Here is a 57,671-nt window from a genome sequence, read left to right on the forward strand (position 1 = left end):
CCCCGCGCGATCATGAAATTACAGTGCACGATGACCAGGGTGAGCGCGATGCCACCCAGGAAGGTGTACTTGGCACTGTCGGCCATGGAAAGGTTCTGAAAATAGCTTTCGAAAAACAACGGGACCGCAAAGACCAGGGTGAAGACAGAGGCAAATATCGCTCCCATGAAGACCGGGAAGTAGCGGGCGAGATAGCGCGTCAATGGAGGAAAATCGTTCATTTCATTCTCCGGGGCTTGCGGTCGGCAAGGGCAGCCTGGCGCTTTTTGCGAATCATCACGAGTTGACGGCGCATTTCGCGATGGCGCTGACTATTCAGCAACAACATCCCGAGCAAGGGAAACAGCAGGCCAGTTACATAAGCCGCCATATGCGGCCGGTAACCGTAGGTAGGCAGGACTGTCAGAAAGCACACAGCGTAGAAAGCGACAATGACCCAACTTCCCCAAGTGCGCCCTCTGATCATGACGAAATGGCTGAACGCCAAGAGCAGCCCCAGCCCAACCGCCGCCAGAAAAGAATAACGCGCACGCTCTGGATCACTGCGAAAATAGGTACTCGAGGCCAATGAGATGGCCGCGGAAAGGGAAAAGCAGGCGAGAAAGAATGCACAGATGAACGTAGGGAAATACTGAGCCAAAAAAGCGCTCAACGAACCTTGGCGCTCCATCATTCAAGCGCCTTATACAAACCTACCGCGACGGTACGAATGTTTCCCGACAAAGCGCTCCCGAAAATACCAATGGCCGCACCGAGAGAATCCCGGATTTGCGTCACAGTGGCGTGGCTGATTTCACTCTCGATGCGCTGGAGCGCCATGAGCTGGGAGCGGTTGGAGTCCATGCCGATGCCGAGCAGGGGGCTGCTCATGGGTGTTCGTCCTTGAAATGGAGGGTGGTCATGCCGGCCTCATCGCGGGCAAGCCCGGCTCACACATCTGGAATGCGTTCCCCTGTGGGAGCTGACCTGCCTGCGATGGCAATTAATGGGCGCCACCTTAACAAACAAGCTCTCCACCGCCTACAAAGCAAAACGCCAGCACGAGGCTGGCGTTTTGCTTGCTAGGCTGCGATCAACGCGGCACGACTGGCTTGCGCGCAGGTTTTGGCCCTTTGCCTTTGGCGGCGTCCTTGCGTTCCTTCGCGGCCTGTTGGTTGCGGGCGAACGCCGCGGCCTTGGCCTGTTCACGCTTGTCCCACGGGTTACCGCCATCGCTGGCACGCGGCGGCAAGCCGGTGTGTTGCGTGAGGATCTTGGTGGTCTTTTCGCCAGCCACTTTATGGCTTCCGGCTGGCGTCGAGTTCTTGCGACGGGCGCTCTGGTAACTGTCGGTGGCCGGCTGGTGCAGCGGGATCAGCTGGTTCTTGCCCGGCCCGATCAAGTCGGCGCGGCCCATGCGGGTCAACGCTTCACGCAACATCGGCCAGCCTTTCGGATCGTGATAACGCAAGAACGCCTTGTGCAGACGACGCTGCTCTTCGCTCTTGACGATGGTCACGGCATCGCTCTTGTAGGTGACCTTGCGCAGCGGGTTCTTGCCCGAGTGATACATGGCGGTGGCGGTGGCCATCGGCGACGGGTAGAACGCCTGCACCTGGTCCGCACGGAAACCGTTGCCCTTGAGCCACAAGGCCAGGTTCATCATGTCTTCGTCGGTGGTGCCGGGGTGGGCGGCGATGAAGTACGGAATCAGGTACTGCTCTTTCCCGGCTTCCTTGGAGTACTTCTCGAACATCCGCTTGAACTTGTCATAGCTGCCGATGCCCGGCTTCATCATCTGGTTGAGCGGACCTTCCTCGGTATGTTCCGGGGCGATCTTCAGGTAGCCGCCGACGTGGTGGGTCACCAGCTCCTTGACGTACTCCGGCGACTCGACCGCGAGGTCGTAACGCAGGCCGGAGGCGATCAGGATCTTCTTCACACCCGGCAAGGCACGGGCGCTGCGATACAGCTGGATCAGCGACGAGTGGTCGGTGTTGAGGTTCGGGCAAATGCCGGGGAACACGCACGACGGCTTGCGGCACGCGGATTCGATTTCCGGGCTCTTGCAGGCAATGCGGTACATGTTCGCGGTCGGCCCACCGAGGTCGGAGATCACGCCGGTAAAGCCTGGCACTTTGTCACGGATCTCTTCGATCTCGCGAATGATCGACTCTTCGGAGCGGTTCTGGATAATCCGGCCTTCGTGCTCGGTAATCGAGCAGAAGGTACAGCCGCCGAAGCAGCCGCGCATGATGTTCACCGAGAAACGGATCATCTCGTAGGCCGGGATCTTCTCCTTGCCATACGCCGGGTGCGGAATACGGGCGTAAGGCATGCCGAACACGTAGTCCATTTCTTCGGTGGTCATTGGAATCGGTGGCGGGTTGAACCAGACATCGACTTCGCCATGCTTCTGAACCAGCGCGCGGGCGTTGCCCGGGTTGGTTTCCAGGTGCAGCACGCGGTTGGCGTGGGCGTACAGAACGGCGTCGTTTCGAACCTTTTCTACCGACGGCAGACGGATCACGGTCTTGTCACGGGTCATCCGCGGGCTTGCCAGGATTTGTACAACTTTGGCTTCCTGCGGGTCCTCGACCGGGCCCTTTTCCTGCTCGATGGCGCAGGCCTGAGTGTCCTGGGTGTTGACGTACGGGTTGATGATCTTGTCGATCTTGCCCGGACGGTCAATGCGCGTGGAGTCGACTTCGTACCAGCCTTGCGGCGTATCACGACGAATGAACGCGGTGCCGCGCACGTCGGTGATGTCTTCGATCTTGTGACCGTAGGACAGACGCTGGGCAACTTCGACGATCGCCCGCTCGGCGTTGCCGTACAGGAGGATGTCGGCGCAGGCGTCGATCAGGATCGAGTTGCGCACCCGGTCCTGCCAGTAATCGTAGTGCGCGATACGACGCAGGGAAGCTTCGATGCCACCGAGGACAATCGGCACGTTCTTGTAGGCTTCCTTGCAGCGCTGGCTGTAAACCAGGCTGGCGCGATCCGGACGTTTGCCCGCCAGGCCACCAGGGGTGTAGGCGTCATCGGAACGGATTTTCTTGTCGGCGGTGTAGCGGTTGATCATCGAGTCCATGTTGCCGGCCGCGACACCGAAAAACAGGTTCGGCTCGCCGAGCTTCATGAAGTCGTCTTTGGACTGCCAGTTTGGCTGGGCAATGATCCCGACGCGAAAGCCCTGGGACTCCAGCAGCCGGCCGATGATTGCCATGCCAAACGACGGGTGGTCAACGTACGCATCACCGGTGACGATGATGATGTCGCAGGAATCCCAGCCGAGCTGATCCATCTCCTCCCTGCTCATTGGCAGGAATGGCGCTGGTCCGAAACATTCGGCCCAGTACTTGGGATAGTCAAATAACGGCTTGGCTGTTTGCATGACGATGACCGGTGTTGAGATGAAAAATCGCGGGCGCGGAATATAGCACAAAATTTAACCAATTCCGACGGCTATGGTCGGAAATTGGTGTCGCCCCTATCGCGAGCAGGCTCGCTCCCACAGAGGAACGCATTCCAGGGTGGGAGCGAGCCTGCTCGCGAAGGGGCCAACTCAGACGACAAATAACTTACTCGTCGTCGTCGAAGTTATAGCTGCCCGGCGCGAGGTTTTCGAATCGGGTGTATTTACCGATGAAGGCCAGGCGGATAAAGCCGATCGGGCCGTTCCGCTGCTTACCGATGATGATCTCGGCGATGCCTTTATGCTCGGTCTCCGGGTGATACACCTCGTCCCGGTACACGAACATGATGACGTCGGCGTCCTGCTCGATCGCTCCGGATTCCCGCAAGTCGGAGTTCACTGGCCGCTTGTTCGGCCGCTGTTCGAGGGAACGGTTGAGCTGGGACAACGCCACTACCGGACAGTTGAACTCCTTGGCCAGGGCTTTCAGGGAACGGGAGATCTCGGAAATCTCGTTGGTCCGGTTGTCGCCGCTGGAACCCGGGATCTGCATCAGTTGCAGGTAGTCGATCATGATCAGACCGATCTCACCGTGTTCGCGCACCAGACGACGGGTCCGCGCACGCATTTCCGACGGGCTGATGCCGGCGGTATCGTCGATGAACAGCTTGCGATCGTTGAGCAGGTTGACCGCCGAGGTCAGGCGCGGCCAATCGTCGTCTTCCAGGCGACCGGCCCGGACCTTGGTCTGGTCGATCCGGCCCAGCGACGACAACATACGCATGATCAGCGATTCGCCTGGCATCTCGAGCGAGTAAACCAGTACGGCCTTCTCGCTACGCAACACGGCGTTCTCCACCAGGTTCATCGCAAAGGTGGTTTTACCCATCGATGGACGGCCGGCGACGATGATCAGGTCAGACGGTTGCAGGCCGCTGGTCTTCTCGTCGAGGTCAGTGTAACCGGTCGACAGGCCGGTGATGGCGTTGTCGGTGTTGAACAAGGTATCGATGCGGTCGATGGCCTTGGTCAACAGGTCATTGACGCTCACCGGGCCGCCGGTTTTCGGTCGGGCCTCGGCGATCTGGAAGATCTGCCGTTCGGCCTCATCAAGAATTTCGGCAGCGGTGCGGCCTTCCGGGTTGAAGGCGCTGTCGGCGATTTCGGTGCTGATACCGATCAACTGGCGCAGGGTCGCCCGCTCACGAACGATCGCGGCATAGGCCTTGATGTTGGCGACCGATGGCGTGTTTTTCGCCAGCTCACCCAGGTATCCAAGACCGCCGACTTGCGAGGTCTGACCTTCCTTGTCCAATTGCTCGGCCAGGGTCACGACGTCGATCGGCATGTTCTGATCGGCCAGCTTGGCGATCGCACGGAAGATCAGGCGGTGGTCATGTCGATAGAAATCACCGTCCGAGACCTGATCAAGCACGCGCTCCCAGGCGTTGTTGTCCAGCATCAGACCACCGAGCACGGCCTGTTCGGCCTCGATGGAATGCGGCGGCACTTTCAGCGCGGCGGTTTGCAGATCGTATTGCTCAGGAGCGGAGATATCGTTCATGGCCACTTGGGTTCTTTAGGAAAAGCAGGGGTTGTAAAAAATCAGGAACTGCAGAAAGACAAAGGGCACGACCTGTAAACAGGATCGTGCCCGATGTTACCGGCAAGCACCCAAGGGTGCCAGCCGACAAGTACTTCTTAAGCTGCTACCACGACAACGCGTACGGTGGCTTCAACTTCAGCGTGCAGGTGCACGGCTACGTCGAATTCGCCTACGTTGCGGATGGTGCCGTTCGGCAGACGAACTTCGCTTTTTGCAACTTCAACGCCAGAGGCGGTCAGTGCATCAGCGATGTCGTGGGTGCCGATCGAACCGAACAGCTTGCCTTCGTCACCGGCGGTGGCAGTGATAGTCACTTCCAGCTCAGCCAGTTGGGCAGCGCGGTTTTCAGCCGAAGTTTTACGGTCTGCTGCGGCTTTTTCCAGCTCAGCGCGACGCTCTTCGAACGCAGCCAGGTTGGCAGCGGTCGCAGCGGTCGCTTTGCCGTAAGGCAGCAGGTAGTTACGACCGTAACCAGCCTTAACGTTCACTTTGTCACCCAGGTTGCCCAGGTTGGTGACTTTTTCCAGAAGGATCAGTTGCATGTGAAAATCCTCTTAACTTTTAACCTTCACCGTTCGCGCTATCGACGTCTTTCGGCGTCAAACGACCGCGAAAATCAATCAGGCTGTCGACAATGGCCAGGACCACCAGCAACGGATAGATCAGCTGCATAAACAGCAACAGCGTTACGTACAACCCCACCAGCCAAAACCTGGCCAGTCGCTTTTCAGCCACCAGCCCATGTATCAGGGCCAGCCCGGCGAACACCAGCGGTACGCTGCACAACGGCGTCAACATGGCCAGCTGGGAACCGAAGTTCGGCCCCAGAAGCATGCACGCCAGCAGCAACATCGCCGGCCCCAGCGGGATTCGGATGGCGCGAAACTCGCGACCAAAACCACCGGGGTTGTACAACAACGCCTGCCAGTAGCGCCCGACAATCAGGCTCAGCACACTGACGATTTGCAACAAGGCCGCTATCAGGCCGGTCAGGACCGGGGCAATCAGGGCGGCGAGACGCGCTCGCTCCTCTACCGACAATTGCTGGTAGAGGTCACCGAGGGCCAGCGGCAGGATCTTTACCAGTTCCTGCGACAGCATCTCGATCTGAGGGCGGTACGCCGCACCCAGCACCACTGAAAACACCAATCCCATCGCTATGCTGACCAGCAGCACGCGGTTCCAGGACTCACTTGCGCGCAAAACCAACGCAAGGCCCGAAGACCCCAGCAACACCATGAGTGCGCGTGGATCATCGGAATACAGCCACCAGATCAATGCCGGCAGTATTCCCAGAGCAAGAACGCCCAGGGCGTCCTTCAATCCGCGCCGCAGCAGCACAAGGCTCCCGGCGGCAGCACCCAACCAGTACAACAACGGCAATGCCGCGCATCCAGCCACTACGAGAGTGGCCTGCATACGACCGCGCATGATGAACTCAGCTATGGCGCGCATGCATTCAATCCTTTGCTACGTGTCGACTGCCCGGTCTCAGCGGCCGTGGCTGTCGGTGTAGGCCAGCAGGGCCAGGAAGCGGGCGCGCTTGATAGCGGTGGCCAGCTGACGCTGATAACGTGCTTTGGTACCGGTGATGCGGCTTGGAACGATTTTGCCGGTCTCGGATACGTAAGCTTTCAGAGTGTTGAGATCTTTGTAATCGATCTCTTTCACGTCTTCAGCGGTGAAGCGGCAGAATTTACGACGACGGAAGAAACGTGCCATGTAATAGGCTCCTCAAAAGGTCCGTGGATTACTCGTCAGCGTTATCGCTGTTGTCGCTGTCATCACTGTCAACGCCTTCAGCGTCGGAGTGCTCAGGACGGTCGCGACGCTCACGGCGCTCACTGCGGTTTTCTTCAGCCTTGAGCATCTCGGATTGGCCGGTAACGGCTTCTTCGCGACGGATGACCAGGTTACGGATCACTGCATCGTTGTAGCGGAAGTTGTCTTCCAGCTCGGCCAGGGCCTTGCCAGTGCACTCAACGTTCAGCATCACGTAGTGAGCCTTGTGAACATTGTTGATTGCGTAGGCCAGTTGACGACGGCCCCAATCTTCCAGACGGTGGATTTTGCCGCCGTCTTCTTCGATCAGCTTGGTGTAACGCTCAACCATGCCGCCGACTTGCTCGCTTTGATCCGGGTGGACCAAAAAGATGATTTCGTAATGACGCATGAATGCTCCTTACGGGTTGTAGCCTGCCGCTCAAAAGCGGTCAGACAAGGAGTGAATGACACTTATGGACTTGCCGGCGATGGACACATGCGTGCCTGCCGTCACAGCAAGGGGCGCAATTGTAGAGAAGGGACAGAAGCGGCGCAAGGCAATTGGTGATTATTTGAACAGTTCGTTCACACCCACCATTTTTGCTTCGCCGCAAAACACTGTGGGAGCGGGCTTGCTCGCTCCCACATTTTAGATCTGCAGCAGATCAGGACTTCTTGGCGGTCGCGGCGGCTTTGACGCCGCGCTGGCGCAAGGCTTCGAACAGGCACACCCCGGTAGCCACGGAAACGTTGAGGCTGCTGACGCTGCCCGCCATCGGCAAACGCACCAGATAGTCGCAAAGATCACGCGTCAGGCGGCGCATCCCGCTGCCTTCCGCGCCCATGATCAGGATGGTCGGGCCGGTCAGGTCCTGCTGATACAGATCCTGTTCAGCCTCCCCCGCCGTACCGACAACCCACAAGCCACGCTGCTTGAGCTTTTCCAGGGTGCGCGCCAGGTTGGTCACGGCCACCAACGGAATCACTTCCGCAGCACCACAGGCGACTTTACGCACAGTCGGAGTCAGGGTGGCCGACTTGTCCTTAGGAACGATCACTGCCAAGGCACCCGCCGCATCGGCAGAACGCAGGCAAGCACCGAGGTTGTGCGGATCGGTCACGCCGTCGAGCACCAACAGGAGCGGCGCGCCTTCGGTACGGTCGAGCAACTCGTCGAGCATTGCCTCGCCCCAAACCTGGCTCGGACTCACTTCCGCCACCACGCCCTGGTGCACACCTTCAACCCAGGCATCCAGCTCACGACGCTCGGCCTGACCGACCGCAACGCGGTTTTCACTGGCCAGCTCGATCAGCGTCTGAACGCGCGGATCACTGCGGCCTTCGGCCAGCCAGATCTGCTTGACGCGTTTCGGGTGGTGACGCAGCAACGCTTCTACGGCATGCACGCCATAGATTTTTTCCAACTGACTCATGACTTGGCCTTAGGTTTACGCGCCCCGCCGCTTTTGGCTGGAGCCGAGCCCGCTTTTGGCGGGCCTTTACGGTGTTTACTTGGTTTGGCTGGTTTGCCGCCGGAGGCCTTTTCAGGCGCCGACCGCCCGGTCTTTCCCCCAGACGCCGCTTTACCGCCGCTCTTCGCTTCGGCCAGCAACGCCTGTTTCATTTCACGACTTCTGCGTACTTCGGCGTTTTTCGCTGCGGCATCGCTCGGGCGATAGGCCTCGACGACCTTTTCCTTCGCCGGACCACGACGACCGGTTTTGGCCGGTGCCGGCTCAGCAGCAGTCTTGGCGGCAGGCGCCGAGGTTTCTGCACCACGCTTCTTGCGGCCAATCGGCGCGCTGATGGTTTTTTCAGCCATCTCGAAGTCGATCTTGCGCTCGTCCAGGTCAACCCGCATCACGCGCACTTCGACGGTATCGCCGAGGCGGAAGCTGCGGCCGGTACGCTCACCGGCCAGGCGGTGATGCACAGGGTCGAAGTGGTAGTAGTCGCCCGGCAAAGCGGTCACATGGACCAGACCTTCGACGTAGATATCAGTCAGCTCGACGAACAGGCCAAAACCGGTCACCGCGGTGATCACACCCGGGAACGACTCGCCCACGCGATCTTTCATGAATTCGCACTTGAGCCAATTCACCACGTCGCGGGTCGCTTCGTCGGCACGGCGCTCGCTCATCGAGCACTGCTCGCCAAGCTGCTCCAGTGCCGCTTCGTCGTACGGATAGATGCGCGCTTTCGGAATAGTCATCGCCCCGGCACGACGCACGTGTGGCGTGTCTTGCTTGGAGTGGATGACACTGCGAATCGCCCGGTGCGTGAGCAAGTCCGGGTAACGGCGAATCGGCGAGGTGAAGTGGGTATAGGCTTCGTAATTCAGGCCGAAGTGGCCCTGGTTATCGGCGCTGTACACCGCCTGGCTCAACGAGCGCAGCATGACGGTCTGGATCAGGTGGAAATCCGGGCGATCCTTGATCCCGGCCAGCAACGCCTGGTAATCCWTCGGCGTCGGGCCGTCCTTGCCTTTGTGCAGGGACAGGCCCAGCTCGCCGAGGAAGGCGCGGAGTTTTTCCAGACGCTCCGGTGGCGGACCATCGTGAACCCGGTACAGCGCAGGAATTTCGTGTTTTTTCAGGAACTCGGCGGTGGCCACGTTGGCCGCCAGCATGCATTCCTCGATCAGCTTGTGCGCGTCGTTGCGTACGGTCGGACGGATTTCGGCAATCTTGCGCTCGGAACCGAAGATGATTCGGGTTTCCTGCGTTTCGAAATCGATCGCACCACGCACGTGACGAGCCGCCAGCAACACCTTGTACAGCGAGTAGAGCTGCTTGAGATGCGGCACCACGTCGGTGTATTCGCCACGAAGCTGACGAGCTTCGGTGGTTTTCGGTTGCTCCAGCATCGCGCTGACCTTGTTGTAGGTCAGGCGGGCGTGGGAGTGAATTACTGCTTCATAGAAGCAGTAGTCGGTCATCTCACCGGTTTTGGAGATGGTCATCTCGCAAACCATGGCCAGGCGATCGACATGCGGGTTCAGCGAGCACAGGCCGTTGGACAGTTGCTCAGGCAGCATCGGCACTACGCGCTCGGGGAAGTACACCGAGTTGCCGCGCACCTGGGACTCGGCATCCAGCGCCGAACCGATCTTCACGTAGCTGGAAACGTCGGCAATCGCCACGTACAACTTCCAGCCGCCGGAGAACAGCCGCAGCTTGCCCGGTTTCGCTTCGCAGTAGACCGCGTCATCGAAGTCGCGGGCATCTTCGCCGTCGATGGTGACGAACGGCAGGTGACGCAGGTCGATGCGCTTCTCTTTGTCTTTCTCTTCGACTTCCGGCTTGAGCTTGGCGGCTTCCTTGAGCACCGCTTCCGGCCAGACGTGAGGAATGTCGTAGGTCCGCAGGGCAATATCGATTTCCATGCCCGGCGCCATGTAGTTGCCGACCACTTCCACCACGTCGCCTTGCGGCTGGAAGCGCGGGGTCGGCCAGTGCGTGATCTTCACTTCAACGAATTGGCCGATCTTGGCGTTGGCGTTACGACCCGGGGTGACCAGCACTTCCTGCTGGATCTTCGGGTTGTCGGCCACCACAAAGCCGATGCCGCCTTCTTCGAAGTAACGACCGACGATGCTCTCGTGAGCACGCGAGACCACTTCGACGATCACGCCTTCGCGGCGACCACGACGGTCCAGACCGGAAACCCGTGCCAGCGCACGGTCGCCGTCGAACACCAGGCGCATCTGCGCCGGGCTCATGAACAGGTCATCACTGCCATCGTCCGGGATCAGGAAGCCGAAGCCGTCACGGTGACCGCTGATGCGGCCCAGGATCAGGTCGAGCTTGTCTACCGGCGCGTAAGTGCCGCGACGGGTATAGATCAGTTGAGCATCGCGCTCCATGGCGCGCAGGCGGCGGCGCAGGGCTTCGATCTGGTCTTCTGTGGTCAGACCAAACTCTTCGACCAGTTGCTCGCGGTTAGCAGGCGAACCCCGATCAGCAAGGTGCTGAAGGATCAGTTCGCGGCTAGGAATAGGGTTTTCATATTTTTCCGCTTCACGAGCGGCCTCGGGATCGAGGGACTGCCAATCGGCCATTAGAGAGTTTTCACCTTGTCTATATGCGGGTTAGTTTGGCATAGGCGTAATGAAACGGGAAATTTCAGGCTCCTGGAGACCCTAAAAGTCCCTTCCTCCGCCTGGAAAGACAGCATTAAGCACCGCTCGTAAAATTTTCCAGGTTTTTTTGAGTTCAGGGGTTTACAGTTAAAAGGGCGCTCCGTATAGTGCGCGCCATCGACGACGCAGACGCATCTCGATACTGCCCAGATGGTGAAATTGGTAGACACGCCAGCTTCAGGTGCTGGTGACCGCAAGGTCGTGGAAGTTCGAGTCTTCTTCTGGGCACCAATTTCGAGCTTGAGATTAGTTCAATTTCAAGGCTCACACAAAAACCCGCGAAAGCGGGTTTTTGCATTCTGACCATTTGATTTATTAAAATTAAATCAGGGGTTTACAGATCAAAACGCTCTCCGTATAGTGCGCCACATCAACAGCGGCAACGTTGCTGATACTGCCCAGATGGTGAAATTGGTAGACACGCCAGCTTCAGGTGCTGGTGACCGCAAGGTCGTGGAAGTTCGAGTCTTCTTCTGGGCACCAATTCAAAGTTCAAGGTCAACGATCTTGAATCTCACAAAAACCCGCGAAAGCGGGTTTTTGCGTTTCTGACGTTCGGAAATCTCATGAATATACCGACACAGCCTCTGTAGCTGATAGCGACGCTATTCGTAGACCACAGAGGTGCGGGCGCACACCGAAAATGTTGAATGTGCGGCGGCGCCTTATGCGGCACTGCTGATTCTGGTGTCGGGGTTGCCGGTCTATCTGTTAACAACCCGAATGTATTTGAGCCGCTGACATCGCCTTCGCGAGCAAGCCCGCTCCCACACTGATCTTCAGCGAACACATAATGTGTGAGCAACAGAGATCAAATGTGGGAGCGAGCCTGCTCGCGATGGCGGTATCCCTTGCAACAAATCAGGCCCGGAATTGCCCCAGGCTCGCCTTCAGCTGCGCCGCCAGGCTGTCGAGCACCTTGCCGCAGGCGGTGGTTTCCACCACCGCCTGCGCCGCACGTTCGGCCTGAGCATGAATGGTCTCGACCCGACCACGCACCGCGTGCGCGCCTTTGGCCTGATGGGCCGCCGCCTGAGTCGCCAGACCGATGGCCGCGTGCACCTGCTCGACAGAAACCTGCACCGACTGCTGCAAACGCGCACTGTCGCGCAATACCAGCAAACCTTCGCTGGCTTGACGCCCCGCTTGCCCAATCGCCGCTACGGCCTCGCGAGCGCCTTGCTGCAACGCCCCGATGTGCGCCTGAATGTCGCCAGTCGAGCTTTGAGTCTTGCTCGCCAGCGCCCGCACTTCATCGGCCACCACCGCAAAACCACGCCCGGTCTCACCGGCCCGCGCCGCTTCGATCGCCGCGTTCAGCGCCAGCAAGTTGGTCTGCTCGGCGATCCCGTGAATCACTTCCAGCACCACCTCAATCTGCTCGCTCTGCTGCGCCAGACGCTCGATGACTTTAGCCCCGGTATCAACCTGTCCTGCCAACGCCTCGATGAGGCTGCCGACCTGCGCCGAGGTACGGGTGTTTTCATCCGTCGCCTGGCGAATATCCACCACCTGCTGCAACGCCGCCTGCATCGCATGGCTTTCGGCCTGCGCCTCGTCAGCCATTTGCGACAAGGCACGCAAGCTCTCCGCCACTTCATCGCGCTGGGATTTCGCCGCCGCATCGGCACCGGCATTACGCTTGCTCATGGCACCGATTTCCACGCCGGTGCGCTGGGCCACGTCACCCGCTTCGCGAACGATCGGCTGCAACTTATCCACAAAGCGGTTGACCGCCGACGCCATGTCGCCGATTTCATCTTTGCTATTGATCTGCACGCGCTTGGTCAGGTCGCCATCACCCGCGGCCAGATCCTCCATTGCCGCAATCAGCAGCTTCAGACGATTGACCACCCGCCGCCCAAGCACAACCGCCAGTAGCAGCAAGACACCGCAGCCGACCAGCGCCAGCGCCATGCCGATCCGCCAGCGCAAGGTCGCCGCCGCCTCCTGAACGGTGTGGGTGGTATTGGCTTTCATTTCGGTAGCCGTGGACTGCGCCGACTGCAAACGCGAGCGCATGGCCGTGGCGCTATCGGCAGCAGCGCCCTTGAGGCTGTCGCCGACCAACTGATCACTGCTGGCGATCAGCGCCGAGAAGCGCTTGTCGAGGGCGACCAGGTCAGTTTCCACCGACGCCGTGGAGACCCCCATCAGCACCTTGCCGATTTCCACGCCATTGGGGTTGATCGAGGCTTCAAGGTAGTAGACCGAAGGATCGTGTTTCGCCGCATCCAGCACTTTATCCAGCGCCCGCTCACCCTGGCCTTTTTCCAAAAGGGCCTGGTTGATCGGGTTTTCCCGGTTCAGGTAGCGGGTCAGGTGCTGGCCGGTGGCGTCGTCATACACTACGAACAGTACGTTCGGATTGCGCTGCGCACGACGGGCGAATTCGGACAGCGTTGGAACGTCGCTGTCCCACATCGCACGGGGTGCGACCGACGCCAGGAGCTGAGCCATGTCATTGGCCGAGTCCTTCAGGTCCTTTTCCAGCGCCGCACGCAGTTGCGCCTGCTCGTCCTTGAGTCGCGAGGACAAACCGGCGGTCAGGCGCTGACGGGTACTGGTGGAGAGGTTATCAAGACTTGAGGTGACTTCACGCCCGGCCTGTTCGAGTTCACCAGAGAGTTTCTGGCTATCGACGCCGAGACGATTGCCCAAATCGGCTTCCAATGCAGTCACGGTGCTCCGGGTCAGTGCGACAGCCACCAACACTTGCACCAACAGGGCGATACCGAGGGTAACGAACACAGGCCGCAACAAACGGCTTTGTAACAGTGAGAGAACGGCCGACACAGGAAATCCCTCTACTTGCACGCCATTAAATTGATGGCACTCTGGAAGAGAGATTCACAGCAAAGGTCATGCCGCTCAACAGACATAAACGACAAAGGGCCCGATTAAGGGCCCTTTGTGTGTTACATCAACGACTTATTAAGCGAACGGGTGACGCAGAACGATGGTCTCGTTGCGGTCCGGGCCCGTCGAAATAATGTCGATCGGCGCACCGACCAACTCTTCGACGCGCTTGATGTAGTTGCGAGCAGCCTGAGGCAGCTCTTCCAGGGTCTTGGCGCCAAGGGTCGACTCGGTCCAGCCCGGCATTTGTTCGTACACTGGCTCCAGACCGATGTAGCTGTCGGCGTCGGTTGGTGCGTCGATCACTGCGCCTTCCTGGTTCTTGTAGCCCACGCAGATGTTGATGGTCTCAAGACCGTCCAGTACGTCCAGCTTGGTCAGGCACAGGCCCGAGATGCTGTTGACGTCGATGGCGCGGCGCAGGATAACGGCGTCAAACCAGCCGCAACGACGGGCACGGCCGGTGGTCGCACCGAACTCGTGGCCACGTTTGGCCAGGAATGCACCAACATCGTCGAACAGCTCGGTCGGAAACGGACCCGAGCCAACGCGAGTGGTGTAAGCCTTGGTGATGCCGAGGATGTAATCCAGGTACATCGGGCCAAAACCCGAACCGGTCGCGATGCCGCCAGCGGTGGTGTTGGAACTGGTGACGTACGGGTAGGTACCGTGGTCGATGTCCAGCAGGGAGCCTTGGGCGCCTTCGAACATGATGTCTTTGCCGTCGCGACGCAGGTTATGCAGCTCGGCGGTGACGTCGAGCATCATCGGCTTCAGCAGCTCGGCGTATTCCATGCACTCGTCCAGGGTTTTCTGGAAGTCGATGGCCGGCTCTTTGTAGTAATTGACCAGTACGAAGTTGTGGTAGTCCAGCAACTCGCCCAGCTTGGCAGCGAAACGCTCGCGGTGGAACAGGTCACCGATGCGCAGGCCACGACGTGCAACCTTGTCTTCGTAGGCTGGGCCGATGCCACGACCGGTGGTGCCGATCTTCAGCTCGCCACGGGCCTTTTCACGAGCCTGGTCCAGCGCTACGTGATAAGACAGGATCAGCGGGCAGGATGGGCTGATGCGCAGGCGCTCGCGCACCGGTACGCCCTTCTCTTCCAGCTTGATGATCTCGCGCAGCAGGGCGTCAGGTGCAACCACCACGCCGTTGCCGATCAGGCACTGCACGCCATCGCGCAGCACGCCCGACGGGATCAGGTGCAAGACGGTTTTTTCGCCGTCGATCACCAGCGTGTGGCCAGCGTTGTGGCCACCTTGGTAGCGCACTACGGCGGCAGCATGTTCGGTCAGCAGATCAACGATCTTGCCTTTGCCCTCATCACCCCATTGGGTGCCCAGGACTACGACATTCTTACCCATAACACTTGTCCTCATTCGCGCAAACTTGGTGCCGGCAGCCGCCGGCAGGAAAACTCAAGAAGCCAGCGGCAATACTTGCCAAAGCCCGTTCTGCTGAATCAATTGCCGGTCGCAGTCCGCATCACGGGCGGCGGCCAATGGTTGCCCAGGCAATGCCTGAACGACACGCTGACCCTCACTGCGCAACTGGCAAACCTGCTGCCAGAGTGCTGCATCCGTACTGTCAGGCATCCAGATACCGCCAGTCGGTAGCTCGATTTCAGCACGCCCCAGGGTCACCAGGGTTTTCAAATCGGTAGAGAAGCCAGTCGCCGGACGGGCACGACCGAAGTCGGCGCCGATGTCGTCGTAACGACCGCCCTGAGCAATGGACTGGCCAACACCCGGTACGAATACCGCGAACACCACACCGGTGTGGTAGTGATAACCGCGCAACTCGCCCAGATCGAAGTACAGCGCAAGATCCGGGAAACGCACGGACAAACGCTCGGCAATCGCCAGCAAGTCGTCCAGTGCTGCCAAAACAGGCGCCGGCGCACTGGCCAGGCGTTCGCGAGCGGCAGCCAGCACTTCACGGCCGCCGCACAGATCAACCAGTGCCCGCAGCATGCCGGACACATCGGCAGGCAGGCCTTCGGTCAAGGTAATGACCTCATCGATAGCCTTGCGTTGCAGGGCATCGAACAATTGTTGCTCGACCTCACCGGACAAACCGGCAGCACGCGCCAGGCCACGGTAGATGCCGACATGACCAAGGTCCATGTGCACATCCGGCACATCGGCCAGTTGCAGCATGGCCAGCATCAGGCTGATGACTTCCACGTCGCTGCTCGGACTGGCATCACCGTACAACTCGGCGCCCAGCTGGATCGGGCTACGCGAGGTCGACAAGGCTCGCGGCTGCRCATGCAGCACGCTACCGGCGTAGCACAGACGGCTCGGGCCTTCGTGACGCAAGGTGTGCGCATCGATGCGCGCCACTTGCGGCGTAATGTCGGCACGGAAACCCATCTGCCGGCCCGACTGCGGGTCGATGACCTTGAAGGTCCGCAGATCGAGGTCCTGGCCTGCGCCAGTCAGCAGGGATTCCAGGTACTCGATATGCGGGGTCACGACAAACTCGTAACCCCAGCTCTGGAACAGATCCAACACCTGACGACGCGCAACTTCAATGCGCGCCGCCTCTGGTGGCAGTACTTCTTCGATGCCATCTGGCAGCAGCCAGCGGTCTACCGTTGCCATTACGCCATTCCCCTATGATCCGGGCCGCCAACCCTCGGGCCGGCCTTGAGTGAAGCAGAAAATGTCTGAACCATACGCATAAGTCGCGCGCATGAACAACGCGGCGATCGGCCTGGAATCGGCCTCGCCAAACACTTTCCTCGAAAAACCTGTCGAGTTGTTCAACCCGAGTCTTGCAATAAAAAACCGCAATCAAACGTGCAGACGCAAAAAAGCCGGGAATTTCCCGGCTGCCGCATCATACACACGTTTTCTCAAAGGATCACCCCGCGAGAGGTTTTAGCCGCCCGGCGGGGGTCCTCAAGATCAGTGTCGGATCAAGGCTTGGCTTTTTCCAGGTAACGGAAGAAGTCGCTGCTTGGGTCCAGAACCATGACGTCGGATTTGTTCGCGAAGCTTTCACGGTAGGCACGCAGGCTACGGTAGAAACCGTAGAACTCCTGATCCTGGCCGTAGGCCTTGGAGTAGATCGCTGCGGCCTGGGCATCACCGTCACCGCGAACCTCTTCAGACTCACGATAGGCTTCAGCCAGCAGTACGCGGCGTTGACGATCGGCGTCGGCACGGATGCCTTCGGCGAGCTCGTTACCCTTGGCACGGTGCTCGCGCGCTTCACGCTCACGCTCGGTGCTCATGCGTTCGAACACGCTGCGGTTCACTTCCTTCGGCAGATCGATGGCCTTGACCCGAACATCGACCACTTCGATGCCCAGCTCTTTTTCCGCCATCTTGTTCAGCGAAGCCGTGATATCCGCCATCAGTGCGTCACGCTCACCGGAAACCACTTCGTGCAGGGTGCGCTTGCCAAACTGGTCACGCAGGCCCGATTCCAGGCGACGCGAAAGGCGCTCGTCTGCAATTTGCTTGAGGCCGGAAGTCGCGGTGTAGAAACGCTCGGCATCCTTGACGCGCCACTTGGCATAGGCATCAACCATGACGGCTTTCTTTTCCAGCGTCAGGAAACGCTGTGTCGGTGCATCCAGCGTCATCAGGCGTGCGTCGAATTTACGCACCTGGTTAACGTAAGGCACTTTCACATGCAGGCCCGGCTGAACGTCAGTCTGAACCACGCGCCCGAACTGCAGCAGCACCGCACGCTCGGTCTGAGCCACGATGTAGAAGCAGTTCCAGGCTGCGATCGCCACGACGACGCCGACAATAAGGGCGATCAGCGATTTATTGCTCATCAGCGACTCTCCCTGGTACGTGCCGGCTGTTGCAGATCAGCTGCCGAACGCGTATGCCCTTCATTGCTGGTCGCGGCCGCGCTGGTTACCGGCGCTGCACCACTACGACCACTGTCGATCATCTTGTCCAGCGGCAAGTACAGCAGATTGTTCTGGCCATTCTTGTTGCCGGTCACGAGAACCTTGCTGGTACTGCTGAAGACTTCCTGCATCGTGTCCAGGTACAGACGCTGACGAGTGACTTCTGGCGCCTTGCGGTACTCGGCGACCAGTTTGGTAAAGCGATCCGCTTCACCCTTGGCGCGCGATACCGTTTCGTCGCGATAACCGTTGGCATCTTCAATGATGCGCTGGGCCTGACCACGGGCTTCCGGCACAACGCCGTTGGCGTAGGTTTCAGCCTGGTTGCGCGAACGCTGCTCATCTTCACGAGCGCGGATCACGTCATCGAAGGCTTCCTGGACTTCACGCGGTGCCGCTGCGCTCTGAACGTTGACCTGAGTGACGGTGATGCCGGTGCGATAGGTATCGAGGAAGCGTTGCAGACGCTCCTTGATTTCGCTGGCCATCAATTCACGGCCTTCAGTCAGCACCTGGTCCATGGCGGTGGAACCCACCACATGGCGCAAGGCACTCTCCGTCGCGTGTTGCAGGCTGATTTCCGGCTGATCGACGTTCAGCACGAAGTCCTGCAGATTGGTGATCTTGTACTGCACGGTCAGTGGCACTTCGACGATGTTCTCGTCTTCAGTGAGCATTTGACCCTGCTTGGTGTAGGCACGCTCACGCGTGACGTTTTCCATGTACTTGCGATCGATCGGCGGGAAGTAGATGTTCAGGCCCGGCCCGACGGTTTCGTAGTACTTGCCGAAGCGCAGCACCACGGCTTGCTCCTGTTCGTCGACGACATAAACCGCGCTGTACAGCCAGACGACCGCCAGCACGACAAGGCCGATGCCGAGCAGGCCGTAACCGCCGCCCTTGCCCGAACCACCGCCATCATCACCGCGTTTCTTGCTACCACCGAACAACCCATTCAGGCTTTCCTGCAGCTTTCGGAAGGCCTCGTCGAGATCTGGTGGCCCCTTGCGGTCGCCATTATTGCGGCGTTTACCACCCCAAGGATCCTGATTATTCGAGTTGCCACCCGGCTCATTCCAAGCCATAGCGCTCTCCATCTGATAAAGCAAAGACGCACCCACGGCGCGCCGACCAATGCTACAGAATGCCTGCCACAGCGGCACAACCGCTTTTTCAGGCTTTTATTGCAAAGTGTGTTGCTCGATGAATTCCAACGGCTGCATTCCCTCGCGGCTCACCAGTCGATTGAGCTCGACTCGCGGCAAACGAACGGCCAGCAAACAGATGCCTTCTTCGTCGTGTTCTTCTTTCTGTACGGCGCCGAGCGCAAAGAACTGCGCACGCAGTCGAGCAAAACGCTGCGGCAAGCGCAAGGTGCCGACGAACAAATCGTTGCCGAGCAATTCCGCAATCGCCTGCTTGAGCAGATCCAGACCCTGACCGTCACGCGCCGACAACCAGACCCGCTGTGGCTTGCCATCGGCATCACGCTGGATCTGAGGCTCTACGCCCTCGAGCAAATCGAGTTTGTTATAGACCTCAAGGATCGGCAAGTCTTGTGCACCGATCTCGCCGAGCACCGCCATGACCTGTTCGATCTGGGCCATCCGCTCTGGCTCATGGGCGTCGATCACATGCAGCAGCAGGTCAGAGTTGCTCGACTCTTCGAGCGTAGCCCGAAATGCCTCGACCAGCTTATGCGGCAAGTGACGGATGAAGCCCACAGTGTCGGCCAGTACGATCGGACCGAGGTCGGCGAGTTCGAGCCGGCGCAAGGTCGGGTCGAGGGTAGCGAATAACTGGTTTGCCGCGAACACGTCGGAATCGGTGACCGCGTTGAACAGCGTCGACTTGCCGGCGTTGGTATAGCCCACCAGTGAAACCGAAGGGATATCCGCACGCTGACGACCACGACGAGCCTGATCACGCTGACTGCGGACCTTTTCCAGACGCCCCTTGATCTGCCGCAGGCGAACCCGCAGGAGACGCCGGTCGGTTTCCAGCTGGGTTTCACCCGGGCCGCGCAGACCGATACCGCCTTTCTGCCGCTCAAGGTGAGTCCAGCCGCGAACCAGTCGCGTACTCATGTAATCAAGCTGGGCCAGTTCAACCTGGAGCTTGCCTTCATGGGTGCGGGCGCGTTGGGCGAAGATATCGAGAATCAGGCCGGTACGGTCAATCACGCGACACTCGAAAACGCGTTCGAGGTTACGTTCCTGACTGGGCGTGAGGACGGAATTGAAAATAACCAGATCGACCTTCTCGGCTTTGACCTGGTCGCGTAATTCCTCGACCTTGCCACTGCCAATCAGGTATTTGGCGGTTGGCCGATGACGCGGCACGTTAACAAACGCGACGGTCTCGGCGCCGGCCGAAATTGCCAACTCCTGAAACTCCTGCGGATCTTCGCGCGCCTCAGGGTCCTGACCATCCAAGTGAACGAGAATGGTTCGTTCACCACCACCGTGGCGCTCAAAGAACAAAGGAGACTCCTATCAGGCGTTACCTGGCTCAGCGTCAGCTTGTTCGGATTCGGTTGCGCTAGGCAGACGAATTGGACGAACCGGCACCACTGTAGAGATCGCGTGTTTGTAGACCATCTGGCTGACGGTGTTTTTCAGCAGGATAACGAACTGGTCGAACGACTCGATCGTGCCTTGCAGTTTGATTCCGTTGACCAGATAGATGGAAACCCCCACTTTCTCTTTACGCAATGTATTCAAGTAAGGGTCTTGTAGCGAATGCCCTTTTGACATGTGCCGCACTCCTTTAAGGATTCAATAATAAAAATAGGTAAAAAAATGGCTTAGGCCGTCACACCCCCAAGGATAGACGGCAATTGCAAGGACTCAGCTCAATATGGAGACCGTTCCAAGGTATTTCAAGGCGCGTGGCAGATTGTCGCAATCGAGGCTGTCCAGCCAGTGTAAATCATCCCAACTGCGTAGCCAGGTGAACTGGCGCTTCGCCAATTGGCGCGTGGCAATGATCCCACGTTCCTGCATCTCGGCTGACGTCAGCTTGCCATCCAGGTAATCCCAGACTTGTCGGTAACCTACAGCGCGTATAGACGGCAACCCGGCATGCAGGTCACTTCTTTTACGCAGGGCTACGACCTCGTCAATGAATCCCTGTTCCAACATTTGTGTGAATCTTTGTTTAATACGCTCATGCAGTACCTGACGATTCGCCGGAGCGATAGCCAAGTTCGCGACAGTATAGGGCAATTGTGGGCGACCCGAAGCGCCTGCTTCAGTACTTTGCGCAGATTGTCGCGCTCGATGTTCGGTCATGCTCTGGCCGCTGACCCGATAAACTTCCAGCGCCCGACTGAGTCGCTGCGGGTCATTGGGGTGAATTCGCGCTGCCGACACCGGATCAATGACCGCCAACTGATCGTGCAGGGCTTGCCAGCCAAGGCGTGCAGCCTCTTCCTCGATTTCAGCGCGGATCTGCGGATCGGCCGCCGGCATATCGGCCAGACCTTCGAGCAAAGCCTTGTAATAGAGCATTGTGCCGCCGACCAGCAGCGGAATATTGCCGCGCGCGGTGATCTCGGCCATGGCCTGCAGGGCATCCCGGCGAAAATCAGCCGCCGAATAGGCCTCGACCGGATCAAGAATGTCGATCAACCGATGAGGGAACTCGGCCAATAGCTCCTTCGAAGGCTTGGCGGTGCCGATATCCATACCCCGGTAAACCAGCGCCGAGTCGACGCTGATCAGCTCGCACGGCAGGACCTTGGTCAGCTCGATGGCCAGATCGGTCTTGCCCGCTGCGGTCGGGCCCATCAGGAATATCGCTGGAGGAAGCTGGCTCATCAACGACCGCGCAAGAACAGTTTGTCCAGATCGTCCAGGCCCAATTGGGTCCAGGTCGGTCGGCCATGGTTGCATTGACCGCTGCGTTCGGTGTTTTCCATGTCCCGCAGCAGACCGTTCATTTCCGGCAAGGCCAGGCGCCGGTTGGCGCGAACAGCGCCGTGGCAGGCCATGGTCCCGAGCAGTTCGTTCAGGTGTGCCTGAATCCGGTCGCTGGTGCCGTATTCCATCAGGTCCGCCAATACGTCGTGAACCAGGCGATTGGCTTCAGCCTGTTTGAGCAACGCCGGAATCTGCCGGATCGCCAGGGTTTCCGGGCCCAGACGCTGAAGTTCGAAGCCTAGGCGCTGGAACCAGCTGACGTGCTCTTCGGCGCAATCGGCTTCACGCTGGCTGACTGCAATCGACTCCGGCACCAGCAGCGGTTGGCCACTCAGGCCTTCACTGGCCATCGCGATTTTCAGGCGCTCGTACATGATCCGCTCATGCGCGGCGTGCATGTCCACCAGCACCAGCCCTTGGGCGTTTTCCGAAAGAATGTAGATGCCTTTGAGCTGTGCCAGCGCATACCCCAGCGGCGGGATATCACCCTGCCCGTCAGGCAGTGCCGTGGCATTCGCCTCAGGCAGTGGCGCAAAAAACTCGCGATAGGCAGCCTGCGCTTCGGCCACCGGCACGCCCGACTGCGGACGCGGCGTGTATTGATACTGATAACCGGCGCCGGTGCCCGAGCTCGAGCCTGCCGTCGTATTAAAGGACGGCTGTGCCTGCGGCTGCTCCAGCAACGCATTGGCCGCCAGACGCATTTCACCTTGCGGGCCGAACTCGCCGGCTTCAATGCCGGTCGGCCTGACCACGGCCGTCGCGACAGGCGCAGCCAAATGATCTTCCGGACGCACATCGCCCAAGGCGCGGTGCAAGGTGCCATAGAGGAAGTCGTGGACCATGCGCCCGTCACGGAAGCGCACTTCGTGTTTGGTCGGGTGCACGTTGACGTCGACGCCCGCCGGATCGACTTCGAAAAACAGCACGAACGTCGGGTGCCGACCGTTGAACAGCACGTCGCGATACGCCTGGCGCACCGCATGGGCCACCAGTTTGTCGCGCACCGCACGACCATTCACAAAGAAATACTGCAGGTCTGCCTGGCTGCGGTTAAAGGTCGGCAACCCGACCCAACCCCACAAATGCAGGCCATTGCGCTCGATCTCGATGGGCAGCGCCTGCTCCAGGAAGCCTGCGCCGCAAATCGCCGCCACACGCCGGGCGCGAGCCGCGTCGTCATGGGCTTCGTGCAGGCTGAGGATGGTCTTGCCGTTATGGCGCAGATGGAACGCCACGTCGAAACGCGCCAGCGCCAGACGCTTGATCACTTCTTGCAGGTGATCGAATTCGGTTTTTTCGGTCTTGAGGAATTTGCGCCGTGCCGGGGTGTTGAAGAACAAGTCGCGCACTTCAACCGAAGTGCCGACCGGGTGGGCGGCCGGCTGGACGCGAGGCGCCATGTCCCGGCCTTCGGTCTCGACCTGCCAGGCCTGATCGGCACCTCGAGTGCGGGACGTCAGGGTCAGACGTGCCACGGAGCTGATCGACGCGAGTGCCTCACCGCGAAACCCGAGGCTCATCACCTGCTCGAGGTCTTCGAGATTGCGAATCTTGCTGGTGGCATGTCGCGCCAGCGCCAGCGGCAAATCATCGGAGGAAATCCCACTGCCATCGTCGCGAACCCGCAGCAGCTTGACGCCGCCCTGCTCGACATCGACGTCGATACGCTTGGCGCCAGAGTCAAGACTGTTTTCCAACAGTTCCTTGATCACCGAAGCCGGGCGCTCAACCACCTCACCAGCGGCAATCTGGTTCGCCAGTCGCGGGCTGAGCAGCTCGATACGCGCTGCGGTGTTCACGGCATCGTTCATTCCTTGGCCGCCAATTCGGTGCCCGGAATATTCAGGTGCTGGCCGATTTTCAGTTCATCGGATTGCAGGCCGTTGGCGCTGCGCAGAGTCGCCGGCGAGACCTGATAACGTACCGCGATCATCGCCAGGGTTTCACCCGGACGCACCGTGTGGTCACGCGGGCCCTGGGCGATCTTGCCGGAATCACGCAACCAGGCGATGTAGGTGCCCGGTGGCGGGTTCTGCTGGAAGAACTGGCGCACACCCGCGCTGATCGAACGGGCCAGCGCTTGCTGGTGACCAGACGCAGCCAGTTTCGAGGCTTCGTTGGCGTTGGAGATAAACCCGGTTTCCACCAGGATCGATGGAATGTCCGGCGACTTCAGCACCATGAATCCGGCCTGCTCGACGCGCTGCTTGTGCAACGAGGTGACCCGGCCAATGTTGCTCAAGACCTTCTGGCCGACGTTCAGGCTGGAGGTCAGCGACGCAGTCATCGACAGATCGAGCAGTACGCCGGCAAGCATCTTGTCCTTGTCGTCGAGGCTGACGTTACCGGCACCGCCGATCAGGTCGGAGCGGTTTTCGCTGTCGGCCAGCCAACGCGCGGTCTCGGACGTTGCGCCGCGCTCGGACAAGGCAAATACCGAAGCGCCGAACGCTGCTGCCGATGGCGCTGCGTCGGCGTGAATCGAGACGAACAGGTCGGCGCCCTTTTTGCGGGCGATCTCGGTACGGCCACGCAATGGAATGAAGTAGTCGCCGGTACGGGTCAGCTCGGCCCGGAAGCCTTTCATGCCGTTGACCTGGCGCTGCAGTTCGCGAGCGATGGCCAGCACCACATCTTTTTCGTGCTGGCCACGGGAACCGGAGGCCCCCGGGTCTTCGCCGCCGTGACCGGCATCGATGACCACGATAATGTCGCGCTTGCCGGCCGGAGCAGGCGGCAGCTTGATCGCCGGCTCAACCGGGGTCACCGGCACCGCAGGCACGGTGGCAACGGTTGGGGACGGGGTCGGCACAGGTGGCGGTGCGGCATCGGCGGCGTTGTCGAACAGGTCGACCACCAGTCGGTTGCCGTACTGCGCATTCGGCGCCAGCACGAAGCTTTTCGGGGTGACGGCTTTTTTCAGGTCGATGACCACCCGCAGATCGGTCGGCGTGCGCTGAGCCGAACGCATGGCAGTAATCGGGGTATTGGCAGTGGAGACATTCAGCGGTGCACCAAGGACGGCGCCATTGATGTCGATCACCAGACGATCCGGGGACGTCAGGGTAAAGACGCTGTGCTGGACCGGGCCTGACAGGTCAAACACCAGTCGGGTGTTATCCGGCGCCCGCCACAAGCGAACACTGTTGACCTTTGTCGCGGCCACAGCGTCGACGGCCAGTGCCGTAAGCAGCATTCCTACGACAGCAACCAACGCGCGAAAGCGCATACCTAACCCCATCATTTATTTGAATTCCAATGCCAAAGCGGCACACCAAGACTCGCCACGCAAACCCTGGGGCGACAGATTCAGCGAACGCCCGCTGTCATGCGGGCTAATGGTAATGGTCAGGTCGGGCTTTGGCAAAAAGCCTGCACCCTTCTGGGGCCACTCGATCAGGCACAGTGCATCGTCTTCGAGGTAGTCACGAATGCCAAGAAACTCCAGTTCCTCCGGATCGACCAGTCGATACAGGTCAAAATGGAAGGCGCGAATGTCGCCGATCTCGTAGGGCTCGACCAAGGTAAAGGTCGGACTTTTTACTGCCCCAACATGCCCCAAACCGCGAATAATGCCCCGTGACAGGGTGGTTTTACCCGCCCCAAGGTCACCGTCCAGAAAGATGATGCCGTGCCCCTTGGTCACTTGAGCGATACGGTTGCCCAACGCGACCATGGCGTCTTCATTGGCCAGATACAGGGTTACTTCAGACACGGTGCTTGCTCCTCCAGCAACTGACGAATGGCGGGAATCAGATCACTGGCCGCCAGCCCACGGCCAGATTTACCTTCACGCTCACCGGCACTGGCGTGCAGCCAGACCGCCAGGCAAGCTGCATCGAATGCATACAGACCCTGAGCCAGCAAGGCACCGACCAGTCCGGCCAGCACATCCCCCAGACCCGCGGCAGCCATGGCCGGGTGGCCTTGATGACACAGCGCCAAACGACCATCAGGGCTGGCAATCAGGCTGCCGGCCCCTTTGAGAATGACGGTGGCTGTGTATTTTTTGCTCAATGCATGGGCCGCGGCGGGGCGATCGGCTTGAACCTCGGCCGTGGAAATCCCCAATAACCGCGCCGCTTCCCCCGGATGCGGAGTGATCACGCAATCCTTTGGCAGGCGCACATCACCCTGGCTCAGCAAATTCAACGCATCGGCGTCCCAGACCTGCGGTAACGGGGCATTGGCCGCCGCCGACAACAAACTGCGACCCCACGCGCCCTTGCCGAGACCCGGTCCGACCACCAGCACACTGGCCTGGCCGAGCAGGCCCATCAACTGGTTGGCCGAGTGAACGCCCAGCACCATGACTTCGGGCACCCGCGCCAATGCGGCCGGCACATGTTCACTGCGGGTCGCCAGAGACACCATGCCCGCGCCGCTGCGCAGGGCACTTTGGGCGCTCAAGAGAATGGCGCCGCCAAAACCGCGATCGCCACCGATCAGCAGGACGTGACCGAAGCGGCCTTTGTGAGCGCTCGGTGCCCGAGCTGCCAGGCGCGGCAGGTTACCGGGATTCAGGCGATAAGCACTGACGGTGCTTTGAGCGACGATCTGCGGGTCGGCTTGCAGATCGTTGAACTGCAATTCCCCCACCTGATCCGCCGCATCGCCGGTGAACAGCCCAAGCTTGAGGCCGATGTACGTCACAGTGAGGTCGGCCCGAACCGCAACCCCGAGGACTCGCCCGGTATCGGCGCACAGGCCGGACGGGATATCCACCGCCGCAACGGGCAGGCCACAGGCATTGATCGCCTCGATCGCAGCAATATAGGGTTCGCGCACCTCACCGCTCAGGCCGGTGCCCAGCAGCGCATCCAGCACCACCCCACGTAGTTCGATGGCCAGTGACCAGGCCTCGACGACAACCCCGGCGGCCAGCGCTTCGGCATACGCCAGCGCGGCATCGCCCTGCAGGCGCGACGGTTCAACCACCGCCAGCACTCGCACCTGCCAACCGGCACGCAACGCCAGTACCGCCACCAGATAACCGTCCCCGGCGTTATTGCCGTGGCCCGCCAACACGCTGAGTTCAGTGGCCGTCGGCCAGTGCCGGACCAACGCTCGCCACGTGGCGCGGGCAGCCCGATGCATCAATTCGAAGCCCGGTGTCCCGGCCGCAATCAGCCGCGCGTCGAGCGCCCGGACCTGTGCGGCGCTGTACAGCGCGTCGGGTAAATGGTGTTTTGTCTGCGGCATGCGTCTTCAGGCTCCGATGTCTGGCAGAATTATACGCACCTCAGCTCCGGTTTCCCCTGTCTCATGCCTGCAATTACCACAGATCTTCCTGCTCTCGCCCAATCGATCAAAGACTGGGGTCGCGAGTTGGGCTTTCAACAAGTCGGCATCAGTGGTCTGGACCTGGCTGAGCATGAACAACACCTGGAGCGCTGGCTCGAAGCCGGCTACCACGGCGAAATGGACTACATGGGCGCCCACGGCAGCAAACGCTCGCACCCGGAAGAGCTGGTGCCGGGTACGCTGCGGGTGATTTCGCTGCGCATGGACTATCTGCCGGGTGACACTGAAATGGCCAAGCGCCTGGGCCAACCGGAAAAAGCCTACGTCTCGCGCTATGCTCTGGGCCGCGACTATCACAAGCTGATCCGCAAACGCGTGCAGCAATTGGCCGAGAAGATCCAGCAGGTCATCGGCCCCTTCGGCTACAGGGCTTTCGTCGACAGCGCCCCGGTGCTGGAAAAAGCCATCGCCGAACAAGCCGGCCTCGGCTGGATCGGCAAAAACACCCTGGTGCTGAACCGCAAGGCCGGCAGTTACTTCTTTTTGAGCGAACTGTTCGTCGACCTGCCGCTGCCGGTAGACCCGCCTCACAGCACCGAACACTGCGGGCGCTGCACGGCGTGCCTGGACATTTGCCCGACCAATGCCTTTGTCGGCCCCTATGTGCTGGACGCCCGTCGCTGCATTTCGTACCTGACCATCGAGCTGAAAACGGCGATCCCCGAAGACTTGCGGTCGCTGATCGGCAATCGTGTATTCGGTTGCGATGATTGCCAGATCGTTTGCCCGTGGAACCGCTTCGCCCGTCCGTCCGGCGAAAGCGACTTCAAACCGCGACACAACCTCGACAACGCCGAGTTGGCCGAACTGTTCATGTGGGACGAAGACAAATTTCTGAGCAGCACCGAAGGCTCGCCGCTGCGCCGCGCCGGTTATGAACGCTGGCTGCGTAACCTGGCCGTCGGACTTGGCAATGCGCCTTCAACGATTCCGGTACTGGAAGCCCTGAAAGCGCGCGCGGACTATCCGTCAGAGCTGGTGCGCGAGCACGTGGCGTGGGCCCTGAAGCAACACGGACTCTCGTAGGAGCTGTGGTATCAGGCTTCGTCGTTGTAGACGAACTTGGGCATTTCCCAGTGGAAACGAATCGCCAGCAAGCGCAGCAGGAAGCCGCCAAACAAGGTGATCAGGATCGCCTGTTCGCCAGGTAATTGCAGGTAAAGGCAGAGCATGTAGCACCACGCGGCGGCGAACGAGACGCTGGCGTAGAGCTCGCGACGGAAGATCAGCGGGATGTCGTTGCAGAAGATGTCGCGCAAGATGCCGCCGAACACCCCGGTGATCACCCCGCTGACCGACGCCACCAACATACCGTGGCCCGTTTCCAGTGCAATCATGCAGCCGATCAGGGTAAACGCCACCAACCCCAAGGCGTCGAGCACCAGGAACAGCGAACGCAGATGGCGCATCCAGCGTGCGGTAAAGACCGTGAGCATTGCCGCAGCCGAGGTCAACACCAGGTATTCCGGGTGCTTGACCCAGGTCAGCGGGTAGTGCCCGAGCAGCACGTCACGCACCGAACCACCGCCCAGCGCCGTCACGCAGGCGATCAGCACCACGCCAAACCAGTCCATGCCACGCCGACCGGCAGACAACGCGCCAGTCATGGCTTCAGCGGTAATGGCAATCAGGTAGAGCATCAACAACATGGCGGCGGTCCTTACGGGAAGGCGCGCAGTCTACTCAGATCGCCGGGGCACCAAAAGAGGGCGCAGTAGAATCGACCTCCGTTCCATCCCCAGCGGCTGGGCGGACGCCATCGCGAGCAGGCTCGCTCCCACAGGAACAACGCAATCCAGTGTGGGAGCGAGCCTGCTCGCGATGGGGCCGGAACTGGCGTCGCAGGATCAGAACTTGATGAAATGCGTACGATAGTGCTGCAGCTCGGCGATCGATTCGCGGATGTCATCCAGTGCCAGGTGAGTGCTGCCCTTCTTGAAGCTGTCGCGTACGTCCGGAGCCCAGCGTGCGGCCAGTTCCTTCAAGGTCGAGACATCAAGGTTTCGGTAGTGGAAGTAGCTTTCCAGCGCCTTCATGTGCGTATAAAGGAAGCGCCGGTCCTGGCAGATGCTGTTGCCGCAGATCGGCGACGTGCCCTTCGGTACCCACTTTTCCAGGAAGGCGATGGTCTGGGCTTCCGCTTCGGCCATACTGATGCGGCTGTCGCGTACCCGCTGGGTCAGGCCGGAACCGCCGTGTTGACGGGTGTTCCACTCGTCCATGCCCGCCAGGATCTCATCACTGTGGTGGATGGCGATTACCGGGCCTTCGGCCAAGGTGTTGAGATTGCTGTCGGTGACAATGGTGGCCATCTCGATGATGACGTCGGTGTCAGGATTCAGACCGGTCATTTCCAGATCGATCCAAATCAGGTTCTGCGGGTTTTGCATGTGTCGGCTCCTCGGCGTAGGCATGCAGTTTAGCCTAGAGGACTCTCGGGGCGTGCTAAACTMGCGGCCGTTTTACCTAATCGCTGCATTATCCACACGGAACACCCATGGCCAAACGCCAACTCAATCGTCGTCAAAACTGGCGCATCGAAAAGATTCAAGGTGAGCGCGCTGCCCGCGCCGCCAAACGCGAATCCTCCGCCGTAGAAGCGCTCGAGGGCGGTGACCTTGGCCCCGAGCAGACCGGCCTGGTGATCGCTCACTTCGGCGTTCAGGTCGAGGTCGAAGCCCGTGACGGTGAACTCGCCGGCCAGGTGTTCCGCTGCCATTTGCGGGCCAACCTGCCTGCGCTGGTGACCGGCGACCAGGTGGTCTGGCGCGCCGGCAACCAGGGCATCGGCGTGATCGTCGCGCAATTGCCGCGTAAAACCGAACTGTGCCGTCCAGACAGCCGTGGCCAGCTCAAGCCGGTAGCAGCCAACGTCGACATGATCGTGATCGTCTTCGCCCCGCTGCCCGAGCCTCACGCCAACCTGATCGACCGTTACCTGGTCGCCGCCGAACACGCCGGTATTCGCCCGCTGCTGTTGCTCAACAAGTTCGACCTGATCGACGAGCAGAACGCCCCGGCGCTGAATGCCTTGCTGGCAGTCTACCGCACGCTGGGTTACCCGGTGCTGGAAGTCTCGGCCCATCACGGCAACGGCATGGAGCAGTTGCAGAAGCAACTGGACGGGCACATCAGTGTGTTCGTTGGTCAGTCCGGCGTCGGCAAGTCCTCGCTGGTCAACAGCCTGCTGCCGGAAGTCGAAACCCGTGTCGGTCCGTTGTCCGAGCTGTCCGGCCAGGGCACCCACACCACCACCACCGCGCGGTTGTTCCACTTCCCCGGCGGCGGCGAGCTGATCGACTCCCCGGGTATTCGGGAATTCGGCCTGGGCCACGTCAGCCGTGCCGACGTCGAAGCCGGTTTCATCGAGTTCAACGACTTGATCGGCACCTGCCGCTTCCGTGACTGCAAGCACGACCGCGAACCCGGTTGCGCCCTGCTCAAGGCACTGGAAGAAGGCCGCGTGCAACAGCAGCGCATGAACAGCTACCGCTCGATCATCGCCAGCTTGCCTGAAACCAGTTATTAACCAGAGCGCTCAGCAGCCCCCGACACTGAAGGTTGCTGACCGCCCACTGGCGCATCGACAGACAATAAAAAGCCGCGATTATCGCGGCTTTTTATTGGGTCACTGCTTGGGAGGCCCGGCCGGTTTGGCCGGGTCGCCGGCTTTCGGCGCCGGGTTGTCGAACAGGTTCAAGCGTTCCCGAAGCTCATGTGCCGGCAGGGGTTCCTTGTCCGCCGGCAAGGCATTCGGATCGGCAGGTAYGGCAGGCACTTCACCCGGAGCGCCCTGCCCTGGTGCTGGTGTCGGTTCCGCGCCTTGCTCACCCTCGATGGCGCGCTGGGCCTTCTTGGTCAGCACGACGATGTCGATGCGGCGGTTGACCGGATTGAGCGGATTTTTACGATCGAACAACGTCGACGAAGCGTAACCCACCACTCGCGCCACTTGCTGTTCCGGATAGCTGCCTGCGACCAGCGCCCGGCGAGCGGCGTTGGCACGGTTGGCCGAAAGCTCCCAGTTGCCGAATTCACCGGTGCCCGCATAAGGCTTGGCGTCGGTGTGGCCACCGATGCTGATCTTGTTCGGCACCGCTTTGATGGTGTCGGCCATGGCCAGCAGAATGTCTTCGAAGTACGGCTTCAAGCGTGCACTGCCGGAGTCGAACATCGGCCGGTTTTCGGAGTCGATGATCTGGATGCGCAAACCATCCGGGGTGATTTCGAAAAGAATCTGATCCTTGAACTTCTGCAGTTGCGGGTTCTCTTCGACCTTGTTCTGCAACTCTTGCAGCAACAGCTCCAGACGCTCGTGCTCGACCTGTTCGGCCATGCCTTCAACCTGCTCGGTATCGACGGTGACCTTGTCCGGTTGCGGCTGGGACTTGACCTCGGGATTGAGGGTTTTCTCCGGCGCCAGCACCGGCGTGCCGCCCAGGTCGATAATGAACGGCGTACCGCTTTCAGAGAAGCCGATCGGGTCCTTGAAGTAACCGGCGATGGCGATCTTCTGTTCTGGCGTGGCGGTGGATAACAGCCACAACACCAGGAAGAACGCCATCATCGCCGTCGCGAAGTCAGCGAAGGCGATTTTCCACGCGCCCCCGTGATGCCCGCCGGCGTAGCGCTTGACGCGCTTGATGATTATCGGCTGATTATTCTCCATGACTTAACGACCGCGAACCGCTTGTTCCAGCTCAGCGAAGCTCGGACGGTGTGCCGGGTACAGAACCTTGCGCCCGAACTCCACCGCCAGCGATGGCGGCATGCCAGAAGCCGAAGCCACCAGCGAAGCCTTGATGGCTTCGTAGATGTTCAGCTCTTCCTTGGCATCGTGAGCCAGGGAGTGCGCCAGCGGACCGAAGAAACCGTAGGCCGCGAGAATACCGAAGAAGGTACCGACCAGCGCGGCACCTACGTGCAGACCGATGGACTTCTGATCGCCCTCACCCAGCGAGGCCATGGTCACCACGATACCCAGTACCGCCGCAACGATACCGAAGCCGGGCATGGCATCGGCGATACCGTTGACCGCGTGGGAGGGGTGTTCGAGGTCCTCCTTGAGGCTGAACAGCTCCATGTCGAACAGACCCTCAAGCTCATGCGGCGCCATGTTGCCGGACGACATGATGCGCAAGTAATCGCAGATGAACGCGGTCATGCGGTCATCTTTGAGAACCGCCGGGTACTTGGCAAAAATCGGGCTGGCAGCAGCGTCTTCGATATCGCCCTCAATGGCCATCATGCCTTCGCGACGGCTCTTGTTGAGGATCTCGTAGATCAGGCCCAGCACCTCCAGGTAGAAGGTGTGATTGAAACGCGAACTGAACATGCCCAAGGATTTCTTGAGCACGTGTTTCGTCATGTGGCCGGGGTTGGCCTGAAGGAATGCACCCAGCGCCGCACCGCCGATGATCATCACCTCGAAAGGCTGAATCAGGGCGGCAATCTTGCCGTGGGAAAGCACGTATCCGCCGAGCACGCTCGCGAATACGACGATGATGCCGATAATTTTAGCCATAGGTAGAAGGTACTTACTTAAGTCGGGTTCAAGGTCATATTCGGAAGTTAAAAAATCTCTTCTTCTACTTATCGGCAAAACTGCGCCAGACTATAGCCAGTTAAGGCGAAAAGCTAATTTGGCCCACTCCGGGCGTGTTTAATGCAGACGATGATCGCGCCCAACCATGGCTAATGAAACGACCGTTCCAACTGCCAGACCGACCACACTCGAAAGCTGGGTCAAGCTGCTCGACGGCGTGACCTTGCCCGTGCCGCGAGCCAGCCATGATCGCGTCTGCAAGGCAATCGCCGACAATCGCAGCTCGTTGCGCGATATTGCCGAACTGATGCAGGGCAGCCCGGCCCTGGCCCTCAGCGTCATCCGCGAAGCCAATCGCCACACCCTCGGCAGTATGAGCGAGCCCAGCGAGAACCTGGAAGTGGCGATCAATCGCCTCGGTCTCAAGCGCACCGAAGAACTGCTCGCGCGCCTGCCCGCCCTGCCCGAGAACGAAATCCCGCCGGCCCTGCGCCAACTCCAATTGATAAGCCTGCACGCGACCCAACAGGCCAACGGTTTTTTTGCCAGTCGCCTGGCGCGGCTCTGGCAGGACATCCACTGGGGTAGCCTGCTGTTCCTCTCGCCGTTCTGGCCACTGGCCCTGACCTTCCCGCAGTTGCTGGAAGACTGGGAACTGCGGGTCCTGCACAAGCATGAGCCAGCAGGCAAGGTCGAAAAAGAACTGTTCGGCGTACGCCTGCTGGAACTCGGCCAGGCACTGGTGGACGTCTGGCGTCTGCCAATCTGGGTAGGACAAGGCTATCGATTGCTGCTGGATGAGCAACGCGAACTGGCGAAAGTCGTGCATATCGCCCGCGATGCCGATCACCCGTTGCGCCAGCAAAACCGACTTGATGACGACCCGACCCTGCGCCGCTGGCTCAATCAACCCGCCAACACGGTATTGCTGGCCAACGGTCTGGCGTTATCGGCGCAGCAAGCCTGGAGCAGCCCTCACTGCCTGCGCTGGCAGTTTCTGACCAGCCTCTACCTGCAAATGCCGATGGACGAGGTCCAGCAGCAACTGCACCAGCAAGCGGCACTCAGCGCCCGTAACCACGCCATGCCGGACCTTTGGCATCCCGCCGGAGCATTGCTCTGGCCGTGGGACGAGCGGCGTCTTCATCGCGGCCAGCTTCCGGCGCCCGCCCCCACCGCCGAAGACCTGACCAAGTGGCGCAAGCAATGCGCAGAACTGCTGGCGGAGCCGAGCCGCTTTACCAACGCCATGCACCTGACCACCTCCGCACGGGATGCGCTGGCTGCCTGCGGCATGCGTCGGGTGATGATTCTGATGGCTGATCGCACGCACAGCCAATTGCGCGTGCACCAGATTCACGGCCTGCCTAAAGAAGCCGCGACGCTGAACTTTGTGGTCAGCCAGAGCACCGTGCTGCAACGCCTGCTCTCGCAACAGGCTCAGGTGCGGCTGACGCCAGCCAACAACGCACAGTTTTCAGCCTTGCTGCCTGCCAGCCTGCGGGCACTGTTCGGCGGCGAGCACCTGCTGCTGCGCTCACTGGTCAACAATGGCCGGGTGATCATGCTGGTCGTGGCGGATCAGGGCGGCGGTCCCTTTTCGGAAATCACCGTGCAAGCCTTTGGTAAAACCGCACAGTGCATCGAAAAGGCCCTGCACAGCTTTACCAACCGCGGCCAGTAGTTCCTGCGCTACAATCCTCCCCTTTGTGCTCTGGAGACCTCACATGTCTGACTTCTCTGGCTTGTCGCTGGTGATCGAGCCGAGCGACCTGCTCACCCGTCTCGATGCTCGCGAACTGATTCTGGTCGACCTGACCAGCAGCGCCCGCTACGCCGAAGGCCACATTCCCGGCGCGCGCTTCGTCGACCCCAAACGGACTCAACTGGGTCATCCGCCAGCGCCGGGTCTGCTGCCGTCACAGGCCGCGCTTGAAGCCCTGTTCGGCGAACTGGGGCATAACCCGGACGCGGTCTACGTGGTCTACGACGACGAAGGTGGTGGCTGGGCCGGGCGTTTCATCTGGCTGCTGGACGTCATTGGCCACAGCAACTACCACTATGTGGACGGCGGTCTGCTGGCCTGGCTGGCAGAAGGCTTGCCGGTGTCGACCGAGGTTCCCGCGGCTGTCGGCGGCCCGGTTGCACTGACCTTGCACGACGAGCCCACCGCCACCCGCGAATACCTGCAAAGCCGTCTCGGCGCCGCCGACCTGGCGATCTGGGACGCACGCGGGCCGCTGGAATATTCCGGTGAGAAAGTCCTCGCCGCCAAGGGCGGACACATCCCCGGCGCAGTCAATTTCGAATGGACCGCCGGCATGGACAAGGCGCGTAACCTGCGCATCCGCAGCGACATGCCGCAAATCCTCGAACAGCTCGGGATCAGCAAAGACAAAGAAGTGATTACCCACTGCCAGACCCACCATCGTTCTGGCTTCACCTATCTGGTGGCCAAGTCACTCGGTTATCCGCGGGTCAAAGGCTACGCCGGCTCCTGGGGCGAATGGGGCAATCACCCTGACACGCCCGTAGAGATTTAAGTTTTTTTAAGGAAAGTTATGAATAAGCGTTTGTTTATCCTCAGCCAGTACCTGCTGCCTCATCACCTGCTGTCGCGTCTGGCCGGCTGCATTGCCGAATGCCGCGTGCGCTGGTTCAAGAACGCCTTCACCGCCTGGTTCGCCAAGCGTTATCAGGTGGACATGTCGCAAGCGCTGGTCGAGGACCTGACCGCTTACGAACACTTCAACGCGTTCTTCACCCGCGCGTTGAAAGACGGCGCACGCCCGCTGGACCAGACCCCGGGCGCAATCCTCAGCCCGGCCGACGGCGCCGTCAGTCAGCTCGGCCCAATCGAGCACGGTCGGGTGTTCCAGGCCAAGGGCCACAGTTTCAGCGTGCTGGAATTGCTCGGCGGTGATACGGCAAACGCGGCGCCGTTCATGGGCGGTGATTTCGCCACTATTTACCTGTCGCCCAAAGACTACCATCGCGTCCACATGCCGCTGGCCGGTACCCTGCGCGAAATGGTCTACATCCCGGGCCGGATCTTCTCGGTCAACCAGACCACCGCGGAAAACGTTCCGGAGCTGTTCGCCCGTAACGAACGCGTCGCGTGCATCTTCGACACCGAGCGCGGGCCAATGGCTGTGGTATTGGTCGGTGCGATGATCGTTGCTTCGATCGAAACCGTCTGGGCCGGGCTGGTAACGCCGCCCAAGCGCGAACTGAAAACCTTCCGCTACGACGAAGCTGCCCGCGCGCCGATTCACCTGGAAAAAGGTGCCGAGCTGGGTCGCTTCAAGCTGGGTTCGACGGCGGTTGTGCTGTTTGGCCCGAATCAAGTGAAGTGGGCTGAAGAGCTGGCGGCTGGCTCGCCGGTACAAATGGGCCAAGGCATGGGCTTGCCGAAAGCCTGATCTGCACACAGATCCAATGTGGGAAATGTGGGAGCGAGCCTGCTCGCGATTCAGGCACCGCGGTCTATCTGATAAACCGCGGCGATACAATCGCGAGCAGGCTCGCTCCCACAAAGGCCTGCATTCACTCAGGCCTCGTGGTGTTAAAGCTGACCGTCGCGGTCCCTGAAGCCCAGCAGATACAGCACGCCATCCAGACCCAGGGTCGAAATCGCCTGCTTGGCCGACTGCTTGACCAGCGGCTTGGCACGGAACGCCACCCCCAGACCCGCAATCGCCAGCATCGGCAAATCGTTGGCACCATCGCCGACGGCAATGGTCTGCTCCAGACGCAAGCCTTCCTTGTGCGCCAGTTCACGCAGCAAATCGGCTTTGCGCTGTGCATCGACAATCGGCTCGACAGCCACGCCGGTCACTTTGCCGTCGACCACTTCCAGTTCATTGGCGAACACGTAGTCGATGCCCAGCTTGGCTTGCAGCTGTTTGGCAAAGTAAGTGAAGCCGCCCGACAGAATGGCCGTCTTGTAGCCCAGGCGCTTGAGTTCGGCGAACAAGGTTTCAGCACCTTCGGTCAGGCGCAGGGAAGCCCCGATCGAGTCCAGCACGCTGACGTCCAGCCCTTTGAGCAAGGCCAGGCGTTCCTTGAAGCTGGCGCGAAAATCCAGTTCGCCGGCCATCGCCCGCTCGGTAATTTCCGACACCTTCTCGCCCACCCCGGCGGCCTTGGCCAGCTCGTCGATGACTTCGGCCTCGATCAGAGTCGAATCCATGTCGAACACCGCCAGACGCCGGTTGCGGCGGAACAGCGAATCTTCCTGGAAGGCGATATCGACGTTCAGCTCCTGGGCCACGCTGAGGAATTCGGCACGCAGGGCCTGCGGATCGGCCGCTTCGCCGCGCACGGAAAACTCAATGCAGCCCTTGCCCTTGTCGGCCGGAGTGTCCAGCGGCATACGCCCGGACAGACGGTCGATGTGATCGATGTTCAGCCCGTATTTGGCGGTGATCGAGCTCACGCGCTGCAACTGCTCGGCCGTCACTTTGCGGGTCAGCAAGGTCACAATGTGGCGTTTCTTGCCTTGGGCGCCGACCCATTGCTGGTAATCCTCTTCGGAGACCGGCGTGAAACGCACCTGCTGCCCCAGCTCGTAGGCCTTGAACAGGATGTCCTTGAGCACCGACGAACCCTGTTTGGTGTCGGGAATTTCAACCAGGATGCCGAACGACAACGTGTCGTGGATCACCGCCTGACCGATGTCGAGAATGTTCACACCACCCTGGGCCAGTACACCGGTAATGGCCGCAGTCAGACCCGGACGGTCGACTCCCGTGATGTTTATCAGGACGATTTCGCGCAAGGCGCACCCCCGCAAGTGGAAAAAAACCGCATTCTACCCACTTTCAGTGACCATCGGGCACAGCGAGCGCTTTGCCGGTCTGGGGCCTGTCGCTATACTGCGCCTCAACTTCACGGACAAAAGAGCCGAGCTCAGTGAACCGGCCTACGCCAGTCAAAACCGATAACTTCTTTCTGCTGATCTTCCGGGCACTGCGCCATCGCCGTGTACCGATTGCATTGCGCATTGCCAGCCATAACGTGATCCTGGTCGCATTGGCCCTGGTGATCTACGCCTGCGTGATGGGTCTGCAGTTCAAACAGGCCATGCACGAGCAAGCGGATGCCCTCGGCCAGAGCCTGACCACCCAGACAGCGATGTCGGCAACCGAGCTGTTGGTGTCCAACGACATCCTCAGCCTCAACGTGTTGCTGAACAACCTGACCAAGAACCCGTTGGTGGCTCACGCGGCTATTTATAGCGTGGACAACCGGATTCTCGCCGAGGCCGGACAGCGCCCCAAGCATGGCTTGCTGGGCGAAGCCGAAGGCATGTACGAGAGCAAGATCACCTTTCAGGACGTGACCGCCGGTCAACTGCGGATCAGCCTGGACATGGCGCAGTTCCAGCAGCCAATGACCATCAGCCTGCAAAGCATGGGCATTCTCAGCGCGATCCTGCTGGCGTTGTCCCTGGCCCTGAGCTTGCGCCTGGGTCGGCACATCTCCACACCGCTGCTGCAATTGCGGGTGTGGCTGCGTGACATTGACGAACACACTCCGGCGACTCAGCGCCAGGACGAAATCGGTGACCTGGCCCGCCAGCTCCACAGCAGTTATGCACCTGAAAAGGTCGAGCCTGAACCCGAGCCAGAGCCTGAGTTCGACGATTTCGAAGACACTGAAGAGGCCGAGCCGACCTTCGAAGTGCGTAATCTGCGCGATCCGAGCTTCGACGAAAGTGCTCCGCTGGCTGGCCTGAAACCGGCGACACGGCATGTGGTCAACGCTGAAGAAGACGAACTGGACGAAGAAGATCCGTTTGCCGACCTGCGCGACACCGCCGTCGCTACGCCGGTTGCCAAGCCGCAACCCAAGCCTGCTGCCCCGGCGCAACCACAGCACAGCGCGGTATTGGCGGTGCAGCTGGGTGCTCAGGATCAACTGCGTCGCTTGCCGCGGGCACGCCTGACCGAACTGCTGGAGCGTTATCGCGACTGCCTGGACCAGGCGGCTTCGCTGTATGAAAGCGAACTGCACACCCTGAACGATGGCAGCACGCTGATGCTGTTCCACAGTGAAGACAGCGGCGACGACTACCTGACCAACGCCATCTGCTGTGGTGAGTTGCTGCGTGCGCTCGGCCACCAGTTGCAGATCGAAGTCGCCGACAGCGGCATCACCCTGCAATTGCAGCTGGGCCTGACCTTGGGCGATGGGCTCTTCGGCCTCAGCCAGATTGATCTGCTGCTGACCGAAACCGCTCAGGATGCGCTCGCATTGTCCCAGCACAGCCGAAACCTGCTGCTGGTGGAGCGCAAGATCAGCGACGACGTACTGATCCGCCAGCGTGCGCGGATCCGCCCAATCGCCAGCCCTGAAGGCGCTTGCTGCGTCGAACGGTTGATGGAGCCTTACCCGTCGATGCTGGAGCGGCAACTGGCGCGCATGCATGAGACGCGCGCCAAGAGCTGAACCCGGCCGCGAACCCAAAAGCCCGCAGACGAGTGATTGTCTGCGGGCTTTTTTGTCGTCTGTTCCGGCCTCATCGCGAGCAGGCTCGCTCCCACATTTGATCTAGATCGCTCCCAAATCCACTGTGGGAGCGAGCCTGCTCGCGATGAGGCCGGGAGCAGCGCTAGAGTTTCCCAACCTGCAGAAACAACAAAGCCCGCATCAACGCGGGCTTTGTCTGTACGGCATTCACCTTAGAACCTGAACACTTCCATGTCAGTGCGAATCGGTGAAGCCATCGGGATCTTCGGTTTCTCCGGTTCTGCCGGCGCCGCTGGTTTGGACGCAGGTTTACGCGGTGCTTCGACAACCGGCGGCTGATTGGCCAGCGGCTTGAGCGCGACCGACAGTTGCTCGGCCAAACGCTGCAGCAATATGCCCTGGGCCTGTACCTGAGCCGCCGTACCACTGGCGTGTGGCTCTTGCAGATGAATGATGCGGTTGTCACGCACCTGGCCACGACGATCGATCAAACGCCACTGGGCATCGAGGATCGCCGGTTGCGACTCACCCGAATCCAGGCGTGTGATCGACAGCAAAACCTGTACATCCGGGGTGAAACCCAAGGTCGCCGGCGCCAGCACTACGCGCTGGCTGTCCAGATGGCCGGCCACCTGACGCAATAAAAGCTGGTTGATGTCCGAAGACAGGCTGCCTGCCCAACGACCGTCGGTGGACGCTTGCAGGCTGCCATCAGGCTGACGCTGCAGCAGGGTTTCACGTTGCAGGTAATCGGCAATCGATACCGGACCCAACAAAACCGCCATGCCCGCGCTTTGCGCAGGCTGAGCCGGACTTCCGCTGTCCAGCTGATACAGCGACACCGGCTGGTGAACGCTGCAACCCGCCAGGCCAAATACGCCAGCGAGCAACAAAAATAGAGGAAGGCGCAGAACAGTCATCATCCCATCCAAGTGACGGCCAACAGGCCGGCCACAGTGAAAAATACTCAACCAATATGAAGAACGCAGGACCACGCCCACGTTTGAAAGGCCATATCATCCGTGAATATGGCTTCCGACTCCAGCGCGAAAGCATCGATCTACGGGTTAAATCGTAGATCGAGCCCCCAGGAGCGCTTAATTGAGAGTTTCTACCAACAGTGCATCGACACGCTGAAAGCCCCGTGGCAGCTTGTTGCCACGGCGTCCGCGCTCACCTTTATAGTGTTCGAGGTCATCGGCTTTAAGCGACAGCGTGCGTTTACCCGCCTGCAATACCAGGGTCGCACCTTCCGGCAATACCGCGATGTCGGTGACATATTCCTCGCGACTGGCCACACGTTCGCCGGAGATACCGATGATCTTGTTGCCTTTGCCCTTGCCCAGTTGCGGCAGATCGCTGATTTTGAAAATCAGCAGGCGACCTTCGGTGGTCACCGAGGCCAACCAGTTGTGCTCACGGTCAGCGACCGGACGCGGCAGAATCACCTTGGCGTTGTTCGGCAGGCTCAACAGCGCCTTGCCAGCCTTGTTCTTGGCTTGCAGGTCTTCACCCTTGACCACGAAACCGTAACCGGCGTCCGAGGCGATGACGTACAGCCCATCGTCTTCAGGCATCAACACGCATTCGAAGGTCGCGCCGGGCGGCGGCGTCAGACGCCCCGTCAGCGGCTCACCCTGACCACGAGCTGACGGCAGCGTGTGCGCCGGCACCGAATAACTGCGACCAGTGGAGTCGATGAACACCGCAAACTGGTTGGAACGACCGGCTGCCGCGGTCTTGAAGCCGTCCCCGGCCTTGTACGAAAGCCCGGTGGCGTCGATGTCGTGGCCCTTGGCCGAACGCACCCAGCCTTTCTCGGACAACACCACGGTGACCTTTTCGTTCGGCAGCAGATCGTGCTCGGTCAGCGCTTTGGCTTCGGCACGCTCGACAATCGGCGAGCGACGGTCGTCGCCATAGGTTTCGGCGTCTTTGATCAGCTCGCTGCGTACCAGCTTCTTCAGCTTGGCTTCGCTGCCCAGCAAGGCTTGCAGCTTGGCTTGTTCCTTGAGCAGTTCATCCTGCTCATCGCGCAGCTTCATTTCTTCGAGTCGCGCCAACTGACGCAGGCGAGTATCGAGAATGTAATCGGCCTGGATTTCGCTCAGGGCGAAGCGCTCGATCAGCTTGGCTTTCGGGTGTTCCTCGGTACGGATGATGTGGATCACTTCATCCAGGTTGAGGTACGCGATCAGCAAGCCGTCCAACAGGTGCAGGCGACGCTCGACCTTGTCCAGGCGAAATTGCAGGCGGCGGCGTACGGTCTGGACCCGGAACTCCAGCCATTCCACCAGCAACGCCCGCAGGTTCTTCAGCTGCGGCTTGCCATCCAGGCCAATGATGTTGATGTTGACCCGGTAGCTCGACTCCAGCTCGGTGCTGGCGAACAGGTGCTGCATCAACGCCTCATGATCGACCCGGCTGTTGACCGGAATGATCACGATACGGCATGGGTTCTCGTGGTCCGACTCATCGCGCAGGTCCGCCACTTGCGGCGCCTTGGACGGCTTGGCCTGCATCATCGCGGCAATCTGTTCCAGCACTTTGGCGCCGGAGACCTGGTGCGGCAATGCGGTGACGACAATGTCGCCGTCTTCGATGTGGTACACGGCGCGCATGCGCACCGAACCGCGACCGGTTTCGTAGATTTTCAGCAGGTCGGCGCGCGGCGTGATGATTTCCGCTTCGGTCGGATAATCCGGGCCCTGGATGTGCTCACAGAGCTGCTCGACCGTGGCTTTCGGTTCATCGAGCAAACGCACGCAAGCCGTGGCGACTTCCCGCAGGTTGTGCGGCGGAACGTCGGTGGCCATCCCCACGGCGATGCCGGTGGTGCCGTTGAGCAGGATGTTCGGCAAACGTGCCGGCAATACCAGCGGCTCGTCGAGGGTGCCGTCGAAGTTCGGGCCCCAATCCGCCGTGCCCTGGCCCAGTTCGCTGAGCAGCACTTCGGAATAACGCGACAGGCGCGCTTCGGTGTAACGCATGGCGGCGAAGGATTTCGGATCGTCCGGCGCACCCCAGTTACCCTGCCCGTCCACCAGCGTGTAGCGGTAGCTGAACGGCTGGGCCATCAGCACCATGGCTTCGTAGCACGCGGAGTCACCGTGTGGGTGGAACTTGCCGAGTACGTCACCGACCGTACGCGCGGATTTCTTGTGCTTGGAGTCAGCGTCCAGCCCCAACTCGCTCATGGCGTAGATGATACGCCGCTGCACAGGTTTCAAGCCGTCGCCGATGTGCGGCAAAGCTCGGTCCATGATCACGTACATGGAGTAGTTGAGGTAGGCATTTTCGGTGAAGTCGGCCAGTGAGCGGCGTTCAACGCCGTCCAGGCTGAGATCCAGGGAGTCGCTCATGCGGGCCTCATCAGTTCGTTGTCTGGCGCAGCAACAAGGTGCCACTGCGCTGGGTAAATTCAAGTGTTTTCAGGACGATCACAACTTGGCGCTCCAGCCACCTTGCGGTGCGGCAAAGCGCCAGACTATCGGCCGGGCTTCGCCGTCCGCGCGGGCACCGTTGTTGTTGTCGATGCCGATCCAGGCGCCATCGGCATCGACCACCAGGGCTTCGGCCAGACCGTAGGGCTGTGAATAACGTCGATGTTCCTGCAAGGCTTCAGCCGCAAATGACCAGCAACGCTCGACCTTGGCGCTCAGCGCATCGCGACGACAGATTTGAAAAGCGTTGCGCTCCAGGGTGAAGAGCTTGCCGTTGAACAGTGCCAGGTCCGCAAAATCCTTGGATACCGGCTTGGCGTTGGGAAATGGCGCGGGCTGCATTTCCTTGCCAGCTTCGCTCAACAGCACACAGCTGCCGTCACAGTCCCAGACGGTCTGTTGGCGCTTGATCAGCAACAAACCACGCCGCTCGCGCTCGGCCGCCAGCCATAGCTGATCACCTTGCGGACTGATCGCCAGCCCTTCGAACAGCGCGTTGAAGTGCAGCAACATGCCACTGGCTCGCGCTTCGCGAACCATGATCGGTGAAATTCTCAGCCACGCGGCGGGCCCCTGTACCGGCACTTGCAGCACCGCAGCTTGGGCTTCACTGACAATGTAGCGGTTACCGGCCTTGTCGCAGGTGATCCCCTCGAAGTCGAGGTTTCCACCGCGTACGAACGATGCCGCCCAGGTACGCGACTTCAGCCCCCAGGGCAACCCGCTGTCAGGCACTGGCGGCACATTGATGCGCACGGTTTCGGCCTGCCAGACGCGCTCGCTGCTATCGAGCCGGTAGATCTGGTCATCATCACGATCGGAAACCGCCCACAGGTCTTTGCCGCATTGCGCCAGCCCCGACAGGTTACCGCCGCGCATGCCGTCCACGGCATGCTCGGCAACCAGCGTCAGTTCCGGCGCAGGCTCCGCCGCAACGGCGGACGCCAACAGCAGCAACGCGAGGGCGAAACCGCTCCGCATCAACCCAGAACCTCGGCCAGATTGCCTTTGGACTCCAGCCAGGACTTGCGGTCGCCGGCGCGTTTTTTCGCCAGCAGCATGTCCATCATTTCCGAGGTGGCTTCGAAATCATCCAGCGTCAGTTGCACCAGACGTCGAGTGTTCGGGTCCATGGTGGTTTCGCGCAGTTGCGGCGGGTTCATTTCACCCAGCCCCTTGAATCGGGTGACCTGCGGCTTGCCGCGTTTCTTCTCGGCCACCAAACGATCGAGAATGCCATCGCGCTCGGCTTCATCGAGGGCGTAGTAAATCTCTTTGCCGAGGTCGATACGGTACAGCGGCGGCATCGCCACGTAGACGTGGCCGGCATCCACCAGCGGACGGAAGTGCTGGACGAACAAGGCACACAGCAAGGTCGCGATGTGCAGACCGTCGGAGTCGGCGTCGGCGAGGATGCAGATCTTGCCGTAACGCAGCTGGCTCATGTCCGCAGCGCCCGGATCGACACCAATGGCCACGGCAATGTTGTGCACTTCCTGGCTGGCCAGCACTTCGCTGCCGTCGACTTCCCAGGTGTTCAGAATCTTCCCGCGCAGCGGCAGGATCGCCTGGAACTCTTTGTCCCGCGCTTGCTTGGCCGAACCGCCGGCGGAATCACCTTCCACCAGGAACAGCTCGGAACGCATCGGGTCCTGCCCGGCGCAATCGGCGAGCTTGCCCGGCAAGGCCGGCCCTTGGGTAATGCGTTTGCGCTCGACCTTTTTGCTGGCCTTCAAACGGCGGCCAGCGTTGTTGATCGCCAGCTCAGCCAGTTGCAGGCCCAACTCGGGATTCGCGTTGAGCCACAGGCTGAAGGCGTCCTTGACCACGCCGGAAACAAACGCCGCCGCCTCGCGGGACGACAGTCGTTCTTTGGTCTGGCCGGAGAACTGCGGTTCCTGCATTTTCATCGACAGGACGAAGGCAATGCGTTCCCAGACGTCTTCCGGTGCCAGCTTCACGCCACGCGGCAGCAGGTTGCGGAACTCGCAGAACTCACGCATGGCGTCGAGCAAACCCTGACGCAGACCGTTGACGTGAGTACCGCCCTGGGCCGTCGGGATCAGGTTGACGTAGCTTTCCTGCACGCTGTCGCCACCTTCAGGCAGCCACAGCAGCGCCCAGTCGACCGCTTCTTTATTACCGGCCAGGCTGCCGCAGAAGGGTTCGTCGGGCAGACGCTCGAATTCACTGACCGCGTCTACCAGGTAGGAACGCAGACCGTCTTCGTAATGCCATTCGACTTTTTCGCCGGTGGCCTTGTCTTCAAAGCTGACCAGCAGCCCCGGGCACAACACGGCCTTGGCCTTGAGTACGTGCTTGAGACGGCTGATGGAAAATTTCGGTGAGTCGAAGTATTTCGGGTCCGGCGAGAAGTACACGCTGGTCCCGGTGTTGCGCTTGCCAACGGTGCCGACGATTTCCAGGTCGGTGGCTTTGTAGCCATCGGCGAAGGTCATCTGGTACTCGTTGCCATCGCGTTTGACGCGCACCCGGACCTGGGTCGACAGGGCGTTGACCACCGAAATACCCACCCCGTGCAAACCGCCGGAGAACTGGTAGTTCTTGTTCGAGAACTTGCCGCCGGCGTGCAGCTTGGTGAGGATCAGCTCGACGCCCGAGACGCCCTCTTCGGGGTGAATGTCCACCGGCATGCCACGGCCGTCATCGCTGACTTCCAGGGAGTGGTCGGCGTGGAGAATGACCTGCACCGATGTCGCATGCCCGGCCAAGGCTTCGTCGACACTGTTGTCGATGACTTCCTGGGCAAGGTGGTTCGGCCGACTGGTGTCGGTGTACATGCCGGGGCGTTTGCGCACCGGGTCGAGGCCCGAGAGGACTTCGATGGCGTCTGCGTTATAAGAGCTAGCGCTGGGAGTGGCCATGGGGTCTCGTCGTCAGTCGTTCATGAAAATAGGGGCGAAGGTTCACAGTGCTGTGAAATCGATCGCCTGGTACACATCTGCGCCGATGCCGGCAAAACTCAACAGAGCCGGTAATTGCCCGGCGAATCCTTGGAAACTATGGTCGCCGCCAGCCTGGATACGCAAGGCACAGGCTCGGTAATACTGCTGGGCGAGGCGATAGTCCAGCGTTTCGTCCCCGGTTTGCAACCACACCTGAAACCGCTGCGGGTCTTGGGGCGCCGGCACTTCCAGCTCGGCCAGGGCCGTCACGTGGTCGTGGGTCAATTCCCAGGTCTCTTCGGTATACAGGTTTTTCTGCGTGCCCAGGTATCCGTCGAACATCCGGTGCGGGCTGACGGCAGGGTTGATCAACAGGGCCTTGAGGCCATGGCGCTCGGCAAGGTGAGTGGCATAGTAGCCGCCGAGGGAGCTGCCGACCAGCAGTGGCCGCCCCAGCCTGGCAATCGCCTGTTCCAGCTGACCGATGGCCTCGCGCGGATGGTGATGCAAGGCCGGCACCTGCAACTGGTCGCCCAGACCCAGACGATCCATCACGTCGACCAGCTGACAGGCCTTTTTCGACGCGGGTGCGCTGTTGAAACCGTGGATATAGAGGATCGAACCAGACATGCGAGCTCCCTGTGAGGCGGGCAAAGATGCCGCAGTTTACAGGGAGTCGGGCGGATCGGGGACATCCACAGAAATCAGGCCCTCTTTAAGGACGCCATCGCGAGCAGGCTCGCTCCCACAGTGGATCTGCGGTGAGCACACCATTTGTGAACACCCGAGATCAATGTGGGAGCGAGCCTGCTCCGGGCGGCGTTCCGACGATGGCCGCGACCCGGTTTTCCTGAGCTACAAAAATTTCAGTAGCCGTTGGAACCGTAGTCGATCTGGAAATCGAACCCGGTCACGCGCTCGACCCCGGTTTCCAGCCGTCCGTCCGGCAGCAACCGCAACCAGCGATAACCCGGCGCCAGGGTATCGACCTTGAAATCCACACTACCAGGCTCGAACTGGATGCACGTCGATGGCGAAGCGATCAGCCGCACATCGTTGCGCAACTGATCGATTTCCTGATGCACATGACCCCAGAGCACTGCCCGCACCTGCGGGAAGCGATCGAGCACGGCAAACAAGGCGTCCGGGTTGCGCAGGCCAATCGGTTCCATCCAGGCACAACCGATGGACACCGGATGATGATGCAAGCACACCAGATGATGGCGCTCCGGCGCTTCGCTCAAGGCGCGGACGAGCAATTGCAGTTGATCGTCCTGCAAATACCCTGGCACCGAACCCGGTACCGCCGAATCCAGCAAGGTGATCCGCCAGTTACCGATGTCCACGATGGGCTCCAGCAACTGACTCTGGACCGCGGCCCGGGCCATGATCTGCGGCTCATCGTGGTTGCCCGGAATCCAGCGCGCGGGCGCATCGATCTGCCGGGTCATCTCGCGAAACTGCTGATACGACTCAAGCGTGCCATCCTGGGACACGTCGCCACTGGCGATCATCAGGTCAATCTGCGGCTGTTGCGCCAGTACCAACTCGATAACCTTTTGCAGGCTGTCGCGGGTGTTCATGCCCAGCAACGTGCCATCCGCCTCGGCGAACAGATGGCTGTCAGAGAGCTGCACCAGCAATACGGCATCGTTGGCTGTCAGAGTGGATACGCTCGGCAAGGCGTTCTCCCAAGGCGTGATCACGGATATGGATGAATGGCGCAATTATGCTGGGGGAAATTGAAAAGAGGAAACCCGTGAACCAGACGCAGTTCACAACTAGCGTACGACTTCGAACTCATGCCCGCAGGCCAAGCAATGACTCAACCACTCGCCGAGGAACACATTGAGCTGGGCCTTTTCGTCCGGCTGGTGCATCAACGCATTCGGATAAGGATAGATGCCGCGAAAGCGCCGTGCATGTTCGGCACTGATGACTTCGGCCATACGCGCATCGTGGTAGACCTGCACTTCCAACTGCGGCACCGGCAGCCATGGCAGACTGTGCTCCTGGCGTACTCGCAGGGTCGTGGTGTACGGACACGCCTGCAACACTTCCAGCATCAGCACGCCCAGCATCTGCTCACCCTGGGTCATGGCAATGCGCCGGGCAGCCGGCTGGTTGCGCATCTCCGGTAACAGGCGCATCAGTCGGGCGTAGTTGGCCTCGCAGGCGCTTTGCAGCCCCACAAGGTCGACCCGATAACGATCGCGCTGTTTGTTTACGACCATAACCCCCTCACTTCAACGCGGTTCAAAGCCAGCCATTGCAAGGCAATAATGCTCGCCGCGTTGGAAATCCGTCCATCACGTACGGCTTGCAGGGCATCTTCGAAGTCCCAGACCGTCACGCGAATATCTTCTGCTTCCTCCACCAGCCCATGCAGGCCGCCGGCCCCGGCACTGTTACACCGCCCCAGATACAAGTGCACATATTCGGTACTGCCACCAGGCGACGGAAAATAATTGAGCATCGGCCACAGCGCAGTGAATACAAGTCCAGCTTCCTCCTGCGCTTCGCGGTGAGCAACTTCTTCCGGTATTTCGTCCCGGTCGATCAGACCGGCGACCAGTTCGATCAGCCACGGATTATCGACTTTGCCCAATGCGCCGGCGCGAAATTGCTCGATCAATACCACTTCGTCCCGCTGTGGATCGTAAGGCAAGACACACACGGCATCATGGCGAACGAACAGCTCGCGGCTGATCTCGCGACTCATGCCACCGGCAAACAGCTCATGGCGCAGATGCACGCGCTCAAGCTTGTAGAAGCCCTTGAAGCAGTTTTCACTGCGTACGACGTCTACGATGGTCGGGGTAGCAGTGGCAAAATCAGTCATAACATTCCTCGTTTACTGTCGATCTGTCTGAGGCTCCCCCCCAGGCTTCGCGCCATCCTAACGCGCCCGCACCGGTTGATGCAGCCTCTTTGCCGTCAGCGGGATAGACGGCAAGGGGTGAAAACAACTCTAATTGGCTCTAATTAGCTTAGTGGCGAACCGACCGCGCCGCTGGCAGTCGAAGACCCTGAATTTTGCCTTTCTCTGATTCATGAAGGACGCCCATGTCGCTGTTGAAAATCGCCTCCGTGGCCTGTATTGCCCTCACGCTCGGCGCCTGCCAAAGCCTGTTCCAACCCAGCTATCGGGCACAGGTGACATCCACTCGCGATGCGTCCGAGCAGGTCAAGCCGGGTTGCGACGGCCCCGACTGTCCGCTGGTGAATATCGACACGGTGCATTTCCCGACCGACCCGCAACTGGACCGGATCGTCGAACAGCGCCTGCTGCAAATGGCCCGCACCTCACCGGGCGCGGCGCTACCCGCCTCCCTCAACGCCTTCCGCGAACAGTTCCTGCGTGAATCAGGCGATCGCAACAGCGTCTACTTGCAAGCCAAGGTACGTGAGCAGCATGACGGACTGGTGATCATTGAAGTATCCAGCTATCTGGACACGGGCGCGGCCAATGGCACGCCGGGACGAGGCTTTATCAACTACTCGCGCCAGCTGCAAAAAGAGCTGAGCCTGAGCGACATGCTGTTGCCGGGGCAGGAAGTGGCGTTCTGGAAGACCGCGCAAGTTGCGCACAATAGCTGGCTGATCAATTCGCAACTGGATCGGGATCCGGACTTCGTCAAAACCTGGCCCTTCCAGAAAACCCCGAACGTGGCCTTGACCAGCGCCGGGGTGGTGCTCAAGTACAACGTCGCGACCATCGCGCCCTATTCGAGTGGCCTCATCGAGATGACCATCCCCTACGCTCGTCTCAAGGGTCAGATCAAGCCTGAGCTGGTGCCGGAGCGTAGCTGAAGACCCGCCCCAGCAGCAGTTGCAGCAGCCCTGCCAGTACCAGCGATGGCAGGGTTGCGCCGACTTCCGGATACAGATTCGCCAGCAAGTGATAGGTGCTCACCCCGCCCAGCCAGGCGAGCAACGCCGGCCAGCGCAAGGCGGCTGACGCGATCCGGGCACTGCGCTTGCGCAGGATGAAGTGATCCACCAGCACCACGCCGAACAGCGGCGCAAACACCGAACCGATCAGCAGCAGGAAGTTCTGGTACTGGGCCAATGGCGCCAGGCACGCGATCAAGGTGCAGATCACACCAATGGCCAAGGCCAGGTGTTCGACTTTCATGCGCAACAGAATCCCGCTGGAGACCGCCGCCGAGTGAATGTCGGCGAACRCATTTTCTGACTCGTCCAGCAGGATCAGCAACAGCGGAATGCCCAAGCCGGCACCGGCCAGCGCCAACAGCAAGGCGTTGACTTCACCACTCGGGGCAAACGCCAGGGTGTAGGCAACGCCCAGGCTCATCAGCCAGAAGTTACCAATGAAGAAGCCCAGCGCCGTGCCGCCGAATACGCTTTTCGCACGCTTGCCGAAACGCGAGTAGTCGGCAATCAGCGGCAGCCACGACAGCGGCATCGCGATGGCGATATCAAAACCCACGGCGAATGGCATCGAACCGTCACCGGCCTGTACCCACAGCGCAGCCAGATCGGCTTTGGTGAAGAGGTTCCAGGTTAGCCAGGTGCACGCTGCCAGCAGCAACCAGATGCCCCATTTGCGCAGGATCTGACGGACAAACGTCAACGGACCGCTGACGGCGAGCAAGGTCGCCAAGGCGCCGAACGCCAGCGTCCAGAGCAATGGATTGGCCATCAGGCTAGCGTCGCTGAACGCACGGGCGCCGAGCAGGCTGGCCGCGTCGCGCATGACGATGATTTCGAACGAACCCCAACCGATCAGTTGCAGCAGGTTCAACAGCGCCGGCAGACTCGCACCGCGAGTACCGAGGCTCAGTTTGAGTGCAGCCATGGCCGACAGGCCGGTATCGCTGCCGATCACCCCGACGCACGCCAGCAGCAGAACGCCGACCAGCGTGCCCAGGAAAATCGCCAGCAACGAACCCGACAAGCCCAAACCGGGTGCCAGCAAGGCCCCGGTCTGCAAGACCATCAGGCCAATGCCGAGGGAGAACCACAGGGAGAACAGATCACGGGCACCGAACACGCGCTGGGCCAGAGGCACGGCGTGGTCGGGAGAATAGGTACTGGGTTGAATACTCAAGGGGGGGTATCTCAGAGGAACATTTGTTGTTGTGTTGATCGCCATCGCGAGCAGGCTCGCTCCCACAGGGGACTTGTGAACGACACAAATCCAATGTGGGAGCGAGCCTGCTCGCGATGGCGGCGGTGCAGGCACCGCCAACCTCAAGTCAGATCAAACCTTCTTGTACAACTGACTGCCTTCCTGCTTGAAGCGCTCAGCCTGTTCGGCCAGACCTTGGGCGACTTCGGCATCGACGGTTTCGATCCGCTGGTTGGCCGCATACTCGCGGACTTCCTGGGTGATTTTCATCGAGCAGAATTTCGGCCCGCACATCGAGCAGAAATGCGCGACCTTGGCCGAGTCTTTCGGCAGGGTTTCATCGTGGTACGAACGCGCGGTGTCCGGGTCCAGGCCGAGGTTGAACTGATCTTCCCAGCGGAATTCGAAACGCGCCTTGCTCAAGGCATTGTCGCGGATCTGTGCGCCCGGATGTCCTTTGGCCAAGTCTGCCGCGTGGGCGGCGATCTTGTAGGTGATGATCCCGGTCTTCACGTCATCCTTGTTCGGCAGGCCCAAGTGCTCCTTCGGCGTGACGTAGCAGAGCATGGCGCAACCGAACCAGCCGATCATTGCCGCGCCGATGCCCGAGGTGATGTGGTCGTAACCCGGTGCGATGTCGGTAGTCAATGGGCCGAGGGTGTAGAACGGCGCCTCGTCGCAGCACTCGAGCTGCTTGTCCATGTTCTCCTTGATCAACTGCATCGGCACGTGGCCCGGGCCTTCGATCATGGTTTGCACGTCGTGCTTCCAGGCGATCTTGGTCAGCTCGCCGAGGGTTTCCAGCTCACCGAATTGCGCTTCGTCGTTGGCGTCGGCAATCGAGCCCGGACGCAGGCCATCGCCCAGCGAGAAGCTGACGTCGTAGGCCTTCATGATTTCGCAGATGTCTTCGAAATGAGTGTAGAGGAAGTTCTCTTTGTGGTGCGCCAGGCACCACTTGGCCATGATCGAACCGCCACGGGAAACGATCCCGGTCACGCGTTTGGCGGTCATCGGCACGTAGCGCAGCAACACGCCGGCGTGGATGGTGAAGTAGTCGACGCCCTGTTCGGCCTGCTCGATCAACGTGTCACGGAACAGCTCCCAGGTCAGGTCTTCGGCAGCGCCACCGACTTTTTCCAGCGCCTGATAGATCGGCACGGTACCGATCGGCACTGGCGAATTGCGGATGATCCACTCACGGGTTTCGTGAATGTGCTTGCCGGTGGACAGGTCCATGACCGTGTCCGAGCCCCAGCGAATGCCCCAGGTCAGTTTCGCCACTTCTTCTTCGATGGACGAACCCAGTGCGCTGTTGCCGATGTTGCCGTTGATCTTCACCAGGAAGTTACGGCCAATGATCATCGGTTCCAGTTCAGTGTGGTTGATGTTCGCCGGGATGATCGCGCGACCGCGGGCGATTTCTTCACGGACGAATTCCGGGGTGATGATTTTCGGCACGCTGGCGCCGAAGCTGTGGCCAGCGTGCTGCTGATCCAGCAAACCTGCGGCGCGGGCCACTTCGAGCTTCATGTTTTCGCGGATGGCGACGTATTCCATCTCCGCGGTGATGATGCCTTTGCGGGCGTAGTGCATCTGGCTGACGTTGGCGCCCGGCTTGGCGCGGCGCGGGTTGTTGACGTGAGCGAAACGCAGCTTGGTCAGCTCCGGATCGGCGAGGCGTTCCTGGCCAAAGTTCGAGCTCAGGCCGGCCAGACGCTCGGTATCACTACGCGCTTCGATCCACGGCGAACGCACGTCGCCCAGGCCTTTGCGCACATCGATGATGACGTTGGGGTCGGTGTATGGACCCGAAGTATCGTAGACCACAACCGGTGCGTTGATCTCACCGCCGAAATCGGTTGGCGTCACGTCGAGGCTGATTTCGCGCATCGGCACGAGGATGTCCGGGCGAGAGCCCTGAACATAAATTTTTTGCGAGCGGGTAAAGGGCTGAACCGATTGCTGATCGACTTTGGCCGAGTCACTCAGATTGATCGCATTTTTTGATTTTATAGTCATCACGGGCTCTCCAGACTTCATCCAGGCAGTGGAATTTTGTCGGAGCGAACCTGTAACGAATGGACGCAGCCCACCAGTGAAAACTCCAGCTGGATGAGTGCTGTGCTGAGTGCACGAGGGCTGTTCGATTGTCGAACAACATCCCGGACGAAGCACAAGAGGACTCGCCGGGTGACGAGAAATCTTGTTCCCTACGCAGGCTTAAACCTGATCAGGTTCAACGGGATCCGAAATTATTCGATCTCAGCCTCATAGCAAGGCACCCCGACAAGAACCCGGCCAGTCTAGACACAACTGGCAAAGAACGCCAACACCGGTGCAAACAGCGTGATGAATGGCGTAATTACAGGATTGTTGCCGCAGGTTGGCGCATCTACACTCGCTACGCCATGCTGCGCCTTGACGCTGTAGGGCGTGCGCCGTAGCCTTGGCGCTCAAATTATCGACGTAATAAAATTTTAGGGATCGCCTCATGCTGCGCAAACTCTCACTGGCTCTTGCCGTGTCTTGTGCGTCCAACGGAATGGCCTGGGCAGCAGAAGCGCCATTATCGACCAATACCGATCTGGTCAGCGTCTACCAGGAAGCTGTCGACAACAACGCCGACCTGGCCGCCGCCCGCGCCCAATACGGCGCACAAAAGGAAGTCGTGCCTCAGGCCCGTGCCGGCCTGCTGCCGAACCTCTCGGGTGGTGCCCAGGTTGCCGATGTGCGGACAAAAATCGACCAGCCGTCAGCCATCGCCAACCGCAGTGCCCACTTCTATCAAGCGACGCTGGCCCAGCCGTTGTTCCGCGCCGATCGCTGGTTCCAGTTCCAGGCGGCCAAGGATGTCAACGAGCAAGCGGCGCTGCAACTCTCGGCGACCGAGCAGAACCTGATACTGCAAAGCGCCGTAACCTACTTCAACGTGCTGCGCAGTCAGGACAACCTTGCCTCGACCAAGGCCGAGGAAGCCGCGTTCAAGCGCCAGCTCGATCAGTCCAATGAGCGCTTCGATGTCGGCCTCTCGGACAAGACCGACGTGCTGCAATCGCAAGCCAGTTACGACACCGCGCGCGCCAACCGGATTCTCGCCCAGCGCCAGGTGGATGATGCGTTCGAAGCACTGATCACCCTGACCAACCGTCAGTACAACTCGATTCAGGGCATCGTCCACACCTTGCCGGTCCTGCCGCCAGCACCGAACGACGCCAAGGCCTGGGTCGATACCGCCGCCAAACAGAACCTCAATCTGCTAGCCAGCAACTACGCGGTCAGCGCCGCCGAAGAAACGCTCAAGCAGCGCAAGGCCGGCCACGCACCGACCCTCGACGCCGTGGCGCAGTACAAGACCGGTGACAACGATGCGCTAGGCTTCAGCAACCCGAGCGCCTTTGGTCAACCGTACGGCGGCACCGTCTCGCAAAGCACGGTCGGCCTGCAATTGAACATTCCGATCTACAGCGGCGGGCTGACCAGCTCGCAGGTTCGCGAGTCGTACTCGCGCCTGGACCAAAGCGAACAGCAACGCGAAGCACTGCGTCGGCAAGTAGTGGAAAACACCCGCAACCTGCACCGCGCGGTGAACAGCGATGTCGAGCAGGTGCAGGCACGTCGGCAGTCGATCATCTCGAACCAGAGCGCGGTGGAAGCCACGGAGATTGGTTATCAGGTGGGGACGCGCAATATCGTCGACGTGCTTGACGCCCAGCGTCAGCTGTACACCTCGGTGCGCAACTACAACAACAGCCGCTACGACTATATTCTCGACAACCTGCGCCTGAAGCAGGCGGCCGGTACTCTCAGCCCGGGCGACTTGCAGGACCTGAAGCGTTACCTCAAGGCCGACTACAACCCGGACAAGGATTTCCTGCCACCGGACCTGGCCAAGGCTGCAGCGGAACAGCTGAAGGCTAATCCCGGGCAGTAATAAACCCCACCCTGTGGCGAGGGAGCTTGCTCCCTCGCCACAGGTGTCAGATTCCGAATTAGTTGATCAACCGCCCCAACCCATCCAGCAATCGCTGCAAGGCGCCTTGATTAGCGCGCATCACGTTCAGCCCCGCCTCTGCCATCCGCTGCGCATCGCGTGGCAACTCGAACAACCGCTGCACCGCCACCGCCAGCCCATGGGCGTCATCCACTTCCTGCAATGCCTTGGCGCTACGCATCAGCGCGGCGATCTCAAGGAAGTTGAACAGGTGCGGCCCGCTCAACACCGGTTTGGCCAGTGCTGCCGGCTCCAGCAGGTTATGCCCACCATTGGGCACCAGACTGCCGCCGACAAACGCACTGTCGGCCAAGGCGTAGAGAAACAGCAACTCGCCCATGGTGTCGCCGAGCAGCACTGAGGTGCTGGCGCTGACTGCTTCACCGGTCGAACGACGGACCGTGTTGAAACCCTGCTGCTGGCAGAGTTCGAATACCGGGTTGAAACGCTCGGGGTGACGCGGCACCAGAATCAACAGCGCATCCGGATGGCTGGCGAGCAATTGTCGATGCGCCGCCAGCACCACTTCGTCTTCACCTTCATGGGTACTCGCGGCGATCCATACCGGACGCTCGACTGCTTGCCATTGCTGACGCAACTCGGCGGCCCGCTGCAGCAGCTGGGGGTCGATGCGCAAATCAAACTTGATCGAACCGGTCACTTCGACCGTTTCCGCACGCGCGCCCAGCTGCCGAAAACGCTCGGCCTCGGCTTCGGTCTGCACTGCGAACAGACTCATTTCGGCCAGCATCGGCTGTGTCAGCTTGCTGAAACGGCCATAGCCTTTGGCCGAGCGTTCCGAGAGCCGGGCATTGGCCAGCGCCACCGGGATCCCGCGCTTGGCACATTGATGAATGTGGTTGGGCCACAACTCGGTTTCCATGATCACCGCGAGTTTCGGCTGAATCCGGTCGAGAAACCGCGCCGCCGCGCACGGCAGATCGTAAGGCAGATAGCAGTGCTGGATGCGCGACTCATTGGCGAACATCGCGTGAATCCGCTCGGACCCGGTCGGGGTCATGCAGGTCACGGTGRTCGGCAGCTGTGGATAACGCTCGAGCAACCCGCGAATCATCGGTGCAGCGGCAATGCTTTCGCCAACCGACACCGCATGTACCCAGATGCCGCCGGTTTTCATCACCGGCAAGCCGATGGAGAAACGTTCGCCAATACGTTTGGCGTACGCCGGTGCCTTGCGCGAGCGCAGCCACAGCCGAATCGCTACCAGTGGCAGCCCCAGGTAAAACAGCACGGTGTAGAGAGTTCTATTCATGGCGGCGGAGTTTATCGGCTTTTTTAGCCAATCGCCTGCAAGTGCACGGCAAAACGTTCCGCCAACCAACGCGCCGCCGGCCCCAGCGGTTCATCACGCCGCCAGACCAACTCAACCACCAAGGCTGGCGGGGTCCATTCGCTGACCAGTTCGACCATCTGCCCCTGATACGCCGGGTACTGCACCACATGCCGCGGCAGCCAGCCCCACCCCAGGCCACGCATCAGCCACTCGGCGAGAACGTAGAAACTGTCGGCGCGCCAGACTTGCGGGCTGGCTTGCTCACTGCCGGGGTAGACGCTGGAATGCGTGGCCATCAGCAGCTGTCGATGCTGCGCCATCTGCTGGCAATTGACCTGCCCTTCTACAGCCAGCGGATGCCCTACTCCGCACACCGTGACCATCTCGACGCTGCCCAGCACCCGACGTTCCAAGGCTTCGGGAATCTGCTCGTGATAAAACAGCAAGCCCAGATCGGCCCGGCGCTCCACCAGTTTGCGCGCCACATCGCCCTGAGCGGCGCTGGCCAGTTGCACTTCCAGGCTGGGAAATTGCTCGGCCAATGCCTCGAGACTGTCGAGCACCGGCTGATAAGGCATGGCCTCATCCTGCGCCAGACGCAGCCGCGCTTCCTGACCCCGCATCAACGCCAGCGCCCGACCGTTGAGGCGCTCGCACTGGCGCAGCACTTCTCGCGCTTCTTCGAGCAACGCGCTGCCTGCTTCGGTCAAGCGCGGCTGGCGGCCGCTACTGCGGTCAAACAGGTTCAGGCCAAGGTCTGCCTCAAGCAGTGCAATCGCACTGCTGACCGCCGATTGCGCCTTGCGCTGGTCCCGCGCGACAGCCGAAAACGAACGCTGCTCGGCCACGCTGACGAACAAACGCATCTGTTCCAGACTCCATTGCACACTCATGGCTCAACCCATCTTCAAATCAGATAGGTAATGACTTTACCCCATCTCGAAAGCCTCTAGAATGCCGACCTCATCAAGCAGGCCAAAATACGAGGATCACACCATGAACGCTTACTACCTCCTGGCTATCGCCATCTGCGCCGAAGTGATCGCCACCGTATCGATGAAAGCGGTCAAGGGCCTGAGCACGCCACTCCCTTTGCTGTTGATCATCGTCGGTTACGGCATTGCGTTCTGGATGCTGACCCTGGTGGTGCGCACCATTCCGGTTGGCGTCACCTATGCGGTGTGGGCCGGCATGGGGATCGTGATGGTCAGCATCGCGGCGCTGTTTCTCTACGACCAGAAACTCGACATCCCGGCCATGCTCGGCATGGCACTGATCGTCCTGGGCGTGGTGGTCATCCAGCTGTTCTCGAAAACCGCAGGCCACTAAAGCCCGATACCTGTCCATTGTGGCGAGGAAGCTTGCTCCCGCTGGGTCGCGAAGCGGCCCCAAAACCTGATATCGAGGCTTGGGGATAGACCGCATTGGTTCATTTGCGGCTGCTGCGCACCCGAGCGGGAGCAAGCTCCCTCGCCACAGATTTGTGCATGGCCTGACCAGCCACCTGTTGATCGCCAGCAAAACCTCCACTCGTCGAGTCTGTATACTGCGCCTCTAGTCCTGAACTCCGAGGTCGCTGCATGCCATCCGTTATTTCTACCGACGTGCTGATTGTCGGCGCTGGTGTCGCCGGCCTCTGGCTGAACGCACGCCTGCGTCGTCAGGGTTTCTCGACCGTACTGGTGGAAAGCGCCAGCCTCGGCGGCGGGCAGAGTGTGAAATCCCAGGGGATCATCCACGGCGGCGCCAAGTACGCGCTGCATGGTGCGTTGACCGGTGCCTCCGAAGCGATTTCCGACATGCCGCGCCGTTGGCGTGCAGCCTTGGCCGGAGACGGCGAGCTGGACCTGTCCGGCGTGCGTCTGCTCTCCGAAGCCCACTATTTGTGGTCCCCTGGCACCCTCGCCGGCAACCTCACCAGTTTCTTCGCCAGCAAAGCGGTGCGCGGCCGGGTCGATCAGGTCAAGGGCGAGCAACTGCCACCCGCCCTGCAAGACAAGCGCTTCAAGGGCAAGGTCTATCGCCTGGCGGAACTGGTGGTCGAT

At 60.5% G+C, this 57,671-nt stretch carries 49 protein-coding genes, 2 tRNA genes, 2 pseudogenes and 1 riboswitch (2 of these 54 running past the window's edge); of the genes and pseudogenes, 13 read left to right on the plus strand and 40 right to left on the minus strand.

Annotated elements, in window-relative coordinates; all coding sequences use genetic code 11:
* The 11 genes and pseudogenes from AC1DHT_RS20665 to rnr all read right to left on the minus strand — a co-directional run.
* On the minus strand, positions 1 to 221 hold the start of the coding sequence (locus AC1DHT_RS20665) for a hypothetical protein (protein ID WP_427538289.1). It extends 229 nt beyond the left edge of the window; 221 of the gene's 450 nt are visible here — the first part of the coding sequence; the start codon lies at positions 219 to 221; the stop codon falls past the left edge of the window.
* Positions 218 to 673, minus strand: coding sequence for a hypothetical protein (locus AC1DHT_RS20670; RefSeq protein ID WP_427538292.1), 456 nt, complete (start codon positions 671 to 673; stop codon positions 218 to 220). The genes AC1DHT_RS20665 and AC1DHT_RS20670 overlap by 4 nt, the downstream gene beginning before the upstream one ends.
* Positions 670 to 789 (minus strand): annotated as a pseudogene (locus tag AC1DHT_RS20675) (NAD synthetase); the annotation flags it as partial. The gene AC1DHT_RS20670 and the pseudogene AC1DHT_RS20675, both read right to left, overlap by 4 nt.
* Positions 790 to 1,072: 283 nt before the next feature.
* Positions 1,073 to 3,376, minus strand: coding sequence for a YgiQ family radical SAM protein (locus AC1DHT_RS20680; RefSeq protein ID WP_429539044.1), 2,304 nt, complete (start codon positions 3,374 to 3,376; stop codon positions 1,073 to 1,075).
* 187 nt (positions 3,377 to 3,563) lie between these two features.
* The gene (gene dnaB / locus AC1DHT_RS20685; RefSeq protein ID WP_427534445.1) at positions 3,564 to 4,961 is read right to left on the minus strand and encodes a replicative DNA helicase; all 1,398 of its coding nucleotides are present in this window, start codon (positions 4,959 to 4,961) and stop codon (positions 3,564 to 3,566) included.
* Positions 4,962 to 5,098: 137 nt separating this feature from the next.
* A complete protein-coding gene (rplI, locus tag AC1DHT_RS20690; protein WP_008157007.1) occupies positions 5,099 to 5,545 on the minus strand; it encodes a 50S ribosomal protein L9 in 447 nt (148 codons plus the stop codon).
* Between the two features lie 19 nt (positions 5,546 to 5,564).
* Positions 5,565 to 6,458 carry a YybS family protein gene (locus AC1DHT_RS20695; RefSeq protein ID WP_054595363.1) on the minus strand — a complete coding sequence of 298 codons (894 nt, stop codon included), beginning with the start codon at positions 6,456 to 6,458 and terminating at the stop codon, positions 5,565 to 5,567.
* 36 nt (positions 6,459 to 6,494) lie between these two features.
* Positions 6,495 to 6,725, minus strand: coding sequence for a 30S ribosomal protein S18 (rpsR, locus tag AC1DHT_RS20700; protein ID WP_002551829.1), 231 nt, complete (start codon positions 6,723 to 6,725; stop codon positions 6,495 to 6,497).
* A gap of 28 nt (positions 6,726 to 6,753) precedes the next feature.
* The gene (rpsF, locus tag AC1DHT_RS20705) at positions 6,754 to 7,176 is read right to left on the minus strand and encodes a 30S ribosomal protein S6 (RefSeq protein ID WP_007939579.1); all 423 of its coding nucleotides are present in this window, start codon (positions 7,174 to 7,176) and stop codon (positions 6,754 to 6,756) included.
* 256 nt (positions 7,177 to 7,432) lie between these two features.
* Positions 7,433 to 8,200: a 23S rRNA (guanosine(2251)-2'-O)-methyltransferase RlmB gene (gene rlmB, locus AC1DHT_RS20710; protein WP_054595361.1), complete on the minus strand. Its 768-nt coding sequence runs from the start codon at positions 8,198 to 8,200 to the stop codon at positions 7,433 to 7,435.
* Positions 8,197 to 10,827, minus strand: coding sequence for a ribonuclease R (rnr, locus tag AC1DHT_RS20715; RefSeq protein WP_477761447.1), 2,631 nt, complete (start codon positions 10,825 to 10,827; stop codon positions 8,197 to 8,199). The genes rlmB and rnr overlap by 4 nt, the downstream gene beginning before the upstream one ends.
* A gap of 225 nt (positions 10,828 to 11,052) precedes the next feature.
* On the opposite strand from rnr, the gene AC1DHT_RS20720 reads away from it, so the two are divergent.
* From AC1DHT_RS20720 to AC1DHT_RS20730, 3 genes and pseudogenes are all read left to right on the plus strand, one after another.
* Positions 11,053 to 11,139, plus strand: a tRNA-Leu gene (locus tag AC1DHT_RS20720).
* Between the two features lie 165 nt (positions 11,140 to 11,304).
* Positions 11,305 to 11,391: transfer RNA gene (locus tag AC1DHT_RS20725), tRNA-Leu, on the plus strand.
* Between the two features lie 135 nt (positions 11,392 to 11,526).
* A pseudogene (locus AC1DHT_RS20730) lies at positions 11,527 to 11,649 on the plus strand (hypothetical protein); the annotation flags it as partial.
* A gap of 120 nt (positions 11,650 to 11,769) precedes the next feature.
* Here the strand turns inward: AC1DHT_RS20730 and AC1DHT_RS20735 are convergent.
* The 12 genes from AC1DHT_RS20735 to AC1DHT_RS20790 all read right to left on the minus strand — a co-directional run bounded on the left by AC1DHT_RS20735 (position 11,770) and on the right by AC1DHT_RS20790 (position 26,773).
* Positions 11,770 to 13,704 (minus strand): methyl-accepting chemotaxis protein, encoded by a 1,935-nt coding sequence (locus AC1DHT_RS20735; protein WP_427544560.1) that lies wholly within the window; start codon positions 13,702 to 13,704, stop codon positions 11,770 to 11,772.
* A gap of 138 nt (positions 13,705 to 13,842) precedes the next feature.
* On the minus strand, positions 13,843 to 15,135 hold the full coding sequence (locus tag AC1DHT_RS20740; RefSeq protein WP_123423781.1) for an adenylosuccinate synthase: 1,293 nt from the start codon (positions 15,133 to 15,135) through the stop codon (positions 13,843 to 13,845).
* A gap of 54 nt (positions 15,136 to 15,189) precedes the next feature.
* Complete coding sequence (locus AC1DHT_RS20745; RefSeq protein WP_477761448.1) at positions 15,190 to 16,377, minus strand: ATP phosphoribosyltransferase regulatory subunit; 1,188 nt, start codon at positions 16,375 to 16,377, stop codon at positions 15,190 to 15,192.
* A 317-nt stretch (positions 16,378 to 16,694) separates the two neighbouring features.
* The gene (gene hflC, locus AC1DHT_RS20750) at positions 16,695 to 17,564 is read right to left on the minus strand and encodes a protease modulator HflC (protein WP_427547397.1); all 870 of its coding nucleotides are present in this window, start codon (positions 17,562 to 17,564) and stop codon (positions 16,695 to 16,697) included.
* Positions 17,564 to 18,730: an FtsH protease activity modulator HflK gene (gene hflK / locus AC1DHT_RS20755; RefSeq protein ID WP_442114536.1), complete on the minus strand. Its 1,167-nt coding sequence runs from the start codon at positions 18,728 to 18,730 to the stop codon at positions 17,564 to 17,566. Before hflK ends, hflC begins: the two co-directional genes overlap by 1 nt.
* A 96-nt stretch (positions 18,731 to 18,826) precedes the next feature.
* Entirely contained in the window at positions 18,827 to 20,128 is a 1,302-nt protein-coding gene (hflX, locus tag AC1DHT_RS20760) for a ribosome rescue GTPase HflX (protein ID WP_427547371.1), read from the minus strand.
* A 12-nt stretch (positions 20,129 to 20,140) separates the two neighbouring features.
* Positions 20,141 to 20,401 (minus strand): RNA chaperone Hfq, encoded by a 261-nt coding sequence (hfq, locus tag AC1DHT_RS20765; RefSeq protein WP_019691505.1) that lies wholly within the window; start codon positions 20,399 to 20,401, stop codon positions 20,141 to 20,143.
* A 93-nt stretch (positions 20,402 to 20,494) separates the two neighbouring features.
* Positions 20,495 to 21,466, minus strand: coding sequence for a tRNA (adenosine(37)-N6)-dimethylallyltransferase MiaA (gene miaA / locus AC1DHT_RS20770; protein ID WP_427534284.1), 972 nt, complete (start codon positions 21,464 to 21,466; stop codon positions 20,495 to 20,497).
* Positions 21,466 to 23,370 (minus strand): DNA mismatch repair endonuclease MutL, encoded by a 1,905-nt coding sequence (mutL, locus tag AC1DHT_RS20775; protein ID WP_429539117.1) that lies wholly within the window; start codon positions 23,368 to 23,370, stop codon positions 21,466 to 21,468. The genes miaA and mutL overlap by 1 nt, the downstream gene beginning before the upstream one ends.
* Positions 23,371 to 23,378: 8 nt before the next feature.
* Positions 23,379 to 24,812, minus strand: coding sequence for an N-acetylmuramoyl-L-alanine amidase (locus tag AC1DHT_RS20780; RefSeq protein WP_427544089.1), 1,434 nt, complete (start codon positions 24,810 to 24,812; stop codon positions 23,379 to 23,381).
* A gap of 3 nt (positions 24,813 to 24,815) precedes the next feature.
* Positions 24,816 to 25,286: a tRNA (adenosine(37)-N6)-threonylcarbamoyltransferase complex ATPase subunit type 1 TsaE gene (gene tsaE, locus AC1DHT_RS20785; RefSeq protein ID WP_103316310.1), complete on the minus strand. Its 471-nt coding sequence runs from the start codon at positions 25,284 to 25,286 to the stop codon at positions 24,816 to 24,818.
* Positions 25,274 to 26,773, minus strand: a complete 1,500-nt coding sequence (locus AC1DHT_RS20790; protein WP_427543953.1) for an NAD(P)H-hydrate dehydratase — start codon at positions 26,771 to 26,773, stop codon at positions 25,274 to 25,276. The genes tsaE and AC1DHT_RS20790 overlap by 13 nt, the downstream gene beginning before the upstream one ends.
* 63 nt (positions 26,774 to 26,836) lie before the next feature.
* On the opposite strand from AC1DHT_RS20790, the gene queG reads away from it, so the two are divergent.
* The gene (gene queG, locus AC1DHT_RS20795; protein ID WP_427543956.1) at positions 26,837 to 27,901 is read left to right on the plus strand and encodes a tRNA epoxyqueuosine(34) reductase QueG; all 1,065 of its coding nucleotides are present in this window, start codon (positions 26,837 to 26,839) and stop codon (positions 27,899 to 27,901) included.
* A gap of 11 nt (positions 27,902 to 27,912) precedes the next feature.
* On the opposite strand, the gene AC1DHT_RS20800 is transcribed toward queG, so the two are convergent.
* Both AC1DHT_RS20800 and orn read right to left on the minus strand, forming a co-directional pair.
* Positions 27,913 to 28,524: a trimeric intracellular cation channel family protein gene (locus AC1DHT_RS20800; RefSeq protein ID WP_427543959.1), complete on the minus strand. Its 612-nt coding sequence runs from the start codon at positions 28,522 to 28,524 to the stop codon at positions 27,913 to 27,915.
* 198 nt (positions 28,525 to 28,722) lie between these two features.
* Positions 28,723 to 29,265, minus strand: a complete 543-nt coding sequence (orn, locus tag AC1DHT_RS20805) for an oligoribonuclease (RefSeq protein ID WP_103316313.1) — start codon at positions 29,263 to 29,265, stop codon at positions 28,723 to 28,725.
* 107 nt (positions 29,266 to 29,372) lie between these two features.
* Between orn and rsgA the strand changes: the two genes are divergently transcribed.
* Positions 29,373 to 30,404, plus strand: a complete 1,032-nt coding sequence (gene rsgA, locus AC1DHT_RS20810; RefSeq protein WP_427534275.1) for a small ribosomal subunit biogenesis GTPase RsgA — start codon at positions 29,373 to 29,375, stop codon at positions 30,402 to 30,404.
* Between the two features lie 99 nt (positions 30,405 to 30,503).
* On the opposite strand, the gene motB is transcribed toward rsgA, so the two are convergent.
* Complete coding sequence (motB, locus tag AC1DHT_RS20815) at positions 30,504 to 31,544, minus strand: flagellar motor protein MotB (RefSeq protein ID WP_477761449.1); 1,041 nt, start codon at positions 31,542 to 31,544, stop codon at positions 30,504 to 30,506.
* A gap of 3 nt (positions 31,545 to 31,547) precedes the next feature.
* Positions 31,548 to 32,399, minus strand: coding sequence for a flagellar motor stator protein MotA (gene motA, locus AC1DHT_RS20820; RefSeq protein ID WP_427534273.1), 852 nt, complete (start codon positions 32,397 to 32,399; stop codon positions 31,548 to 31,550).
* A gap of 166 nt (positions 32,400 to 32,565) precedes the next feature.
* On the opposite strand from motA, the gene AC1DHT_RS20825 reads away from it, so the two are divergent.
* From AC1DHT_RS20825 to asd, 3 genes are read left to right on the plus strand one after another with little or no spacing between them, the layout of a single operon-like run.
* Positions 32,566 to 34,104 carry an HDOD domain-containing protein gene (locus tag AC1DHT_RS20825; RefSeq protein WP_427543967.1) on the plus strand — a complete coding sequence of 513 codons (1,539 nt, stop codon included), beginning with the start codon at positions 32,566 to 32,568 and terminating at the stop codon, positions 34,102 to 34,104.
* Between the two features lie 43 nt (positions 34,105 to 34,147).
* Complete coding sequence (gene rhdA, locus AC1DHT_RS20830) at positions 34,148 to 34,963, plus strand: thiosulfate sulfurtransferase (RefSeq protein ID WP_427543970.1); 816 nt, start codon at positions 34,148 to 34,150, stop codon at positions 34,961 to 34,963.
* Positions 34,964 to 34,981: 18 nt separating this feature from the next.
* Entirely contained in the window at positions 34,982 to 35,842 is an 861-nt protein-coding gene (gene asd / locus AC1DHT_RS20835; RefSeq protein WP_427543973.1) for an archaetidylserine decarboxylase, read from the plus strand.
* Positions 35,843 to 35,985: 143 nt separating this feature from the next.
* Here the strand turns inward: asd and serB are convergent, their stop codons facing one another.
* The gene (gene serB / locus AC1DHT_RS20840) at positions 35,986 to 37,200 is read right to left on the minus strand and encodes a phosphoserine phosphatase SerB (protein ID WP_427543976.1); all 1,215 of its coding nucleotides are present in this window, start codon (positions 37,198 to 37,200) and stop codon (positions 35,986 to 35,988) included.
* Between the two features lie 134 nt (positions 37,201 to 37,334).
* On the opposite strand from serB, the gene AC1DHT_RS20845 reads away from it, so the two are divergent.
* Entirely contained in the window at positions 37,335 to 38,873 is a 1,539-nt protein-coding gene (locus tag AC1DHT_RS20845) for an AhpA/YtjB family protein (RefSeq protein WP_427543979.1), read from the plus strand.
* Between the two features lie 233 nt (positions 38,874 to 39,106).
* On the opposite strand, the gene AC1DHT_RS20850 is transcribed toward AC1DHT_RS20845, so the two are convergent.
* From AC1DHT_RS20850 to AC1DHT_RS20885, 8 genes are all read right to left on the minus strand, one after another.
* Positions 39,107 to 39,814, minus strand: coding sequence for a PqiC family protein (locus AC1DHT_RS20850; protein ID WP_427543982.1), 708 nt, complete (start codon positions 39,812 to 39,814; stop codon positions 39,107 to 39,109).
* A 177-nt stretch (positions 39,815 to 39,991) separates the two neighbouring features.
* Positions 39,992 to 42,256: a DNA topoisomerase IV subunit A gene (gene parC / locus AC1DHT_RS20855; protein ID WP_427543985.1), complete on the minus strand. Its 2,265-nt coding sequence runs from the start codon at positions 42,254 to 42,256 to the stop codon at positions 39,992 to 39,994.
* Positions 42,257 to 42,334: 78 nt separating this feature from the next.
* Positions 42,335 to 43,318, minus strand: a complete 984-nt coding sequence (locus AC1DHT_RS20860; RefSeq protein ID WP_427543988.1) for an esterase-like activity of phytase family protein — start codon at positions 43,316 to 43,318, stop codon at positions 42,335 to 42,337.
* The gene (parE, locus tag AC1DHT_RS20865) at positions 43,318 to 45,222 is read right to left on the minus strand and encodes a DNA topoisomerase IV subunit B (RefSeq protein ID WP_427543991.1); all 1,905 of its coding nucleotides are present in this window, start codon (positions 45,220 to 45,222) and stop codon (positions 43,318 to 43,320) included. The genes AC1DHT_RS20860 and parE overlap by 1 nt, the downstream gene beginning before the upstream one ends.
* Before the next feature lie 42 nt (positions 45,223 to 45,264).
* On the minus strand, positions 45,265 to 45,873 hold the full coding sequence (locus AC1DHT_RS20870) for a YqiA/YcfP family alpha/beta fold hydrolase (protein ID WP_427543994.1): 609 nt from the start codon (positions 45,871 to 45,873) through the stop codon (positions 45,265 to 45,267).
* A 236-nt stretch (positions 45,874 to 46,109) separates the two neighbouring features.
* Entirely contained in the window at positions 46,110 to 46,925 is an 816-nt protein-coding gene (cpdA, locus tag AC1DHT_RS20875) for a 3',5'-cyclic-AMP phosphodiesterase (RefSeq protein ID WP_427543997.1), read from the minus strand.
* Between the two features lie 99 nt (positions 46,926 to 47,024).
* Positions 47,025 to 47,477, minus strand: a complete 453-nt coding sequence (locus tag AC1DHT_RS20880; protein ID WP_019691483.1) for a DUF1249 domain-containing protein — start codon at positions 47,475 to 47,477, stop codon at positions 47,025 to 47,027.
* The gene (locus AC1DHT_RS20885) at positions 47,468 to 48,085 is read right to left on the minus strand and encodes an NUDIX domain-containing protein (RefSeq protein ID WP_427544000.1); all 618 of its coding nucleotides are present in this window, start codon (positions 48,083 to 48,085) and stop codon (positions 47,468 to 47,470) included. Before AC1DHT_RS20885 ends, AC1DHT_RS20880 begins: the two co-directional genes overlap by 10 nt.
* A 224-nt stretch (positions 48,086 to 48,309) precedes the next feature.
* Here AC1DHT_RS20885 and AC1DHT_RS20890 point away from each other — a divergent pair, with 224 nt between their 5' ends.
* Positions 48,310 to 49,056 (plus strand): RsiV family protein, encoded by a 747-nt coding sequence (locus AC1DHT_RS20890; protein ID WP_427544003.1) that lies wholly within the window; start codon positions 48,310 to 48,312, stop codon positions 49,054 to 49,056.
* Here AC1DHT_RS20890 and cytX read toward each other — a convergent pair.
* Positions 49,025 to 50,317, minus strand: coding sequence for a putative hydroxymethylpyrimidine transporter CytX (gene cytX, locus AC1DHT_RS20895; protein WP_477761450.1), 1,293 nt, complete (start codon positions 50,315 to 50,317; stop codon positions 49,025 to 49,027). The two genes, AC1DHT_RS20890 and cytX, sit on opposite strands and share 32 nt — an antisense overlap.
* Before the next feature lie 153 nt (positions 50,318 to 50,470).
* Positions 50,471 to 52,360 (minus strand): phosphomethylpyrimidine synthase ThiC, encoded by a 1,890-nt coding sequence (thiC, locus tag AC1DHT_RS20900; protein WP_427544009.1) that lies wholly within the window; start codon positions 52,358 to 52,360, stop codon positions 50,471 to 50,473.
* Positions 52,361 to 52,531: 171 nt separating this feature from the next.
* Positions 52,532 to 52,637, minus strand: a riboswitch (TPP riboswitch).
* A gap of 195 nt (positions 52,638 to 52,832) precedes the next feature.
* On the opposite strand from thiC, the gene AC1DHT_RS20905 reads away from it, so the two are divergent.
* A complete protein-coding gene (locus AC1DHT_RS20905; RefSeq protein WP_427544012.1) occupies positions 52,833 to 54,272 on the plus strand; it encodes a TolC family outer membrane protein in 1,440 nt (479 codons plus the stop codon).
* A 58-nt stretch (positions 54,273 to 54,330) separates the two neighbouring features.
* Here the strand turns inward: AC1DHT_RS20905 and waaA are convergent, their stop codons facing one another.
* Positions 54,331 to 55,605 carry a lipid IV(A) 3-deoxy-D-manno-octulosonic acid transferase gene (gene waaA, locus AC1DHT_RS20910; protein ID WP_477761451.1) on the minus strand — a complete coding sequence of 425 codons (1,275 nt, stop codon included), beginning with the start codon at positions 55,603 to 55,605 and terminating at the stop codon, positions 54,331 to 54,333.
* A gap of 23 nt (positions 55,606 to 55,628) precedes the next feature.
* The gene (locus tag AC1DHT_RS20915) at positions 55,629 to 56,519 is read right to left on the minus strand and encodes a LysR family transcriptional regulator (RefSeq protein WP_123581908.1); all 891 of its coding nucleotides are present in this window, start codon (positions 56,517 to 56,519) and stop codon (positions 55,629 to 55,631) included.
* A gap of 103 nt (positions 56,520 to 56,622) precedes the next feature.
* Between AC1DHT_RS20915 and AC1DHT_RS20920 the strand changes: the two genes are divergently transcribed.
* Complete coding sequence (locus tag AC1DHT_RS20920) at positions 56,623 to 56,955, plus strand: DMT family transporter (RefSeq protein WP_019691475.1); 333 nt, start codon at positions 56,623 to 56,625, stop codon at positions 56,953 to 56,955.
* 251 nt (positions 56,956 to 57,206) lie between these two features.
* Positions 57,207 to 57,671, plus strand: the 5' portion of a protein-coding gene (locus tag AC1DHT_RS20925; protein ID WP_427544020.1) for an NAD(P)/FAD-dependent oxidoreductase. Its footprint extends 711 nt past the window's final position; 465 of the gene's 1,176 nt are visible here — the first part of the coding sequence; its start codon is at positions 57,207 to 57,209; the stop codon falls past the right edge of the window.

It is taken from the genome of Pseudomonas sp. 05N432 (genome assembly GCF_056396945.1).

What these genes read in the sequence shown, in the direction of transcription:
- AC1DHT_RS20670 (WP_427538292.1), bottom strand. Translation starts at nt 673, where the DNA reads ATGATGGAGCGCCAAGGTTCGTTGAGCGCTTTTTTGGCTCAGTATTTC.
- AC1DHT_RS20680 (WP_429539044.1), bottom strand. Translation starts at nt 3,376, where the DNA reads ATGCAAACAGCCAAGCCGTTATTTGACTATCCCAAGTACTGGGCCGAA.
- dnaB (WP_427534445.1), bottom strand. Translation starts at nt 4,961, where the DNA reads ATGAACGATATCTCCGCTCCTGAGCAATACGATCTGCAAACCGCCGCG.
- rplI (WP_008157007.1), bottom strand. Translation starts at nt 5,545, where the DNA reads ATGCAACTGATCCTTCTGGAAAAAGTCACCAACCTGGGCAACCTGGGT.
- AC1DHT_RS20695 (WP_054595363.1), bottom strand. Translation starts at nt 6,458, where the DNA reads ATGCGCGCCATAGCTGAGTTCATCATGCGCGGTCGTATGCAGGCCACT.
- rpsR (WP_002551829.1), bottom strand. Translation starts at nt 6,725, where the DNA reads ATGGCACGTTTCTTCCGTCGTCGTAAATTCTGCCGCTTCACCGCTGAA.
- rpsF (WP_007939579.1), bottom strand. Translation starts at nt 7,176, where the DNA reads ATGCGTCATTACGAAATCATCTTTTTGGTCCACCCGGATCAAAGCGAG.
- rlmB (WP_054595361.1), bottom strand. Translation starts at nt 8,200, where the DNA reads ATGAGTCAGTTGGAAAAAATCTATGGCGTGCATGCCGTAGAAGCGTTG.
- AC1DHT_RS20740 (WP_123423781.1), bottom strand. Translation starts at nt 15,135, where the DNA reads ATGGGTAAGAATGTCGTAGTCCTGGGCACCCAATGGGGTGATGAGGGC.
- hflC (WP_427547397.1), bottom strand. Translation starts at nt 17,564, where the DNA reads ATGAGCAATAAATCGCTGATCGCCCTTATTGTCGGCGTCGTCGTGGCG.
- hflK (WP_442114536.1), bottom strand. Translation starts at nt 18,730, where the DNA reads ATGGCTTGGAATGAGCCGGGTGGCAACTCGAATAATCAGGATCCTTGG.
- hfq (WP_019691505.1), bottom strand. Translation starts at nt 20,401, where the DNA reads ATGTCAAAAGGGCATTCGCTACAAGACCCTTACTTGAATACATTGCGT.
- miaA (WP_427534284.1), bottom strand. Translation starts at nt 21,466, where the DNA reads ATGAGCCAGCTTCCTCCAGCGATATTCCTGATGGGCCCGACCGCAGCG.
- AC1DHT_RS20780 (WP_427544089.1), bottom strand. Translation starts at nt 24,812, where the DNA reads ATGGGGTTAGGTATGCGCTTTCGCGCGTTGGTTGCTGTCGTAGGAATG.
- AC1DHT_RS20790 (WP_427543953.1), bottom strand. Translation starts at nt 26,773, where the DNA reads ATGCCGCAGACAAAACACCATTTACCCGACGCGCTGTACAGCGCCGCA.
- queG (WP_427543956.1), top strand. Translation starts at nt 26,837, where the DNA reads ATGCCTGCAATTACCACAGATCTTCCTGCTCTCGCCCAATCGATCAAA.
- AC1DHT_RS20800 (WP_427543959.1), bottom strand. Translation starts at nt 28,524, where the DNA reads ATGTTGTTGATGCTCTACCTGATTGCCATTACCGCTGAAGCCATGACT.
- orn (WP_103316313.1), bottom strand. Translation starts at nt 29,265, where the DNA reads ATGCAAAACCCGCAGAACCTGATTTGGATCGATCTGGAAATGACCGGT.
- rsgA (WP_427534275.1), top strand. Translation starts at nt 29,373, where the DNA reads ATGGCCAAACGCCAACTCAATCGTCGTCAAAACTGGCGCATCGAAAAG.
- motA (WP_427534273.1), bottom strand. Translation starts at nt 32,399, where the DNA reads ATGGCTAAAATTATCGGCATCATCGTCGTATTCGCGAGCGTGCTCGGC.
- AC1DHT_RS20825 (WP_427543967.1), top strand. Translation starts at nt 32,566, where the DNA reads ATGGCTAATGAAACGACCGTTCCAACTGCCAGACCGACCACACTCGAA.
- rhdA (WP_427543970.1), top strand. Translation starts at nt 34,148, where the DNA reads ATGTCTGACTTCTCTGGCTTGTCGCTGGTGATCGAGCCGAGCGACCTG.
- asd (WP_427543973.1), top strand. Translation starts at nt 34,982, where the DNA reads ATGAATAAGCGTTTGTTTATCCTCAGCCAGTACCTGCTGCCTCATCAC.
- AC1DHT_RS20850 (WP_427543982.1), bottom strand. Translation starts at nt 39,814, where the DNA reads ATGACTGTTCTGCGCCTTCCTCTATTTTTGTTGCTCGCTGGCGTATTT.
- parC (WP_427543985.1), bottom strand. Translation starts at nt 42,256, where the DNA reads ATGAGCGACTCCCTGGATCTCAGCCTGGACGGCGTTGAACGCCGCTCA.
- AC1DHT_RS20860 (WP_427543988.1), bottom strand. Translation starts at nt 43,318, where the DNA reads ATGCGGAGCGGTTTCGCCCTCGCGTTGCTGCTGTTGGCGTCCGCCGTT.
- parE (WP_427543991.1), bottom strand. Translation starts at nt 45,222, where the DNA reads ATGGCCACTCCCAGCGCTAGCTCTTATAACGCAGACGCCATCGAAGTC.
- AC1DHT_RS20870 (WP_427543994.1), bottom strand. Translation starts at nt 45,873, where the DNA reads ATGTCTGGTTCGATCCTCTATATCCACGGTTTCAACAGCGCACCCGCG.
- AC1DHT_RS20880 (WP_019691483.1), bottom strand. Translation starts at nt 47,477, where the DNA reads ATGGTCGTAAACAAACAGCGCGATCGTTATCGGGTCGACCTTGTGGGG.
- AC1DHT_RS20885 (WP_427544000.1), bottom strand. Translation starts at nt 48,085, where the DNA reads ATGACTGATTTTGCCACTGCTACCCCGACCATCGTAGACGTCGTACGC.
- AC1DHT_RS20890 (WP_427544003.1), top strand. Translation starts at nt 48,310, where the DNA reads ATGTCGCTGTTGAAAATCGCCTCCGTGGCCTGTATTGCCCTCACGCTC.
- thiC (WP_427544009.1), bottom strand. Translation starts at nt 52,360, where the DNA reads ATGACTATAAAATCAAAAAATGCGATCAATCTGAGTGACTCGGCCAAA.
- AC1DHT_RS20905 (WP_427544012.1), top strand. Translation starts at nt 52,833, where the DNA reads ATGCTGCGCAAACTCTCACTGGCTCTTGCCGTGTCTTGTGCGTCCAAC.
- AC1DHT_RS20915 (WP_123581908.1), bottom strand. Translation starts at nt 56,519, where the DNA reads ATGAGTGTGCAATGGAGTCTGGAACAGATGCGTTTGTTCGTCAGCGTG.
- AC1DHT_RS20920 (WP_019691475.1), top strand. Translation starts at nt 56,623, where the DNA reads ATGAACGCTTACTACCTCCTGGCTATCGCCATCTGCGCCGAAGTGATC.